Annotated in this window: 52 protein-coding genes; 32 read left to right on the top strand and 20 right to left on the bottom strand. The window is 58.6% G+C overall.

The window, feature by feature from the left end; translation table 11 throughout:
- Both ACMX25_RS35115 and fabV read right to left on the bottom strand, forming a co-directional pair.
- Window positions 1–601: DUF6444 domain-containing protein (locus ACMX25_RS35115; RefSeq protein WP_414950699.1), on the bottom strand; the 601-nt coding region annotated here is incomplete at its 3' end.
- A 329-nt stretch (window positions 602–930) separates the two neighbouring features.
- Window positions 931–2,127: an enoyl-ACP reductase FabV gene (gene fabV / locus ACMX25_RS35110; RefSeq protein ID WP_414954483.1), complete on the bottom strand. Its 1,197-nt coding sequence runs from the start codon at window positions 2,125–2,127 to the stop codon at window positions 931–933.
- Window positions 2,128–2,336: 209 nt separating this feature from the next.
- Between fabV and ACMX25_RS35105 the strand changes: the two genes are divergently transcribed.
- From ACMX25_RS35105 to ACMX25_RS35090, 4 genes are all read left to right on the top strand, one after another.
- Window positions 2,337–3,092 (top strand): AAA family ATPase, encoded by a 756-nt coding sequence (locus ACMX25_RS35105; RefSeq protein WP_414954482.1) that lies wholly within the window; start codon window positions 2,337–2,339, stop codon window positions 3,090–3,092.
- Between the two features lie 57 nt (window positions 3,093–3,149).
- Window positions 3,150–3,611: a GNAT family N-acetyltransferase gene (locus ACMX25_RS35100; RefSeq protein ID WP_414954485.1), complete on the top strand. Its 462-nt coding sequence runs from the start codon at window positions 3,150–3,152 to the stop codon at window positions 3,609–3,611.
- 225 nt (window positions 3,612–3,836) lie between these two features.
- Window positions 3,837–5,375 (top strand): MFS transporter, encoded by a 1,539-nt coding sequence (locus ACMX25_RS35095; RefSeq protein WP_414954481.1) that lies wholly within the window; start codon window positions 3,837–3,839, stop codon window positions 5,373–5,375.
- 52 nt (window positions 5,376–5,427) lie between these two features.
- The gene (locus ACMX25_RS35090; RefSeq protein ID WP_414954480.1) at window positions 5,428–5,898 is read left to right on the top strand and encodes a MarR family winged helix-turn-helix transcriptional regulator; all 471 of its coding nucleotides are present in this window, start codon (window positions 5,428–5,430) and stop codon (window positions 5,896–5,898) included.
- Window positions 5,899–5,990: 92 nt separating this feature from the next.
- On the opposite strand, the gene ACMX25_RS35085 is transcribed toward ACMX25_RS35090, so the two are convergent.
- Complete coding sequence (locus ACMX25_RS35085; RefSeq protein WP_414954479.1) at window positions 5,991–6,293, bottom strand: hypothetical protein; 303 nt, start codon at window positions 6,291–6,293, stop codon at window positions 5,991–5,993.
- A gap of 276 nt (window positions 6,294–6,569) precedes the next feature.
- Window positions 6,570–7,478 carry a LysR family transcriptional regulator gene (locus tag ACMX25_RS35080; RefSeq protein WP_414954478.1) on the bottom strand — a complete coding sequence of 303 codons (909 nt, stop codon included), beginning with the start codon at window positions 7,476–7,478 and terminating at the stop codon, window positions 6,570–6,572.
- A 370-nt stretch (window positions 7,479–7,848) separates the two neighbouring features.
- Between ACMX25_RS35080 and ACMX25_RS35075 the strand changes: the two genes are divergently transcribed.
- From ACMX25_RS35075 to ACMX25_RS35060, 4 genes are all read left to right on the top strand, one after another.
- A complete protein-coding gene (locus ACMX25_RS35075) occupies window positions 7,849–8,568 on the top strand; it encodes a hypothetical protein (RefSeq protein WP_414954477.1) in 720 nt (239 codons plus the stop codon).
- A 51-nt stretch (window positions 8,569–8,619) separates the two neighbouring features.
- On the top strand, window positions 8,620–9,723 hold the full coding sequence (locus tag ACMX25_RS35070) for an alkene reductase (RefSeq protein ID WP_414954476.1): 1,104 nt from the start codon (window positions 8,620–8,622) through the stop codon (window positions 9,721–9,723).
- A 72-nt stretch (window positions 9,724–9,795) separates the two neighbouring features.
- On the top strand, window positions 9,796–10,191 hold the full coding sequence (locus ACMX25_RS35065) for a nuclear transport factor 2 family protein (protein WP_414954475.1): 396 nt from the start codon (window positions 9,796–9,798) through the stop codon (window positions 10,189–10,191).
- A gap of 469 nt (window positions 10,192–10,660) precedes the next feature.
- Window positions 10,661–11,590, top strand: a complete 930-nt coding sequence (locus ACMX25_RS35060) for a glycosyl transferase family 90 (RefSeq protein WP_414954474.1) — start codon at window positions 10,661–10,663, stop codon at window positions 11,588–11,590.
- 63 nt (window positions 11,591–11,653) lie between these two features.
- On the opposite strand, the gene ACMX25_RS35055 is transcribed toward ACMX25_RS35060, so the two are convergent.
- Window positions 11,654–12,739 (bottom strand): GlxA family transcriptional regulator, encoded by a 1,086-nt coding sequence (locus tag ACMX25_RS35055; RefSeq protein WP_414954473.1) that lies wholly within the window; start codon window positions 12,737–12,739, stop codon window positions 11,654–11,656.
- A gap of 208 nt (window positions 12,740–12,947) precedes the next feature.
- Here ACMX25_RS35055 and ACMX25_RS35050 point away from each other — a divergent pair, with 208 nt between their 5' ends.
- Both ACMX25_RS35050 and ACMX25_RS35045 read left to right on the top strand, forming a co-directional pair.
- Window positions 12,948–14,093, top strand: coding sequence for a branched-chain amino acid ABC transporter substrate-binding protein (locus tag ACMX25_RS35050; protein WP_414954472.1), 1,146 nt, complete (start codon window positions 12,948–12,950; stop codon window positions 14,091–14,093).
- A gap of 5 nt (window positions 14,094–14,098) precedes the next feature.
- The gene (locus ACMX25_RS35045; RefSeq protein ID WP_414954471.1) at window positions 14,099–15,136 is read left to right on the top strand and encodes an asparaginase; all 1,038 of its coding nucleotides are present in this window, start codon (window positions 14,099–14,101) and stop codon (window positions 15,134–15,136) included.
- A 36-nt stretch (window positions 15,137–15,172) separates the two neighbouring features.
- On the opposite strand, the gene ACMX25_RS35040 is transcribed toward ACMX25_RS35045, so the two are convergent.
- Complete coding sequence (locus ACMX25_RS35040; protein ID WP_414954470.1) at window positions 15,173–15,625, bottom strand: MarR family winged helix-turn-helix transcriptional regulator; 453 nt, start codon at window positions 15,623–15,625, stop codon at window positions 15,173–15,175.
- A 107-nt stretch (window positions 15,626–15,732) separates the two neighbouring features.
- Between ACMX25_RS35040 and ACMX25_RS35035 the strand changes: the two genes are divergently transcribed.
- On the top strand, window positions 15,733–16,695 hold the full coding sequence (locus ACMX25_RS35035) for a quinone oxidoreductase family protein (protein ID WP_414954469.1): 963 nt from the start codon (window positions 15,733–15,735) through the stop codon (window positions 16,693–16,695).
- A 53-nt stretch (window positions 16,696–16,748) separates the two neighbouring features.
- Here the strand turns inward: ACMX25_RS35035 and ACMX25_RS35030 are convergent, their stop codons facing one another.
- Window positions 16,749–17,942: an MFS transporter gene (locus ACMX25_RS35030; RefSeq protein ID WP_414954468.1), complete on the bottom strand. Its 1,194-nt coding sequence runs from the start codon at window positions 17,940–17,942 to the stop codon at window positions 16,749–16,751.
- A gap of 64 nt (window positions 17,943–18,006) precedes the next feature.
- Complete coding sequence (locus ACMX25_RS35025; RefSeq protein ID WP_414954467.1) at window positions 18,007–18,474, bottom strand: zinc-binding dehydrogenase; 468 nt, start codon at window positions 18,472–18,474, stop codon at window positions 18,007–18,009.
- Window positions 18,475–18,499: 25 nt separating this feature from the next.
- On the opposite strand from ACMX25_RS35025, the gene ACMX25_RS35020 reads away from it, so the two are divergent.
- The 4 genes from ACMX25_RS35020 (at window position 18,500) to ACMX25_RS35005 (ending at window position 22,727) form a co-directional block, all read left to right on the top strand.
- Complete coding sequence (locus ACMX25_RS35020) at window positions 18,500–18,739, top strand: LysR substrate-binding domain-containing protein (protein ID WP_414954466.1); 240 nt, start codon at window positions 18,500–18,502, stop codon at window positions 18,737–18,739.
- Window positions 18,740–19,166: 427 nt separating this feature from the next.
- A complete protein-coding gene (locus tag ACMX25_RS35015; protein ID WP_414954465.1) occupies window positions 19,167–19,769 on the top strand; it encodes a hypothetical protein in 603 nt (200 codons plus the stop codon).
- Window positions 19,729–20,898 (top strand): diguanylate cyclase, encoded by a 1,170-nt coding sequence (locus tag ACMX25_RS35010; RefSeq protein WP_414954464.1) that lies wholly within the window; start codon window positions 19,729–19,731, stop codon window positions 20,896–20,898. Before ACMX25_RS35015 ends, ACMX25_RS35010 begins: the two co-directional genes overlap by 41 nt.
- A 284-nt stretch (window positions 20,899–21,182) precedes the next feature.
- Complete coding sequence (locus ACMX25_RS35005) at window positions 21,183–22,727, top strand: methyl-accepting chemotaxis protein (protein WP_414954484.1); 1,545 nt, start codon at window positions 21,183–21,185, stop codon at window positions 22,725–22,727.
- Here ACMX25_RS35005 and ACMX25_RS35000 read toward each other — a convergent pair.
- Genes ACMX25_RS35000 through ACMX25_RS34990 form a run of 3 tightly spaced genes read right to left on the bottom strand, consistent with a single transcriptional unit; the run spans window position 22,724 to window position 24,944 of the window.
- Complete coding sequence (locus tag ACMX25_RS35000) at window positions 22,724–23,266, bottom strand: hypothetical protein (protein ID WP_414954463.1); 543 nt, start codon at window positions 23,264–23,266, stop codon at window positions 22,724–22,726. The two genes, ACMX25_RS35005 and ACMX25_RS35000, sit on opposite strands and share 4 nt — an antisense overlap.
- Window positions 23,263–24,156 (bottom strand): SDR family oxidoreductase, encoded by an 894-nt coding sequence (locus tag ACMX25_RS34995; RefSeq protein WP_414954462.1) that lies wholly within the window; start codon window positions 24,154–24,156, stop codon window positions 23,263–23,265. Before ACMX25_RS34995 ends, ACMX25_RS35000 begins: the two co-directional genes overlap by 4 nt.
- A 44-nt stretch (window positions 24,157–24,200) precedes the next feature.
- A complete protein-coding gene (locus ACMX25_RS34990; protein WP_414954461.1) occupies window positions 24,201–24,944 on the bottom strand; it encodes an SDR family oxidoreductase in 744 nt (247 codons plus the stop codon).
- Between the two features lie 126 nt (window positions 24,945–25,070).
- Between ACMX25_RS34990 and ACMX25_RS34985 the strand changes: the two genes are divergently transcribed.
- Both ACMX25_RS34985 and ACMX25_RS34980 read left to right on the top strand, forming a co-directional pair.
- On the top strand, window positions 25,071–25,961 hold the full coding sequence (locus ACMX25_RS34985) for a LysR family transcriptional regulator (protein ID WP_414954460.1): 891 nt from the start codon (window positions 25,071–25,073) through the stop codon (window positions 25,959–25,961).
- Window positions 25,962–26,132: 171 nt separating this feature from the next.
- Window positions 26,133–26,462, top strand: coding sequence for a hypothetical protein (locus ACMX25_RS34980; RefSeq protein WP_414954459.1), 330 nt, complete (start codon window positions 26,133–26,135; stop codon window positions 26,460–26,462).
- Window positions 26,463–26,738: 276 nt separating this feature from the next.
- Here ACMX25_RS34980 and ACMX25_RS34975 read toward each other — a convergent pair whose 3' ends face one another.
- Both ACMX25_RS34975 and ACMX25_RS34970 read right to left on the bottom strand, forming a co-directional pair.
- A complete protein-coding gene (locus ACMX25_RS34975) occupies window positions 26,739–26,942 on the bottom strand; it encodes a Rossmann-fold NAD(P)-binding domain-containing protein (RefSeq protein WP_414954458.1) in 204 nt (67 codons plus the stop codon).
- Between the two features lie 135 nt (window positions 26,943–27,077).
- The gene (locus ACMX25_RS34970) at window positions 27,078–27,836 is read right to left on the bottom strand and encodes an SDR family NAD(P)-dependent oxidoreductase (protein ID WP_414954457.1); all 759 of its coding nucleotides are present in this window, start codon (window positions 27,834–27,836) and stop codon (window positions 27,078–27,080) included.
- 180 nt (window positions 27,837–28,016) lie between these two features.
- Between ACMX25_RS34970 and ACMX25_RS34965 the strand changes: the two genes are divergently transcribed.
- Window positions 28,017–28,949, top strand: coding sequence for an AraC family transcriptional regulator (locus ACMX25_RS34965; RefSeq protein ID WP_414954456.1), 933 nt, complete (start codon window positions 28,017–28,019; stop codon window positions 28,947–28,949).
- A gap of 587 nt (window positions 28,950–29,536) precedes the next feature.
- Window positions 29,537–30,619: an HAF repeat-containing protein gene (locus ACMX25_RS34960; protein ID WP_414954455.1), complete on the top strand. Its 1,083-nt coding sequence runs from the start codon at window positions 29,537–29,539 to the stop codon at window positions 30,617–30,619.
- 21 nt (window positions 30,620–30,640) lie between these two features.
- Here ACMX25_RS34960 and ACMX25_RS34955 read toward each other — a convergent pair whose 3' ends face one another.
- Window positions 30,641–30,910, bottom strand: a complete 270-nt coding sequence (locus ACMX25_RS34955; RefSeq protein WP_414954454.1) for a hypothetical protein — start codon at window positions 30,908–30,910, stop codon at window positions 30,641–30,643.
- Between ACMX25_RS34955 and ACMX25_RS34950 the strand changes: the two genes are divergently transcribed.
- The 4 genes from ACMX25_RS34950 to ACMX25_RS34935 all read left to right on the top strand — a co-directional run bounded on the left by ACMX25_RS34950 (window position 30,897) and on the right by ACMX25_RS34935 (window position 34,101).
- A complete protein-coding gene (locus ACMX25_RS34950; RefSeq protein WP_414954453.1) occupies window positions 30,897–31,583 on the top strand; it encodes an MmyB family transcriptional regulator in 687 nt (228 codons plus the stop codon). The two genes, ACMX25_RS34955 and ACMX25_RS34950, sit on opposite strands and share 14 nt — an antisense overlap.
- A gap of 328 nt (window positions 31,584–31,911) precedes the next feature.
- On the top strand, window positions 31,912–32,973 hold the full coding sequence (locus tag ACMX25_RS34945; RefSeq protein WP_414954452.1) for a catalase family peroxidase: 1,062 nt from the start codon (window positions 31,912–31,914) through the stop codon (window positions 32,971–32,973).
- A complete protein-coding gene (locus tag ACMX25_RS34940) occupies window positions 32,970–33,536 on the top strand; it encodes a cytochrome b (RefSeq protein WP_414954451.1) in 567 nt (188 codons plus the stop codon). Before ACMX25_RS34945 ends, ACMX25_RS34940 begins: the two co-directional genes overlap by 4 nt.
- An 82-nt stretch (window positions 33,537–33,618) precedes the next feature.
- The gene (locus ACMX25_RS34935; RefSeq protein WP_414954450.1) at window positions 33,619–34,101 is read left to right on the top strand and encodes an ASCH domain-containing protein; all 483 of its coding nucleotides are present in this window, start codon (window positions 33,619–33,621) and stop codon (window positions 34,099–34,101) included.
- Window positions 34,102–34,151: 50 nt separating this feature from the next.
- On the opposite strand, the gene ACMX25_RS34930 is transcribed toward ACMX25_RS34935, so the two are convergent.
- Window positions 34,152–36,353, bottom strand: a complete 2,202-nt coding sequence (locus tag ACMX25_RS34930; RefSeq protein ID WP_414954449.1) for a TonB-dependent receptor — start codon at window positions 36,351–36,353, stop codon at window positions 34,152–34,154.
- Window positions 36,354–36,926: 573 nt separating this feature from the next.
- On the opposite strand from ACMX25_RS34930, the gene ACMX25_RS34925 reads away from it, so the two are divergent.
- The 6 genes from ACMX25_RS34925 to ACMX25_RS34900 all read left to right on the top strand — a co-directional run bounded on the left by ACMX25_RS34925 (window position 36,927) and on the right by ACMX25_RS34900 (window position 45,196).
- Window positions 36,927–38,438 carry a sugar ABC transporter ATP-binding protein gene (locus ACMX25_RS34925; protein ID WP_414954448.1) on the top strand — a complete coding sequence of 504 codons (1,512 nt, stop codon included), beginning with the start codon at window positions 36,927–36,929 and terminating at the stop codon, window positions 38,436–38,438.
- 24 nt (window positions 38,439–38,462) lie between these two features.
- A complete protein-coding gene (locus ACMX25_RS34920; RefSeq protein WP_414954447.1) occupies window positions 38,463–39,488 on the top strand; it encodes an ABC transporter permease in 1,026 nt (341 codons plus the stop codon).
- Between the two features lie 96 nt (window positions 39,489–39,584).
- Window positions 39,585–40,526, top strand: a complete 942-nt coding sequence (locus tag ACMX25_RS34915) for an ABC transporter substrate-binding protein (RefSeq protein ID WP_414954446.1) — start codon at window positions 39,585–39,587, stop codon at window positions 40,524–40,526.
- 102 nt (window positions 40,527–40,628) lie between these two features.
- The gene (locus tag ACMX25_RS34910; RefSeq protein WP_414954445.1) at window positions 40,629–41,927 is read left to right on the top strand and encodes an L-fuconate dehydratase; all 1,299 of its coding nucleotides are present in this window, start codon (window positions 40,629–40,631) and stop codon (window positions 41,925–41,927) included.
- Window positions 41,928–42,140: 213 nt separating this feature from the next.
- Window positions 42,141–44,213, top strand: coding sequence for a putative bifunctional diguanylate cyclase/phosphodiesterase (locus tag ACMX25_RS34905; RefSeq protein WP_414954444.1), 2,073 nt, complete (start codon window positions 42,141–42,143; stop codon window positions 44,211–44,213).
- Window positions 44,214–44,509: 296 nt separating this feature from the next.
- Window positions 44,510–45,196 carry a hypothetical protein gene (locus ACMX25_RS34900; RefSeq protein ID WP_414954443.1) on the top strand — a complete coding sequence of 229 codons (687 nt, stop codon included), beginning with the start codon at window positions 44,510–44,512 and terminating at the stop codon, window positions 45,194–45,196.
- A 98-nt stretch (window positions 45,197–45,294) separates the two neighbouring features.
- Here the strand turns inward: ACMX25_RS34900 and ACMX25_RS34895 are convergent, their stop codons facing one another.
- The 3 genes from ACMX25_RS34895 to ACMX25_RS34885 are packed head-to-tail and all read right to left on the bottom strand — an operon-like array spanning window position 45,295 to window position 46,290.
- Entirely contained in the window at window positions 45,295–45,498 is a 204-nt protein-coding gene (locus ACMX25_RS34895; RefSeq protein ID WP_414954442.1) for a hypothetical protein, read from the bottom strand.
- Window positions 45,499–45,528: 30 nt separating this feature from the next.
- Window positions 45,529–45,840: a hypothetical protein gene (locus tag ACMX25_RS34890; RefSeq protein WP_414954441.1), complete on the bottom strand. Its 312-nt coding sequence runs from the start codon at window positions 45,838–45,840 to the stop codon at window positions 45,529–45,531.
- Between the two features lie 45 nt (window positions 45,841–45,885).
- Complete coding sequence (locus tag ACMX25_RS34885) at window positions 45,886–46,290, bottom strand: rhomboid family intramembrane serine protease (protein WP_414954440.1); 405 nt, start codon at window positions 46,288–46,290, stop codon at window positions 45,886–45,888.
- Between the two features lie 149 nt (window positions 46,291–46,439).
- Between ACMX25_RS34885 and ACMX25_RS34880 the strand changes: the two genes are divergently transcribed.
- On the top strand, window positions 46,440–46,913 hold the full coding sequence (locus ACMX25_RS34880) for a hypothetical protein (RefSeq protein ID WP_414954439.1): 474 nt from the start codon (window positions 46,440–46,442) through the stop codon (window positions 46,911–46,913).
- Window positions 46,914–46,973: 60 nt separating this feature from the next.
- Here ACMX25_RS34880 and ACMX25_RS34875 read toward each other — a convergent pair whose 3' ends face one another.
- Window positions 46,974–47,999, bottom strand: a complete 1,026-nt coding sequence (locus ACMX25_RS34875) for a phosphotransferase enzyme family protein (protein ID WP_414954438.1) — start codon at window positions 47,997–47,999, stop codon at window positions 46,974–46,976.
- Between the two features lie 308 nt (window positions 48,000–48,307).
- Between ACMX25_RS34875 and ACMX25_RS34870 the strand changes: the two genes are divergently transcribed.
- A complete protein-coding gene (locus ACMX25_RS34870; protein ID WP_414954437.1) occupies window positions 48,308–48,877 on the top strand; it encodes a GNAT family N-acetyltransferase in 570 nt (189 codons plus the stop codon).
- 37 nt (window positions 48,878–48,914) lie between these two features.
- Here the strand turns inward: ACMX25_RS34870 and ACMX25_RS34865 are convergent, their stop codons facing one another.
- Window positions 48,915–49,496, bottom strand: a complete 582-nt coding sequence (locus tag ACMX25_RS34865; protein ID WP_414954436.1) for a type 1 periplasmic-binding domain-containing protein — start codon at window positions 49,494–49,496, stop codon at window positions 48,915–48,917.
- Window positions 49,497–49,686: 190 nt separating this feature from the next.
- On the opposite strand from ACMX25_RS34865, the gene ACMX25_RS34860 reads away from it, so the two are divergent.
- Window positions 49,687–50,313, top strand: coding sequence for a tyrosine-type recombinase/integrase (locus tag ACMX25_RS34860; RefSeq protein WP_414954435.1), 627 nt, complete (start codon window positions 49,687–49,689; stop codon window positions 50,311–50,313).
- Window positions 50,314–50,825: the final 512 nt, after the last annotated feature.

Raw genomic sequence — 50,825 nt, 5'->3', positions numbered from 1 at the left:
GTGCAGCTTGCGTGATGCAGTTTTGCACTGTGCCTGCACTCAGGCTCAGGCCAAACAGGTCGCGCAACGCCTGCGAGGTACGCTCCAGAGGCAACTGCTGATATTGCGTCAGATAGACCGCTGCGGCCTGGATCTGGTTGCCGTACTGCACCGCCTGGCTAAGACCTTGGGGAAACTCGGCGCAATGCACTTTGCCGCAGCCGCATTGCGCCTGCTCCACGCGATGGGCTGTCACTTCAAACCGGATCACCGGCAAGTCAATCACCTGCCGCTCTTCGGCCAGTACCGAAACGCGATCGGCCGTGATTTCTTGACCACAGTTATCACATACCCGACTCACTCGATGAATCTCAACCCGATCCGGGTGCGCCACGCGTTTAAGCGTCTTGCCCTCATGGCCTGGCTGAGCGCCTGGCATGGCTGCGCTCACCGTGCGCTGCGATTTGGGCTTGGGTTTGCGCTTCAGGCCATCCGAGGACGGCGGCTTGCTCGAGTTGTGGCTGTCCTTGCCGAGCTTCGCTTCAATCTCGTTCAGACGCCTCACCAAATCAATGATGAGCGCGTCTTTCTGCTCGTCCGTTAGATTTTTAAGGTTGGGCACAAATGTCATCTCCGAATCATGCCGAGCTTCGCAGCAGTTTACAAGTGCTGACTAGTTACCTTTGGACAAAGAAATGACGTGCCGCCACGCACAGTGGCTAATAGTGATAAAGAAAACAGCTAACGTAAAACCCGCGAAGACCTAAAGAGCAGCAACCCGGCATAGACTCAGACCGCTAACGCAGAACCCGTGCAACCCGGCAATGAATCCGACCGCTAACGCCGGAACCCGTGCAACCCGGCATCAACCCCGCCCCCTTCCGCCCAACCCCAAATGCGAACGAAAACCAACTTCGCATCGACCTCAAAGCGGCTTCGGCGGATGAGAAGCTAACCCTGCTCGATGCCAGAAATGTCGACCTTAAGATCAACATCAGCATCATAATCAACGCCATCAATCCCGAACCCGAACAACCTCAGAAATTCACTCTTATAACCGGCGAAATCGGTGAGTTCATAGAGGTTGTCGCTAGTCACCTGATCCCACAGTTGCTGCACGCGACCCTGCACCGCCGGACTAAGTTCTTTAGCGTCCGCACGCAACCGGCCCTCCTGATCCATCTCCGGCGATCCGCCATACAAACTGTCTTTGTAGAGACCATAAACCTGTTCGATACAACCCTCGTGCGTACCCTCTTCTTTCATGACCTTGAAGAGCAAGGACAAGTACAACGGCATCATGGGAATCGCTGAGCTAGCCTGCGTAACAACCGCTTTCAATACCGATACGCGCGCGTCACCCCCATGCCCGGACAGGCTGTCGCGAATCGCAAGGACCTTCTGATCCAGGTCTTTCTTGGCCGCGCCGATCGAACCATTCCAATAGATGTCGTGCGTTATCTTCTCGCCGAGATACGTGAACGCAGTAGTCTTCGCGCCCTCCGCCAGAACACCCGCGGCAAGCAAGGCATCAATCCACATCTGCCAGTCCTCACCGCCCATCACGGCAACGGTGTTGTCGATCTCGCTTTGCGTCGCCGGTTCCAGACTGCTTTCCTTGACCACTTCCTTGTCGGTATCGAGGCCGCGTAGCGTAATGGACTTGCCGACCGGTTTCAGTGTCGAAGTAAAAACCTCGCCCGTCTTCGGATGTGTCCGTCGCGGTGACGCGAGGCTATACACGACCAGATCGATCTGCCCAAGATCCCGCTTGATGACATCGATTGTCTTCTGCTTGATCTCATCGGAAAAAGCATCACCGTTGATGCTCTTTGCGTAAAGTCCTTTCGCGGCCGAGAATTTGGTGAATGCCGCACTGTTGTACCAGCCGGGCGAGCCGGGTTTGTTTTCTTCGCCCGCGCGTTCGAAGAAAACACCGAGGGTATCGGCGCCGCAACCAAATGCCGCCGTGATCCGGGCAGCAAGCCCATAGCCGGTCGACGCGCCAATCACCAGGACTTTTTTGGGTCCCTCAGCAATAGGACCTTGCGCCGTCACGTAGCCGATCTGTTGCTCGACGTTAGCTTCGCAGCCAACCGGATGAGTAGTCACGCAAATGAAGCCGCGCACGCGTGGTTTGACGATCATGAAGACCTCGATTGGGAACGCCTGAATTGCATTCAGGCAGCGCGAAAAATTTCGAGCATTGTAAATGACAGGCGTCTTGCCGGTCTCCGCTCGCTTCGTTTTCACGGTGACCCGCCGGGGTAAGATACCGCTTTCGTCAACGCAGCGTCAGTTCAGAGGTGCGGCCTCCCATAGTATCCATGCGTCCGTGAAAGCGTGATGCTTACCTCATGATCTCTACCCAGTACATCAGCCGGATCAGCTTGCAGCGCGACAAGGTCGAGTTATTCGATCGCTATCCGTTTTCGCTGCCGGCAGTCCGGTCGCTGGACACGCTTGAACTGCATCCCAAGATTACTTTCTTCGTCGGCGAAAACGGCTCCGGGAAGTCGACGCTCCTCGAAGCCATCGCCGTATCGATGGGATTCAATCCCGAAGGCGGCACGAAGAACTTCAACTTCGGCACCCGCGCATCGCACTCGGTGCTCGATGAATATCTGCGTATTGCCAAAGGCGTGAAACGGCCGAGAGATGGCTTCTTTCTGCGCGCAGAAAGCTTCTTTAACGTGGCCACCGAAATCGAAAATCTCGATTCTGAACCTTCCTTTGGCCCTCCCGTCATTAACTCCTACGGCGGCAGTTCCCTGCACGAGCGTTCACATGGCGAGTCCTTTTTGGCGCTGCTGATGAACCGCTTCGGCGGCAAGGGCCTTTACCTCCTCGACGAACCGGAAGCCGCGTTGTCGCCACAACGGCAACTCACCGCACTGGCGAGACTTCATGACCTGGTCCGCGATGAATCCCAGTTCATCATCGCCACTCACTCGCCCATTCTGATGGCGTATCCGGACGCGTGGATCTATGAGTTCACGACGGAAGGGGTAACGCGCGTCACTTACGAAGAGACCGAACACTTCCAGGTCATGCGAGCATTCCTGGCCAACCCCGAACGCATGCTGCGCACGCTTCTGAGTGACGATGAATAGCGTCGCCCGGGGTCCGGCCGATTTCGCATCCAACAACCACCGACCCTCTGAGGTTCCATCATGGAACACATTGTTTTCCGGTCTGCTCTCTTAGCCGATGTCCCCGCGATCGTCGCATTGCTAGCCGATGACGAACTCGGGAGCAAGAGAGAAATCACCGGCACGCCGATTGACCAAAGATACGTCGATGCATTCCGGGCAATAGAAGCCGATGCGAACCAGCGATTAGTGGTAGTTGCCGACGGCGGCGAGATAATCGGCACGCTTCAACTTTCGTTTATCCCTGGCATTGCGCGCATGGGATCGTGGAGAGGCCAAATCGAAGCGGTGCGAATCGCCACGCATCGCCGCGATTCCGGGCTGGGGCAGAAGATGTTCGAATGGGCGATCTCCGAATGCAAGTCGAGGGGGTGCAGTCTGGTCCAACTCACGACCGACAAGAGCCGTACCGACGCTCACCGGTTCTACGAAAAGCTCGGCTTCAAGGCCAGCCACGAAGGTTATAAGCTCGCCTTGTAGAACCCCTCGCCCCCCTCCGCACTCATCCGGAACACACACGCACGGGCATCCGTGCGTCTTCATTTCCACCAAGCCAAGTCTTATCGCGCATGGGGACGCAACAGAATCTGCTTGCCTAAATCGCTGCACCGGATAATATATTGGCATATGCAACTACTTTAAATGGTCTTGCAACGGGTCGATGCGCCCCAGCCGGGCCGCCCGTCATCCCATCAAGGCAAAGGTATGCAGAAAAGATTTCTGTTGTTGTTATGCGTATCCGTACCGTCGTTCATGATCAACCTCGACGCCAATATTGTGGCGGTGTCGCTCTCGTCGATTGCGCGATCGCTGCATGCGGATTTCGTCGCCATTGAATGGGTGATCTCGGCTTACACGCTGGCATTTGCAACGTTGGTGATGCCTGCCGGCGCACTCGCCGACCGCTTCGGCAGAAAGCGCTTGTTGATCATTGGCTTGCTTGTCTTCACTACCGCGTCCTTCTTCTGCGGCGCCGCTACATCAACGGTTGTGTTGAACGCCGCACGCGCGCTGCAAGGCGTGGGTGCCGCGTTGCAGCTTAGCGCGGCACTCGCAGTTCTCGCGCATGGATTCCAAGGGAAGGAGCGCGCCAAGGCGTTCGCGTTCTGGGGTTCGGTGATCGGCGTGGCCATCATGCTTGGGCCTGTGGCAGGCGGATTGATCACCCAGTCGCTAGGCTGGCAATGGGCTTTCTACGTGAACCTGCCCGTCGGCGCAATCATGATTGCCATGACGTATTTCGTAGTCGATGAATCCAAAGATCCGCACGCAATCGCCATCGATATTTGGGGCGTTCTGACGTTCAGCGCGTTCCTCGGACTGCTGACCTGGGCGCTGATTTCAGGCAATCGCGAAGGCTGGCTCAGCACGTCCGTCAGAGCGCGGTTAGCGGGCTCAATCATTTTCCTTATTGCGTTCGTGATCGTCGAGCTCAAGCAGGCACGACCCATGGTCGAGCTAGGCTATTTCATCAAGCGAACCTATTTGGGCGCGAGTCTCGCCGGCGTGTCGTATGCGGTTGCGTTCCTGACCATGCTGACCTATCTGCCCTTCTTCTTCCAAAGCGCGCTCGGCTATTCTCCGCTCAATGCGGGCCTGCTGATGCTGCCGCTTGCCGTGCCTTTGTTCGGCGTACCGCGCATTGTGTCCGTGTACCTCGATCATCGGATGTCAGGACGCATGCTGCTCGTTTGCGGCCTGTTGCTGGTCGCGGTTGGCTTGTTCGGAACCGCGATGGAAATCCAGTCGCTCACCTATAGCGCGATCTTTCTCCCCATGCTCGTTGCCTCCACCGGGGCGGGAATTCTCAACGGTCAGATCGCCAAGGTCAGCATGACTGTGATTCCCGTGGAACGGGCAGGCATGGCGTCAGGGGTATCGGGGACCATGCGGTTCAGCGGCATCGTGGTGGGGTTCGCGGCACTGGGCGCGTTGTTGTTTTATCGAATCCAGGCGAGCATTGAAAGAGAATTGCCTTTAATCGGCGCCCACGACAAGCTCGAGATCACGCGCTCTATCGCGAATGGGAACATCGCTTCCGCGGCCTCGCTTATTTCATCGCATCAAGGGCTTGGATCGATTGCGCGAGCGAGCCTTGGTTACGGATACGAAGGTGTGCTGCTCGCGGCTTCTGTTGTTGCATTCGCGGCGAGTGCGGTGTGCTGGCTGTTGATAAGCGCCGAGGAAACGGCGCCTCATCAGGATCGGCAGTCCGCCATGCGCCTGGATGTGTCAATAGACTAAGATTGCCGGACGAACTTCCGAACCGTTACTTTCACCGTAGTTATGCAGAGCCATGAACACTTCGAATAAGAAGCACTCGTCCGCCGCAGTCTCTCTATGCAATGGGGCCGCATTGCGCAAAGCCACACGCAGGCTTTCACAGCTTTATGACACCGTGCTCGCGCCGTGCGGCCTCAAGCTGTCGCAACATTCAACGCTTGCGCATATCGATCGGGCAGGCACGCCGAACATGAGCGATCTGGCTAGAGACATGGTGCTTGACCGCTCCGCACTTTCGCACAATCTCAAGCCGCTAGAACGCGATGGGTTTATCGAATTGCTTCCCGATGAAACCGATAAACGCGGGCGCCTCGTTGCCTTGACGCCGGCTGGAAGAGACAAACTGGCCGAGTCCAAAGTTCTTTGGAATGAAGCGCAAAGACGCTTCGAAAATGCCTATGGCACTGCCAAGGCAATGAAGCTGCGTGCGCTGCTGGCAGACGTTTATTCCGACGAAATGGAGCAATTGTTCCTGGACGAATGATTGCAACGAGCCAATTCCGGCGACGCGCAATCGGCCGCCCTCAAGCGCGTCCCTTCGCCGCAAAACCGTATGAAACCGACTAGGCGAATCGATTAAACGCTTGGCAGATCTTCGAGCGTTTTTTCAATCCGACCCTCTTCAAACGAGGTTTCAATGCCAATGTGCCCATTAGCGTAAGGGATCGAACTAACCTGGGGACCGAGATAGCTTCGCCCGCCGAGCTTGAACACCGTGCGCACCATCTCCCCTTTTTCGAGGATCTTCACGACGTGATCCACATCGACGACTTTGGGTGCCGACGTCCAGTTGGCCGTCAATTCGTCGATGTTTCCCCAACGCACATGAGTGACACGATCATTGGTCCAACGCACACCATCAATGGCAACAATAGACATGGCTGACTCCGTCTATTAATGAAGCAGCTTAGTGGAACAGCAACCTCGTCCTAAGTGCCCTTTTTAATTCTTGTATTGATCTTGGGAACGAACGTTTCGCGTGGCGCGGCTCGCCGGATTGCAGGCTTCTGCGGGATCGCTGGGAATCGATTTTTTAATGCGGGCAATGCACGGCGAACGGGAAATAGATTGACATGGTTCTGGCGAATGCACAAGCGAGCGCCGGGCCTCGCATGCAGTCGCAATCTTGTGTGCAAGTCCTGTCCTTTTTGCGCGTCAGGAAATTGAGCGCAAGGGGTCATTTGTCATCCGAAGGTCTGCAATCAGGTGCTCGATCACCGCGCGACCGGCCGCACGTGTAGCGCGGCCTAGCGGGAAATAGGCGTGCACGGGAACATCAACAGTTTTCCAGTCCGTGAGCAGCGCGACGAGCGACCCGTCTTCGAGTTCACGGCGGCATGCCCATCCAGTCGTCGACGTAATGCCAAAACCCGCCACCGCGGCAGCAACAGTGCCCTCGTTCTCGTTAGTCGTGAAATGCGACGAGACTTCCGCCTCCACCGTCTCCCCATCACGCTCGAACTTCCATGCCCACGGAACCGACGTGGCAGGTCCTGCCACTATCCGGTGCGAAACGAGATCAGCAGGCTTCATTGGGGTACCCGCGCGCTCAAGATAGCTCGGTGCCGCGAGGATCATGCGAGGGATCGTTGCGATAAGTTTCGCCGTCGCACCCGAATCCGCCAGCGGGCCGAGGCGAATCGCGACATCGACGGCGTCGCGAACCAGATCCTGCCTTCGATCCTCCAGGAGAAGCTGGATTTGCAGATTGGGATGCCTGACAGTAAACGTCGTAAGGCGCGGGATGACTTCTCGAATTGCCACGCTGGTCGGCATGCTCATACGCAGCGACCCGCGCAACTCGCTGCCTTCGCGCACGCTATGTTCCGCTTCGTCGAGAGCCATAAGGATCGGCTCCATCCGGGCGAGGAATTCGGAACCCGCATCCGTTGGCACGACGGCGCGTGTGGTGCGTGAGAGCAATCGGGCGCCGAGACCCGCTTCCAGCTCGGCAATGATGCGTGAGGCCTGTGACTGCGAAAGTCCGCATTCGCGCGCCGCGGCTGAGAAGCTGCCTAGCCGGGCGACGCGGGTATAGAGCTTGAGCGCGAATATGTCTTTCATCAAGGTTCCCGGGAAGCGAGATAGTTGCGCCAGCGCCAGCCTTTCAGCTAAGGCAATTAATGCGCGCAAGACATAAAAGATAACCGATATTAGTAGACGTCTGGCTCTTCTTGCTTGCGGACCCAACAAAACTACCGGGCGCAATGCATATAAAACTTCAAACTCAAGCGCGAGCGCCGCTGGTGCCAATCATAGCGTTGACTGAACAATCCTTAGACGTTCTTGCATTAAACCCATGTGTAATCCACATAAGTCATAGCTGAAATGACCGACTACCGGCTAGAGGGCGGTCGCTTTAACCTGTGTTCATCGACAACGCGAGTTCACCCCGTCTTACGCGTCGTTTCTTTTCACCACCGGAGATTTGACCATGAATGACCTGCTCGCTTTTGCCGTTGACGCCCACGGCGGCCTGGACCGTTGGAATACGTTCAGCCGACTCAAGGCCGAGCTATCGATTGACGGCGCGATCTGGCACCTGAAGCAGCAACCCGGTCTGCTCAATAACAAGATCTTCGAACTCGACACGCATAAGCAGCGCCTGACAATCACCCCCTTCCTCGCCGACGGTCAGCGCAGCGTGTTTGTTCCGGGTCGTGTATCGATCGAAACGCTGGACGGCGCGGTGCTAGAAAGTCGTGACGACCCCGAGGCCGCTTACGCAGGTCATGCGCAGGAAACACCGTGGGACAAATTCCATGTCACCTACTTCGCAAGCGAAGCGTTGTGGACCTACCTCACTTCGCCCTTCCTCTACACGTATCCCGGGTTTGAGAGCGAAGAGATCGAACCGTGGTACGAAAACGGCGAAAAATGGCGCCGGCTGAAAGTGACGTTTCCTGCGGATATCCACAGTCACACGCGGACGCAGATTACTCATTTCGGCCCGGACGGATTGATGCGGCGCCACGACTACACCGTCGACATCCTGGGCGGCGCAAGCGGCGCCAACTATGTCAGCGACTATGCCGAATTCCAGGGTATCAAGATGCCGACCAAGCGGCGCATCTACGCTTATGACGAACACATGCAGAAGGTGCCTGAGCCGCTGCTCGTTTCCCTCGACTTCGGTCAGTTGAGCTTTAGTTAAGCTGCCACTAAATCTTCGGCTCCATACCGCATTCGATTGGGAAATCTCACCATGTCTACCGCCCCGCTTTTCGTGCCGCTGCAATTGGGCGCGCTGTCGTTGCCGAATCGTATTGTGATGCCGGCTCTTACCCGCATGCGCGCCGGCCCTGGCGGAGTGCCCTTGCCCATAAGTGCCGAGTACTATGCACAGCGAGCCACGGCGGGTTTGATCATTAGCGAAGCGACGGCAATCAGCGTCAACGGTCACGGTTATCCGCAGATGCCCGGCATTTATTCGCCGGAGCAGGTTGCCGGTTGGCGCGCGGTCACGGACGCTGTTCATGCAAGGGGCGGCCGGATGATGCTCCAGATCGTGCACCACGGGCGCTGGTCACATTCGAGCTACAACCCCGACGGCAGCTTGCCCGTTGCGCCGTCACCTATAGCACCGCCGGGCCTCGCGTACACGCCGGCGTTTCAGCAGGTGCCCTACGAGACACCGCGCGCGCTGGACACGCTTGAAATATCGGAGATAGTGGTGGCGTTCTGGAGCGCAGCGAGGAATGCGCTCGATGCCGGTTTCGATGGCGTCGAGATCCACGGAGCGAATGGTTTCCTGCTAGACCAGTTCCTGCAAGATGGCAGCAATCTTCGCACCGACGAGTACGGTGGATCGATCGAGAACAGGACGCGGCTATTGCTTGAAGTGGTCGACGCAATCACCGATGTTATTGGCTCCGATCGCACCGCTGTGCGCCTGTCGCCGCACGGCAACCTGGGCGGTCTACATGACAGCAACACCGTGCCTCATTTCACCCACGTGATTCGCGAACTCGGCCAACGCAAACTTGCTTATCTCCACTTGATTGAGCCGCGCGCATCGTCGGCGGGTTTAGGCGATAACGCGAGTGTGGACAGCGCGAACAACGCAGCACTGTTCCGTCCAATATTCGATGGACCGTTGATTACCGCCGGCGGCTACAACCCCGGGACCGCCGCCCATATGATCGAGTCCGGGCTCGCCGACGCCGTTGCGTTCGGACGGATGTTCATTGCCAACCCGGACTTGCCTGAGCGCATTCGAGCAAGCGCGGCGCTGAACCAGTTCGATCGGGCGACCGCCTACGCCGGCGACGCGCATGGTTTCACGGATTATCCGGCGCTAACGGTGTAGTTCAAAAATGCGCTCGCGCCGACGAATACTCGCTCAGTGAAGCTTAACCAAACGTAACCCAAAGGAAACGCCATGAGCACTCAAGAGAAGAACAAGCGCATCGTGCTGGAAGCATTCGACACGCTCTTTAACCGGCGCGACTATGCGGTCGCCGAGAACTTCTGGTCTCCTCAGTACATTCAACATAGCGCGCACATTGCTCCAGGCCGCGAAGGTCTTTTCGAACTCACCCGGAATCTGCCTGACACGCTGGTCTATGAGCACGGCGTCATCATGGCCGAAGGTGACTTCGTCATGGTGCATGGACGCTTCTCGGGCAACGGCGGCCCGGCGGCGCTCATTGCGGTCGATATTGTGCGGCTAGAGAACGGGATACTCGTCGAGCACTGGGACGTACTGCAGGATGAAGCGACCGCCGAAACTTCCGCCAGCGGCCGGCCGATGTTCGGCGAGCGATTCCCGGGTTGAGTCGTTCGACCGTAGTTCGTCAACCCCACTGAAAATTTCCCGGGCGTCCTCAGCCTCCGTTCATCGAAGCGCACGATGGACGGCTCGTGGCGTTACCATCAACTGGTATCGATGATCGGAGTTCCATTGAGGCAAATAGTTAGTATCGCTGAGCATTTATCGTGGTTCGCAACGTTAACCTTTATGCACCACGGCCTGTGCAGCAAGGGCTCGAACTCCACCTTCAGATGCTCAAAACGCGTTGACTACATTGTCGAAAAAACGATAACGGGTACACTAGCGCAGCCCGTGTGTTCCGTTCCATGCAACAGCCGTTCCGCCCGTTCAATTTAGTACTGTCTGGCAATCCGCTTTTGTACGTGATCGACGCATGCCACTGCTGCAATCCAATCACTGCGATGCACGTGCTGCAGCGCATATCGGCGTAGCCCGAAGGCGATAAGTTTCTATTAAAGATTGAGTCAGATTTATGCATGCCAGAAAACTTAAGTTTTACGCAAAAAATGTCATCGCCAATCTTTTTCCATCGCTGATTTTCGAAAAAAGATATGACCGCATGTTCAGGAATCTGGACGAACATCAGTGGTCTTATATTCGTTCCCGCGCCAATTATTACAACAAGCTTGAACAGCAATTTGTGCTGAACGAAACGGCGAGTCGCAGCAGCGCGTTGCCTTTGCGCGGCAACCCTAGCGCCTACTACTATGATTTCAAAGAGATATCCCGATACTTCGCGCGCTCCTTAAAATTCAATTATGTTTTCAAGGACATCCGGGAAGCGGTAAATGAGCCAACGCTTCTTAAGACCAGGCCGCTCACCGAATCGAATGAAAATTCAGTCATATTGAAGCTGGACAAGATGAGGCACTTCAACTTCATTGAAGATACGCGCTCATTTGAAAGCAAAATCAACATGGCCGTCTTTCGAGGTGCGTGCTACCAGCAGCATCGAAAAGCATTTGTCGCCAGATATTACAGTTCGGCAATGGCCGATATTGGTGACACTGATGACGCGCAAAAAGGTCGCCACGGTCATCGGCCGTTCATGAGCATTGCAGACCAGCTGAAGTTCAAGTTCGTAATCAGTCTGGAAGGTAACGACGTTGCGACCAACCTGAAATGGATCATGCTTTCGAATTCCGTTTGCTTCATGCGCAAACCGAGGGTGGAAAGCTGGTTCATGGAAGGCTCGTTGATTCCCAACCACCACTACGTTCTTCTGGACGATGATTTTTCCGATCTCGAAGACAAGATAAATTATTACACCAAGCATACAGAGAAGGCGATGGCGATCATCAAGAACGCCAATCAGTACGCCATGCAGTTCCTCGATACGCGCCGGGAAAAACTTATTTCGCTGCTGGTCCTGAGGAAGTATTTCGATCTTTCCGGTCAGTGAAGGCCGATCATCCCGAGACATTTTCTCGTTGCAAGTCCATTGCGCAACAACGCGCTCCACGCATCAAGACAGACGTTCCTCCAGTGAGATCCTCAGCCTGCCGGGCGTCACGCCGTAGACTTCCTTGAAGCCGCGGATGAAATGCGCGGAGTCAGCAAAGCCGCATTCGTAGGCGATTACCGTGATGCGCTTTTCCGTGTTGAGCAGCAGCCAGCGCGCGTATCGAAGCCGCATGGTCCGGTAAAACTCTTTGGGCGACACCCCCATTTCAGTCAGGAAGTTACGTTCGAGTTGCCTCACGCTCGTACCGGTCATCTTCGCGATCACCGTGATGTTGAGTGGCGCCTCCAGGTTTTCTTCCATCAACACAATAGCGTGCCGTACCAGCAAATCACCGACTGCCAGATAGCCGAGCGCCTTGCGGCGCTCCACGAACGACGCATTGCCGTGTCGGCTGACTGTCATTTGATGAATCACCTTGGACGCCCTGTCCGAGCCGCAATGCAGGCTGATCAAACGCGTCGCCAACTCGAGAACGGACACGCCGCCCGCGCACGTGATGCGGTTGCCATCGATCAAATAATCTGAATTGGCGATGACCCGCAAGTCCGGGAACATCGACTTGTAGTCCTCCAGATGAAATGCGTGAACGCAAGCAACACGGTCTCGCATCAAGCCCGCTTTTGCCAATACGAAACTGCCGGTGCACATGCCGATCAGCGGTACGCCTTCGGCTTCGGCCTCGCGCAGGTAGTCCCAGTAGCGACGGTCGACTTGTTCAAGTTTAGGCAGCAGGCCACCAATCACGACGAGATAATCGAATTGCCGCGGCGATCCCTGTATTGCATGCACCGGCACGGCCACGCCGCAGCTCGCTTCCACGGTTTCATCGGCCATCCCAAGCAGCATCCACGCGCAACGCAGCGGACGGCTCTGGTCGCCGAGATCGGCTGCATGGCGCAACGCATCGCAGAAACCCGCTAGCGAAAGCAGAGGAAAACTCGGCCAAAGAAGAAAGCCAATGTTGAGCTCGGCGCCCGAGCGTGACGCATTGCACTCGCGCTTGACGCTGGCGCGATCGAGGCGATCCACCAGATCGCGGCCAAGAGCCGGCTCCCGAACATCGGGTAGTGCTTTTTCGCGTGCCATGACGTTCCCACTAGACCTTGGTTAGTCCAAGTATATAAGCCCAAAAAATGCGCTTGCACGACATGTCGCGTTTCTTCTATTTTTTTACGAGTCGGTGCAATGCCGGGCATTTTGTCGTCCCTAAAGTCACTTCTGTCACCCGCCTCTATCGATCACCGGCAAGCGTCAGTCCGCCATCGTCCAGCAAGCTGCATAACAGGAGAGTCTCATGTCGGCTACATTTCACGGCGCGCTATGCGCCAATATCGGAGTAAGCCTGATCGTGCTCGGCTCGACCGGCGCGTTCGCGGACGAAGTTGTCAAAATTGGACATGCCGCGCCGTTGACGGGCGCGAATGCCGAGTGGGGAAAGGACACCGAAAATGGCGCGCGCCTGGCGGTAGAGGAAATCAATGCGAAGGGTCTCGTGATCGGCGGCAAGAAGGTAACGCTGGAACTTGACGCACAAGACGACGCATCGGACCCGCGTCAAGGCACGCAGGTGGCACAGAAGCTGGTCGACGACAAAGTTGTAGCCGTGGTCGGCCACATGAATTCGGGGACCACGATTCCTGCATCGAAGATCTATAGCGATGCCGGTGTTGTCGAGGTTTCTCCTTCAGCGACTAATCCGGTTTATACGCAGCAAGGTTTCAAGACCGCTTACCGGGTTGTCGCCACCGACGCGCAGCAGGGTCCCGCGCTGGCCGACTATGCGAAGAAAACGCTCGGTGCAAAGTCGGTGGCAATCGTGGACGACGCAACAGCATACGGCCAAGGGCTCGCGAATGAGTTCGAGAAGCAGGCGAAGGCGGACGGGTTGGCCGTGCTCTCACACGATGCAACCAACGACAAGGCAGTCGACTTCCGTTCAATTCTCACGAAGATCAAGGGTGAGCATCCGGACATCATCATGTACGGGGGAATGGACGCCACAGGCGGTCCGTTCGCCAAGCAAGCGCAACAACTCGCCATTGCCGCGCGTGTGTTGGGAGGCGACGGCCTGTGCGCCGATTCGCTCGCCAAACTGGCCGGCGAGGCAGCGGATAACGTGGTGTGTTCGATCGCCGGCATGCCACTGCAAGAAATGCCGAACGGCCCCGCTTTCGAACAACGCTACGAAGCGCGTTTTCATCAGCATGTGCAGCTCAATGCTCCGTTCGCTTATGACGCGGTGTACATCATCGTGGACGCTATGAAGCGGGCCAACTCGACGAAGCCCGAGAACATCCTTGCCGCGATGCCGAGCGCAAATTTCGTCGGTGTGCTGGGCCGCACGCAATTCGACGCACACGGCGATCTGAAGCAAGGTGCAATCTCGCTGTATGACTACAAACGCGGTAAGCAGACGCTGCTCACCGTCGTGAAGATGTAGAGCACATGAACGTCCTTGTTCCTGGCGCGGGCGTAATCGGCGTGGACTCCCCGCCGAAAGCGCGGATTGTACTGATCGGCACAGGCGGCACGATTGCAGGCCGCGGTGCGTCGCCGGTCAACACGTCGGCATATGATTGCTCGGTATTGTCCGTCGACCAGATTCTTGCTGATCTGCCCGCCGCGGCAGCGGTTGCCGACATCAGCGCCGAGCAGTTGTTTCAGTGCGGTTCCGAGAATTTCGGCAGCGAACAACTGCTGCAGTTGGGCAAGCGTATTTCGCTACTGCTGAAACGCGACGACGTGGACGGCGTTGTTGTTACGCACGGCACCGATACCATCGATGAAACCGCGTACTTCCTGCATCTGACGCTCAAAAGCACTAAGCCGGTAGTCGTCGTGGGCGCAATGCGTCCACCTTCCGCGCTGAGTTCGGATGGACCGCTTAACCTCTACAACGCGATCGTCGTGGCGGCAAGTCAGGCGGCCCACGGCAAAGGCACGCTAGTCGTCGCAAACGAAGAGATTCATACCGCGCGTGATGTTGTGAAGACCAATACGTTCAAGCAAGAAGCGTTCAGTTCTCCGTATGGTCCCTTGGGATATATCGTCGAAGGCAAGCCGGCTTTTTATCGACTGCCTGCGCGTGCACATACAGTACAAAGCGAATGGTCGATTGACGAGATCGACGAGTTGCCCGCAGTCGGCATTCTCTACGCGCACGGCGGCATGAACGACGCGATGGTCCACGCCATGCTCAACTCAAGTGTGAAGGCGATCATCTATGCTGCGACTGGCAACGGCAATGTGGCGGCATCGGTGGTGGCCTCGCTGGTTCAGACAAGGGAGCGTGGCATTCATGTCGTCCGAGGTTCGCGCACGGGAAGCGGCGTGGTCATCCGTAATGCCGCGCAGCCCGATGACCGCTACGACTGGCTGGTAACGGACGATCAGGTTCCGCACAAGGCGCGCGTCCTGATGATGCTGGCGCTCACCGGAGAGCAGCGCACGCGTGAACTTCAAAACGTCTTTTGGACGTATTGACCTGATCTCACCACTGAACCGCAGCCTGAATATGACTCACAGGGTCTTGACCCAGCCAAGCGCACCATCCGCAAACTTTCGAAGCAATCGCGCAAGCTCACTCACCTCTTTTGCTTCCCATCCGGCAAGCAATTCTTCGATGATTTTCTGACGTGCCGCGTCCAGCGCGTCCGTCATGACCTGCCCCTGATCCGTAATCACAGCCGCGCGAACCCGGCCATCGGTTGGGCTTGGACATCGTGCGACCAGACCCAGGCTTTCCAGCTTGGCGATCTGCCTGCTGACCGTCGTGTAATCGCGCCCCGCCAGTTCAGCAAGTTCGACAATACCAAGCGGCCCCATCCGTTCTACTCTTGCGAGAAGCGGGAAAAGCGCACGATCCAGGTCGACGCCTGCCGCTTCAATAAGGGCGGCGTCCGGTTGCGGGCGGTTGAGCACACCCGTCAGGTCCAGGAGTGCTTCCCGCAACTCGCGTATTTCGTTGCCCATCGCCATTCGATCCTTGTCAATGTCCGATATATGTGTATAGTACACATATATTCGATAATCCGATCCGAGATAAAGCGTACGCTCGGATCCTTAGAGGGAGAGCATCCATGAAAGCAGCACTCGTTCAGCAAGCCGGCGCGACGCCGGTTTATGCCGACTTCACCGAGCCGGCGGTCACCGAAGGCGTAGTCCGCGTTGCGGTTGTAGCCTCTGCGCTGAGTCACGTCACCAAGAGCCGGGCATCGGGCAAACACTATAGCGCTTCGGCGAAGCTCCCTTTCGTGCCTGGGATCGACGGCACCGGTGTCCTTGACGATGGCACGCGTGTCTATTTCGTGCTGCCTGAAGCGCCCTTCGGTGGGATGGCGGAGTACTCCATCGTCAAGAAGGCGCGTTGCATTCCTTTGCCTGCGGGGCTGGATGAAGTGACCGCGGCGGCCATCGCCATTCCGGGCATGTCGTCGTGGGCGGCGTTGACCGAACGTGCGAAGCTGGTGAAAGGCGAGACCGTATTGATCAATGGTGCAACCGGCGTATCGGGTCGTCTCGCCGTGCAGATTGCCAAGTATTTGGGCGCCGGCAAGGTCATTGCGACGGGGCGGAATGCGGAAACGCTGAAGTCCCTGCAAGCGCTCGGCGCCGACGAGACCATTATTCTCACGCAGGATAACGATGCACTCGAAAGCGCGTTTCAGCAGCAGTTTGAGCAGGGTGTTGGCGTCGTGCTCGACTATCTCTGGGGGCAAAGCGCAGAGTTGCTGCTGGCGGCCGGCGCTAAAGCTTCGCCGGACGGCGTGGCGCTCCGGTTTGTGCAGATTGGCGCCATGAGCGCAGCGAACATCACGCTTCCAAGTGCAGCGCTTCGGTCGTCGGCAATCGAACTCATGGGCAGTGGTATTGGCAGTATTCCCATGCCGCGTCTCCTCGGTGCAATCGAACACTTGTTGAATGCGACAGTCCCCGGCGGCTTCGAGATCGCGACGAACGCGGTGCCCTTGTCTCAAGTCGAGGATCACTGGACCAATGAGAACCAGGCACGCACGGTGTTTACTACAGGGTTGCAGCCGTGACGCATGGTGAGCCGGCGTGGAGTGCCGAGCGGCGACGGCCACGCCCGGCCTGCTCAATGCGCCGCGCTAATCCTCTCGACGCGCCCCGCTTGCCCACGATAGATCAATGCCTTCGCACCAATAGCAAGCACCGACAGCCCGGCGAATATAAGCCCGCAAAGAATTACGCCGGGCATCCCAAGGCTGTTGATAAAAAGACCACCGACCGCCGAGCCCAGAACCACGCCGGCGTTCCCGGCGGACACGAAAAGGCTGGTCGCGAATTCGGGTGCTTCCGATGCTACCGAGGTCAGCCACACCTGCGTAATGACCATGCCGCTGGTGTGCGTGGCTCCCCATAGCAAGGTGATGATTGCCATACTTGCAATGTTGGCACTACCAAGTACATAGAGCACGAGGTAGGCCCCCGCAAGCGCGACGGGATGCAGGAGTGTCGTCTTGAACAGGTGCTTCCCCAACAGCCGACCCGCCAGCAAATTACCCGACACCCCGCCTACTCCGAATATCACCAGCATCATGCTGATCGTGCTGCCATCCATGCCCGTCTGGCTCTTAAGGTACTCGGCGGCGTAGCTGTACACCGAGAACATGGCGGTAAAGACGAGCACAGTCGCCACGATGTTCAACCAAAGCGCAGGCTTGCGCAGCACGCCAAGCTGATGCGCAAAACTCATCGCCACCGGGCGGCCCTGCGCCGGCAACATCAGGAGCAAACCGATTCCGGCGATCGCCGTCACAGCGGAGCAGAAGAGGAAAGACGCCTCGTAGGAAAAGTGTGCGGCGAACCAGGTTGTTGCGGGAACGCCGAGCACGAGTCCGAGCGTTGTTCCAACGAACGCCTGCGCCATGGCGTGTGCCGCGCGTTCCTTCGGATGCAGCGAAGCTACCGCTGTGAATGCCGCTGAGAAGAAGATCGGATGCAACAGTGCTGGAACGATGCGCAACGCCATCAAGCTCGAGAAATTCGGCGCGAAGGCCGACAGCGCGCTGCACACCGAAAATCCCGCCAGTGCAAAAACCAGGACCTTTTTGCGGTTGTGGCGTGAAGAAACCAGCACGAGGAACGGACCGAAGATCGCAACGATCAACGCGAACAAACCCATCAACAAACCGGCTTGGGATACCGTGACGCCAAAGCGTTCCACGATCACCGGGAGAATGCCCACTACGCCGAATTCAAGCGTGTACAAACCAAACAGACCCAGCATGATCGCGGGCATCGCCGCAGCGGACTTGAGTGGGCTCATCGACGTCGTCCTTCCGGCGAGTGGAGTGGACGCCGCATGGTCTTAGCCTTGTTTATGGAGGCTTTCATGCTTCGCTCACCTGGACGACCACTTTGCCAAACGCGCCGCGTTGCAAATGGGCGAACGCTTGCGGCACCTGTGAGAACGGATACGTGGCGTCAATCACCGGCTTGATGCAGAGCAGGTCGATCGTGCGCACCAGATCCTCGAGCGCGCGGCGCGGTCCGACAGCGATACCGACAATCGATGCACGGCTGCCAAGCAGCGGAAGAATAGGCAAGCTGAGCATGTCTGAATCCAGCAGGCCGATGACCGAGATGCGTCCTCCTTGCACCACAGCCTGCAAGGAGCGTTCGACGTTTTTGCCGCCTGTCATTTCCAGGATGTGCTCGGCGCCGCGGCCATCGGTCAACGCCAGCACCTCGTGCTGCCACTCGGGCGTCCTGTTTCGATTGATCCCGTGACGGGCACCGAGTGCAAGCGCGCGGGCAATCTTGTCATCGCTGCTGCCGACATCGATTGTCTGCAACAACCTTGAAACGCGGATTTTTTTCGCGTTGTCCGGACTAGGGATCGCCTATTTGCCGGACTTTGCAATCGCACAACATCTAAACGACGGCAGGTTGATCCATGTGCTGACCTCGTGCTCGGAAGCCGGCTCCGCGTTTCGCATCATGTGGCCTTCAGGCAAACATTTCACGGCGAAGATGCGCGCGTTTATCGACTTCCTTGGAGAGCAATTGTTTCCTGCGCGTGGTGGTGGTGCAGGGATCTCGCATGATCGGATCGAACGATAAGCGCACGGGGTCCGAACGATTCAACGCCGCATCGAACAACCCCAAGGGCTATTACGAGCCCAACGCAGCCGGGCAATAGATTGGGAAAAGAATGGAATTATTAATCAGTATTCCTACTATCTCGCCCTTAACTTAGTCCGCCGTTTCCCGACGTCGACCAGACATATTCGAACTTCGACCTTCAGATCGATACCAGCGCGCACCGCTCCGCTTGTCGCATGCATGAAATCTCGCGCTGATTCAAAATTGGGGACTTGAGTGCTTAGCGCCTTTTCGCACAACGCAGGCACGTTAACTGCTGCTTGATCACGTTACCTCCGCTGTTTGCGGGGTACATTCTTTTTGCAGTTCCCCACTTCCAAATTTCGCTCAACCGTATGAACCAATTTCGTCGAAATATCAGACGAAATGATCGGAGAATGTTGTCATGTCCAATCGTAACCAGTTGCCATCGGAGACCGACGGAACCGATACAGATCCTGACGCCGACCCTTCCTTTCCGCCAACGCCCGTCAGATTCGGACGGCTTGCGCTTTGGATTGCCTCGGCGAGTGCACTGACTATTGGCGTCATGGGAACGGTCGCGTATGGCGTCTGGTTCAATCAGGACCAGCATGCTTACGCCGAAGCCATGGAGCACGCACGGCAGACGCTCTGGCTTGCGGCGCCGGCGCCGGCGGCCGCAGAACCAGTTACAGCGCCGGCCGTGCAACAAACGGCCTCGTCCGATAACATCGCGGCGCCCGTGGCTCCGGCTCGTCCTGTCGCCCTCGCCAGCGCCGATCTGAACGACCCCGTGTCTTCCGCTCAACTGGATTCTCGCGCAGCGCCACCCAATTCGGCCGCGCCCAAACTCGTCGTCATTCGTCCTGTTCGAGCAAGTTGTTCCACGAGCGTTGAACGCCGCCGCCCGGCGCCGCGCGTCAAGACGAGCGGCAACTTGTTCACCCGCATGGGTTCATTTTTTCATCGCGTAAGCTACCGGCAGCATGGAACTGAAAGCCAGCGAGATATCTACGCCCATCCGTGAGCGGCCGCGCGCCCTCAAACCTGTCCGTCCGATGCGTTACAGGCCAGGTCCGGCTACGATCGCCTGCATTTCTTTCCTCTGCCTGCTAATAGGCCTGCTGTCGCTCGCATTCGAAATCCGGACAATTTTTTCCGACCAGTTGAAGCAGGAATACAGCGGACTCGTTCTCGAAGGAATCGAACGGGCGGAGAGCGCTCGCAACCTGGTCCGCGTATGGCAGCCGCAGGCCGATAACAGCGTCGCGAGATCGGGGCAATCAGGACAAGCGGGACGATCGCCACCATCCGGCGACTATCGGCAAGCACGAATCGACCTCGCCGACCGCCTCGCGTCGCTCGCGGCGCTGGTGAACGCAAGCCCGTCGGCCGCGCCGCGTATCCCTCAATCCGCTCTGTCGCCCAACACCAGTCTCGACGATACCGACGCGCTGCTCGCCGTCGAATCCGTGTACTGGCGTGCGCAGCGCAGCCATGACGGCGCCGACGCACGCACCCGCATAACGCGCGTGGCGAGCACGTTGATCGTGCTGTCGGCATGTGTATTCGGTGCGCTGATAACCGCCCTCGGCATGTATGCAAAGCGCACGCGCCAACTGGCGGGCGAGTCGCACAAGTTCGAGCATGCCGCGCTTCACGACGCCATGACGGGCCTGCCCAACCGACGCAAATTGTTCGCTACGCTGGCGGAAACGGCCGCGAGTTCATCGGACGGTGCAAGGCCGCATAAAATCGCCGTGATTTACGTTGACCTGGACGGCTTCAAACAAGTCAACGATTCACTCGGCCATCGAGTGGGCGATGAATTCCTGATTGCGGTTTCAAAGCGATTTCGCAAGACCGTGCGTCTGGCCGATGTGGTCGCCCGCTTCGGCGGCGACGAGTTTGTCGTACTCATCCGAGAATTTTCGACGAGAGCTGAATTAGAGGCGATTGCGCAGCGCCTGATCGACTGCGTGGTCGAGACAGGCGAGCAGATGGGCGTTGGTTTCGTGCACGCCAGCATCGGCATAGCGAGCTTTCCACATCCTGTCAGCGACTACCATCAGCTCGTCGCCGCCGCCGACGAATCCATGTACCAGGTGAAGCGCAACGGCAAGAACGGTTACGCATTCACGACACGGGTCAGCTGAGCAGACATCACACAAGCGCTATTGCGCTTTGCCCGCAGCATCCCCGCTTATCGGCACGAACACGCAGAATCTGAAGGCGCACATTTCCCGATGTCGCTATTGCGTCACGTGCTTGAGAATCGCGTAACGAGCCCTGTCGACTAGCCTGCCATTCTGGCGGTCAGCCTGGCTCGCCTGAGCCGCGACCGGCATCGTTCGCTGTTTATTCAAGAAAACTAAACGATACCGGCCAGAGACCCAACCGAGGAAACCCCACGCGTGCCGTGTTTGCCGCGATCCAGACCATGCTCAAGAACTTTACTATTCGTCGCGGACTCACGATTACCATCGCCGGTTACACGCTCGCGCTCGTCGCGGTTCTGCTTGCAGCCGCTTTGTGCCTGCGCCAGAGCAACCAGGCGCTCGAACAGATGGTCGCCACCGATACCGTCGCCATCACGCATCTCAAGACCAGTTCGCAGCGGCTGTTGCAAGTGCGCCTTGCGCTCGGCAGCTTCGAGACATTGTTCATGCTCGGCAAGGCGGGCGATGACTTGCTGCCCAACGCGCGCAAGACGCTGAAAGCAAGCGGTAGCGAGTTCGATGCGTACCTTGCCAAACCGCGCGATCCGCAAGAAGAGCCGCTTGTGCAAGCCGCCAAATCGGCGCGCGACGCGTTGATTGCGAAGGCGCTCAACCTTGAATTCGATGCCCTCGCGCAGAACGACTTCACGACTTTCCGCACGCTCCAGGTTCAGACGGCGGACGGTTTATACGCGACCTACGATCACGCGATGTCCGCGCTGGAAGCATTCCAGATCGCGCATCAGCAAGACCGTTATGCGCAGGCACAGACTCAGTTCCACACGATGGCGACGGCCGCCGTGATTGTCGCGGCGTTGGCGCTGGTGCTCGGGTTCATCGCACGGGCGGCGCTGAGCGCTGCCGTGATGAAGCCGATCGAGTCGGCGATTCACCACTTCGAACAGATTGCCGCGGGCGACCTGACGGCGAGTATCGACGCCTCGCGGGACAACGAAATGGGCCGCTTGTTTGCAGCGCTCGGCAAGATGCAGCAGGGGCTGGTGGGAACGGTCCAGCAAGTGCGCGGCGGCACGGGTGCGATCTCTCATGGTGCGCGGGAGATTGCGGCGGGCAACATCGATTTGTCGCAACGCACGGAAGAACAGGCGGCTTCGTTGCAGCAGACAGCGTCGAGCATGGAGCAGTTGACGGCGACCGTCCGCCAGAACGCCGACAACGCGCGGCAAGCGAGCGAACTGGCTATCGATGCATCGGCAACGGCCGTACGTGGTGGCACCGTGGTGGGCAAGGTCGTTCATACGATGGACGATATCGCGACGAGTTCGACGCGGATCGCGGACATCATTGGCGTAATCGAAGGGATCGCATTCCAGACGAATATTCTTGCGCTGAACGCAGCGGTGGAAGCCGCGCGGGCGGGCGAACAAGGACGTGGTTTTGCAGTAGTCGCGGGCGAAGTGCGCAACCTCGCGCAACGCAGCGCCGGGGCCGCGAAAGAGATCAAGGAGTTGATCAATGCATCGGCGGGCAAGGTGCAAGCCGGCAACGTGCTGGCGGGGCAAGCGGGCCAGACGATGAGCGAAGTGGTCGCGGCGGTGAAGCGCGTGTCGGACATCATTGGCGAGATCAGCGCGGCATCGAACGAGCAGACCGGTGGTATCGAACAGATCAATCGCGCGGTCGCGCAGATGGATGAGGTAACGCAGCAGAACGCAGCGCTGGTGGAAGAAGCAGCTGCGGCTGCGGCGTCGCTTGAGCAGCAAGCGGAGAAGCTGGACGTCGCGGTGGCGGTGTTTCGGGTTTAGGGGATTACGGTGGTTTTCTCCGGCACCGCCGCAAACATCGTCCGATAATAAGCCCGCCCTTCGCGCATGTGCGATTCAAAACCGAATCCACCACTGAGCATGTCGTTCATATCGGCGCGCGTGATTTTCATCACGTAGCTATGCTCGGTCGTGACCAGCCGGCAGTCCCCTGAAACCTCCGATGCGCTGAACCACTTGCCCGCATCGGCATGACCGGCCGGGTACGCGTGGCCATCATGTTCCACTTGCCAGCGGCCATCGAGCAGGATCCAGAAGTCATCGCTCTTATCCGTCGCCGAACAATTCGTGACCACCGTGCCCGCCTGCGCTTCCCACTCGCGCGAGTGACCTATGGTCCAGCGCAACTGCCCGGTATCGAGTGCGGTAAAAAACGGCGTCTTCCTGAGCAGATATAAATACGTCGTCGATGCTTTCATGGTCTTGCCCTCCTGCTGCGCGTAGCCCTGCTGACCGCATGCGGCGGTCAACATAAGAAGGCCAAGCCAGGCGCCGCGAACGATACGCCTGGCGGCTTTCATCGTGACACCTTCGCTTCAAGCAAGTCGCCCATGCCGATGCGTTTCGCAAAATCAATCCGCACCCGCTCCGATACCTGCAGCACCTGCGCCGCGCCATCGCCGACGAAATCAATCACCGAGCGCATCGGCCGCGTGCCCTTCTCCATCCCGACGATGCGCACCACCTCATCGGCGACCGCCTTCGGATCGGCGTCAGGCGGCGTCAGTGCGCTCAGGCGCTCGCCGATCTTGTCCATCACGCCGTCGTATCGGGCATAGGCTGCAGCGCGCGCCGAGTCGGCTGGTTTGCCCGCGCTCGGGAAGTGGTCGGTGCCGCTGGTGAATGCGCCCGGGACCACAATGGATGTCTCCACGCCAAAGCGCGCCAGCTCATACGCCAATGTGACGGCAAGCGAATCCATCGCGGCCTTGGCTGCGCCGTAAGGTCCCATGAACGGCGGGAAACCACCCTTGGTCGTCGTGCTGCTGATCCACAGGACAAGCCCGGATTCCTGCTTGCGCATATAAGGCAGCACCGCGCGGTTGACGCGCTGCGCGCCGAACAGATTGGTGTCGAATACCTTCATCATTTCTTCCGGCGTGAACGCTTCCGACGGACCAACCACCAGATGCCCCGCGTTCTGCATCACTACGTCAATCCTGCCCTGCTCACGGACGATGGTTGCGGCAGCGGCATCGGCGGAATCCTGCGAGAGGACGTCGAGTTCCAGCGGCATCAACGCAATGCCCTTCTGTGCCGATATAGCCCGCAATTCCTCGGCCCGTGCGCAATTGCGGCCTTCCACATCGCGCATGCTCGCGTACACAATGTGCCCCGCTTCGGCCAGCGCCAATGCGCTCAACTTGCCAATGCCGGTTCCTGCGCCCGTTATCAAAATGACTGACTTCATGATGCTTCTCCGAAATGTTCAGTTAAACTAAGGTCTATGCTTTATCAGGCGACGCCGCCATTCGCGCGCAGGATCTGGCCGTTGACCCAGGCCGCATCCGGACCGGCGAGGAACGATACGACCGATGCAATATCTTCAGGCTGGCCGAGGCGTTGCAGCGGCGGCATTTTCGCGAAGGCCTGGATCTGTTCTTCGGTCTTGCCATCGAGGAATAGCGAGGTGGCGACCGGACCAGGAGCGACCGCGTTCACCGTGATATTGCGGCCGCGCAATTCCTTCGCGAACACATGCGTGAACGCTTCGACAGCTGCTTTCGTCGCGTTGTAAATGGCATAGCCGGGCATGTTCAGGGCGAGCGTCGTGCTCGAGAAATTGACGATGCGGCCACCGTCGTTCATCCGCGCCGCCGCTTCGCGCAGCGTGTTGAAGGTGCCGCGAACGTTGATACCGAAGGTCTGGTCGTAGAGCGCGTCGGAGGTCTCCGCCAGCGGCAACGTCTTCAGCACGCCGGCGTTATTCACCAGCACGTCGACCTTGCCGAGTTGCTGCTCGGTCGCGTCGAACAAGGCGCGGACATCGTCGGGGTTTGCCACATCGGCTTTGATCGCGACGGCTTTCGCGCCCTGCGCGGCGAGCTCCTCGACGAGCGCGTCGGCTTCTTTCGAGCTCGATGCGTAGTTGATGGCTACCGCGAAACCATCGTTGGCGAGACGACGCGCCACTGCCGCGCCAATACCGCGCGATGCGCCCGTGACAATCGCTACCTGGCTGTTCTTGACCGTGTTCATGATTCGCTCCTTTTGAGGTGGTGAAGTGCGTGAATGAAGTATCGATCATTCACATCGAAGGATAATTGGTGGAAATTTAGTAATATAATTCCATTTACTTTAACAATCCAGACCCGCGAGTCGCCCATGGACCGGTTTCAAGAAATGCAGGTTTTTATCCGTATCGCCGAGCGCAGCAGCTTTACGCAAGCCGCCGACGACTTGCAGATACCGCGCGCCACGGTCACGAACCTGCTGAAGCGCATGGAGGAGCGGCTCGGGACTCGGCTGCTTGAGCGCACTACGCGCACGGTGCGGCTGACGCACGACGGCGAGGCGTTCTATCGCCGCTGCGTGAGGCTGGTCGCGGACATGGAGGAAGCGGAGGGGTCGTTCCGCAATGTCGCGCCGAAGGGCTTGCTACGCGTGAATTTGCAAGGGACGCTCGCCCGGCATTTCGTCGTGCCGGCACTGCCTGAGTTCGTCGCGCAGTATCCGGACATCGAATTGCAGATTGGCGAAGACGACCGCTTGGTGGATCTGGTGCGCGAGGGTATCGACTGCGTGCTGCGGGCGGGGACGCTGCAGGATTCATCGATGGTCGGTCGCCGCGTCGCGTTAATGGAGCAGGTGACGGTGGCGAGCCCCGCTTATATCGAGCAGTTTGGGGAGCCGGAGACGCTCGAAGCGCTGGGTACGCATCGGGCGGTGAATTACCTGTCGAGCGGATCGGGGCGGGTCTTGCCGATGGAATTTACCGTCGATGGCCACGTGATCGAGATTCAACTCGCCGCGGTGGTTTCCGTCACAGGCGCGGATTTATATACGGGATCCGCGGTGGCGGGATTGGGGCTGGTGCAGGTGCCGCGGTATCGGGTGATGGGGGAATTATCGGCGGGGAAACTGAAGGTCGTGCTCGGTGCGTTTCCGCCGCCGCCCATGCCGGTTTCAGTTTTGTATCCGCAGAACCGGCAGTTATCGGCGAGAGTCCGGGTATTTGCGCAGTGGGTTCGAGGGATTTTTGAAGCGGTTGCGTAAGCGATTTACACCATCCGGACTGAGAAGATTGACCAGGCTCACATCGTCCTGCGACATACCCAGTTTTTATGACGAATAGGACCGACGCGGCACGGTAACTGCTTTATTCGTAGGCGAGCAGGCGGCGACCGTCTGCGTCTTTATCTCATTCCAACCAAGGAGGCACGCATCATGATTAAGGTAACCAGCACAGTAATCGCGGCCGTCGCCGCCCTCGCACTGTCGGGTGGCGCTTATGCACAATCGGCTGGAGGCGCAGGTGGAGGCTCAGCCGGCGGTAGTTCGTCGGGCAGCACGGCCAGCCCCGCAAACCAGGTGAATCCGGGGAACCAGATGAATGGCACAACGGGCGGCTACGGCACGCCGGGTACCCCCGGTTCGGACAGCGGCATGGGCAAGCCGAACTCCGGCCTGCCGAGCAGCACGAATAGCACCACCGCTGCTCCGCCGAGCAACAATACACTGGCAACCCCGAGCGTAAAGTCACCGGCCGGTCAATAACGCTTGTAAAGATGACAACCAGCCGCGAATAAGTGCAAGGATTGACCAGCACCTCGATGGAGATGGGGCGCAAGAGTCACTCCGACCGCACCCTGTTTTTGCGGCTGGGAAGCGTTAGTTAGACCGACCTCTATGGCCTATGCCATCGTGCGTCATGAGTAGCGCCCAGTTCATCACGAAACATTTTTATGGTCGCGCCTCGTGGTCGAAGCTTCGGCTATGTCACGCGGCAATTAATTCGCTTCGGCTATGTCACGCGGCAATTAATTCGCATTCCTACGTTTCCGTTGGAAAATCGATTGAAAATGCGAGCGCTTCCAGCGCAGCGAGACGCTCGCTTAATTGCTCGCACATGACGCCGTAAGCATCGCTACCCAAGGCTATTCGCTTAGGAACAGGGTTGTGGTCGGCGCTTGCAATAATAATCGCCGCCACCTTCGCCGGGTCTCCAACGAGCATGTTTGTCCCTTCCTCGATCATCCGATGCGCCATGCGCGCCGGCGACACATCGTAGGCATCGAGCTTTGGCGATGGCTGCGCGCTTTGATATCGAAAGTTCGTTCGCGCCCCGCCTGGTTCGACCAGCGTGCAACCTCTCTCTCGATATCTCACCCCCTAGATATGCATGCCACCGGCGACTTCGATCCGCTGCGCGTTCACCCAGCCGAAATCATCGGAGAGCAGTGCAGCGATGACCGGTCCAACATCCTCCGGGACACCGACCCGGCCTAGCGCCGTATGATCTGCGACCATCTTGTTGACCTGCGGATTGTCGCGCACGATACCGCCGCTGAAGTCCGTGGCAATGGCCCCTGGTGCAACGACATTGGCGGTGATCCGGCGCGGCGCCAACTCTACGGCCAGGTAGCGCGTCAACGCTTCCACAGCCGCCTTGATTGGCCCGTAGCCGATTCGATTTGGCATCGCAAACCGAGCAAGTCCCGACGATATATTGACGATACGGCCGCCGTCCTTCATGAGCGGAAGCAGCTTCTGCGTCAGGAACAACACGCCCTTGAAGTGGACGTCATAGAGTGCGTCCATCTCCGCTTCGGTGATCGTTTCGAGGCTCGCGCTGGACGACGTGCCCGCATTGTTCACGAGGAAATCGAAACGCTTGACACCCAGCTCGGCAAGCGCTTTGCGGACCTCTCCGGCGAAGCCGTCGAACGTGCGCGAATCGCCTGTATCGAGCGGTAGCGCGATGGCCTGTGCGCCTGACTCGGCGGTAAGCGCGACAACATTATCGGCTTCCGTCCGATTGGACCTGTAGGTAAAGATGGCATGCACGCCTTGCTTGGCGAGGCGCAATACAGCGTTGCGGCCGATCCCGCGGCTACCGCCGGTAACGATCGCTACTTTGCTGGCTGACATAGGTTAATTTCCTTTTAGACTCCGTCATTTGCTGCCGACGTATGGGCTTATTATGTCGACGGCATACTGGCGCGAGAATGCCGAAACCATTCGATTTCCTGCCTATTCCTGGCTGTGCGCGGCTATGAATGCCCGGCCTGCCAGCGCGGGGTGCAGAATCAGCGTGAAAGGAGTCCCGTGATGCCGGATGAATTAGCTGAAGCGCTTCTGCGCTATACGAATCGCCAGCCCGGAGAAAGCCCCTTTATGACGGCGATCGACGGCTTGGCCATTCTTCGATCAAACCACCCCAAGCAACCCACGCACATGATCTCCAGGCCGGCTCTGTGCGTTGTGGCGCAGGGTGCGAAGTGGGCGACGTTCGGCGGCAGCCGGCTCGTCTACCGTGCTGGGCAGGCGCTGCTGATCGGTGTCGAGGCGCCGTCAATAGGCCGTGTCGTGGAGGCAAGTCCCGGCGAGCCTTGTCTCGTTCTTGCGTTCGAGCTGGATCTTGCAATCATGCGAAGCGTCGCGGACGAACTGGATGCACCGCCCATCGCGAGCGAGGAACCAAGCCGCGGCATCTTCGTCACCGACTTCCAGGGTCCGCTGGCGGATTGCGCGCTACGTCTGGTGCGCCTGCTTGATACGCCCAAGGCAATTCCCATGCTTCACCCGCTGATCCTGCGCGAGATTTGCTATTGGCTTCTCACCGGTCCACATGGCGATGATGTCGCCAGACTGGCACTGGCGAACGGACCCTCGCAACGTGTAATCAGCGCCATGCACAGCTTGCGCAGCCGCTTCAGGGAAACGGTCCGTATAGAGGACCTGGCCGATGTTGCGCAGATGAGCACTTCGGCTTTTCATCGTCAGTTCAAGGCGCTGACTTCGTTGACGCCGTTGCAGTATCAGAAGCAACTGCGCTTGCTCGAAGCACGGCGGCTGATGATTTCCTGCGCCGCCAATGTTGAGACGGCGTCTTTTGAAGTCGGCTATGAGAGCCCCTCGCAATTCAGCCGTGAGTACGCTCGCATGTTCGGCACGTCTCCGAAACGCGATGCGACGGCACTGCAGACTGCGCTTAGGGAAGGTCATGCTGCAGCGAACGCGTTGGCGACCGCAAGTCAGTGAGCGCGACAGACCTCTATAGACCTTGGGAAAATCGATATTGGACAAAAGCAGGTAATCGCGATTTGCATTGTCATTAATCTGCCTCACCAGTTAACAGGTTGAAAAAACTATTCCTTAGACTAGACTGATCCATAGCCTCTGTCTGCGTACATTTTCAAATGAGATCATCTCCTCTTTCGGTGCAGGACACCGGAACTTGACCAATGCAATACGGACACATTGGAAGACAAAAATAATGGATTCCCTTAAGTTATAAAACAACGCTAAGTCCAGTCGCCCTCCCACCAACGTAGAGACTCAAGTCCTAACGCTTTGCGCTGCGAATGAATAGAAGTCGTGCCTCAGTCGATGACCGGGAATGGTGCATATCTGCTTGGCGGTCATGAAGTGAGTTGTCAAAAATTCAGCGAATTTTGAAAAGGCATTTAGCGCCCGCCTGTCCCTGATGGGACCGTTAGCATGGCGTCCTATTTATCGGTTGCGTCCTTGTCGATTTACATGTCAAAGCTCATGTGGCACGCCTGCGGCCCGATCGGCGATGGCGATTCAGGTCATGTTTCAGTAGCGGGATCATAAAGGGGATCACTATGGAATTTGCCTGCAAGAGAATTCGCCACCCGTACTCTGTTCACCACGTATTGATTGCTGTCGCCCTGCTCTCGGCGGCTGCACTCCAGCCTGCCGCAGCCCAAAGCGCACGCCATCATCCCGAGGCGCCAATTTATGTCATCAAGGATCTCGGTACACTCCCAGGCAACACCAGCCAGGCTAGCGCGATCAACGAGCGCGGCCGAGCGGTCGGTTTCTCGAACGTCGCGAACGGGGATCAGCACGCTACCCTGTATGAAGACGGGAGGGTGATCGATCTCGGCACGCTGCCGGGTGGCACCCATGCCACCGCTAACGGCATCAACGAGCGCGGCCAGATTGTCGGCTGGTCGGCAATCGGCGGCAATGAGCAGGCCTCTCTGAACGAGCAAGCGTTTCTGTTTGAACACGGCGAAATGACCGACCTGGGTACACTTCCCAATGGCAATATCAGTGTCGCTAACGCAATCAACGAGCGCGGTCAGGTGGTCGGCTGGGCGGTCAACGCACTCACGGCGACCCACGCCGTTCTGTTTGAAAAGGGCAAGGTGATCGACCTGGGCACGTTATCCGGCGGCTACTTCAGCGCCGCTTACGGGATCAACGAACGCGGCGACGTGGTCGGCTCGTCCACCAGTGCAACCTCGGGCGCCGACCAGGCCTTTCTATACGAGCACGGCGAGATGACCAACCTCGGCTGGCTCCCCGGCGGCAACAGCAGCACCGCTTTCGCGCTTAACAATCGCGGCCAGGTGGTCGGCCAGGCGGCCATCGCAAACGGCTACGAGCACGCCTTCCTGTATGAACACGGCGTGATGACCGACCTGGGCACCCTCCCGGGCGGCACCATCAGTGTTGCTCTCGGGATCAACGATCGCGGTCAGGTAGTCGGCGAGTCGACCGATGCAAGCGGGAATTTTCGCGCCTTTCTGTACGAGCTTGGCGTGATGACCGACTTGGGCATGCTCCCCGGTGGCAACAGCAGCGTGGCGACCTCGATCAACAATCGAGGCGAGATCGCGGGCTACTCCGGCACAGCTTTTTCGCCTTGGCACGCCGCCCTCTGGACGCGGGAGAGATGACAGTCATCGCGCGTGATCGCCCTAGCCAACGATGAACTGATAGTCGATGAGAATACGATGATTCACATCGACTATAAAGATGTCGCGGCCAGCGGCGACAATGGCGTCCCCCGTGCGCGGGACCATGCTCCAGTCCACCATGACTGCGTCCTGCAAGGCGTGCACGGCGCTCACCTTGAAACGATAACCGCCATCGCGAACGTTCTTCTCATGCGAGCCGGTGACGCGCTGCTCCAGCGCATCGTAGCCCCGGACTTCCCGGGCTCCCACGTAATGCATGCCGATGGTCATCCGTCTTGCCGAACACCTCGATGTGCCGCTTCGCGAGCGCAACCTCCTGCTCCTGTCGGCCGGTTTCGCGCCGGCCTATCAGGAGCGGTCGTTCGAGGAACTCGCCGCCGCGCGGCAAGCGATCGAGCAAGTCATACAGGCGCACAAACCTTATCCAGCCTTCGCGGTCGACAGTCATTGGAACATCGTGTTGTCGAACGCTGTGCTGCCACAGTTGTACGTCGATGTTGCAGAGGAGTTTCTTCGGCCGCCGGTCAACGCAGTGCGTCTCATGTTGCATTCGCGGGCGATGGCCCCGCGGATCGTCAATCTTTCCGAGTGGCGCGCGCATGTGATCACCGTGCTGCGTCAACAGATCGAAGCCAGGGCGGATCCCGGCGTCCAGGCGCTGCTCGCGGAGATCCTCGCTTATCCGCAGGTGGAAGCGGAAGCGGAAGCGGTTGCGGATGCCGGCGAAGGCTCGCGGCGTTTTGCGACGCCGCTCAGGATCGCGACGGATCAGGGTGTTCTGTCGTTCCTCAATACCACCACGGTCTTTGGTACGCCTACCGACGTCACGCTTTCCGAGCTGGCGCTTGAAATGCTGTTCCCCGCCGATGCCGAGACCATTGCGATCGTGCGCAAACTCACCGCGGATGAACGCGCGCCGAGGTCATCCAACACTGACCGGTGATTTAACAGGCGCGGCTTTTCGATCCTTGAAGTCCCCGCGAGGTGCTCCAATTTATTTATTCGCCATGCTAAGCGATGGATAAAACGCGCTGTCGCTAGCCACTTCCCCATGCCTCTTCACGGGCTCCCTGCCTTAGAGACAATATTCCGATACCATCGCCGCGACGATTGGCATCGCGACCTGGTATTCCACTGTGGAATATAAGAAGAACGATTTTTGATTGTCTGAAGACCCGCTTTTTACGTAGACTGCATGAGCGTCAGGTGATGTCCCTTTTTCTCACTTGTGCCGGGCACACGTACCCGGCATTCCCCACCGGGAGAAATCGATGGTCGACAGACCGACTTCCAACACATCCACAGTGCGTTCGCTGTTGCTGATTGCTGTCGTCGTGCTCGTGCTGGTCGCCGCATTCGCTTTTACAGCCGGCTGGCTTTCGCCGGCGCGCCTGACGCCCACGAAGATCGTCAACGCTCTGGCGCCGCCGGGCGGCCCGGCACTAGGCTTTCGGCGCAATCACGCCAAGGGCGTCTGCTTTACCGGCAACTTTGAATCGAATGGCGCGGCCGTGGCCCTGTCCAAGGCGCCGGTGTTCGCGCCTGGCTCGTATCCAGTCACGGGACGTTTCAACCTGGCTACGGCGGACCCCAAGGCGCCCGACGCCACCGTTCGCGTCCGTGGCCTGAGTCTGCGCATCGTCGCCGCTGATGGCAGCGAATGGCGCACGGCGATGATCAACGCGCCATTCTTCGCCGTCGCCACGCCGCAGGCCTTCTACGGACTGCTTCAGGCATCGGCCAACACGAGTGATCCGGACGCGATGAAGAATTTTGCCGCCGCACACCCGGAACTCGGTCATTTTGCGGCCTGGGCCGGCAGCGCGCCGTGGACAGCCTCCTACGCGCAGGAGCAATACAACGGCCTCAACAGCTTCATCTTCACCAATGCTGCAGGACAGGACGAGGCCGTGCGCTGGTCCTTCGTGCCGGCCGCGAAGCCGGAGGCCGTCCCCGCTGATCAGCTGAAGGCGCGCGCCGCCGACTTCCTCGCCGCCGACATCACGCAGCGGGTGCAAGCCGCACCGCAACGATGGACGCTGGTTCTCACGGTCGCCAATCCCGGCGACCCGACCGCCGACCCAACCAAAGCGTGGCCCGATGACCGACGCAAGGTGGAGGCGGGAACGTTGGTGGTCAGCGCCATCGAACCCGAGGATGACGGGCCGTGCCGGGACATCAACTTCGATCCTACTGTCCTGCCGCCCGGCATGCACGTCTCCGACGATCCGTTTCCCGCCGCGCGCTCGGCCGCGTATGCCGTCTCATTCGATCGGCGGACCGCTGAGGATAAGGACTATCCGCGCCATCCGGCGGGAGGAGCCACGCAATGACCCCGATCCACAATCGCTTTACACCGCTGCAGCGCGCGCTTCACTGGCTCATGGCGATTTGCATTCTGGCGATGCTGTTCATTGGCGTGGGAATGGTGTCCACCGTTCGCCCGGATTACCTGACGCTCGTGTCCATCCACAAGCCGCTGGGTGTGATTATTCTTGTGCTCGCGCTGATTCGTCTGGTGGTAAGGTTGACGCGCGGCGCGCCGCCGCTGCCGGCGTCAATGCCGGAACCGATGAAACTCGCCGCCCGCTTATCGCATCTTGCGTTTTACTTATTGATGATCGGGCTTCCGCTAATCGGATGGGGCATGCTCTCGGCCGCGGACTATCCTGTCGTGGTGTTGGGCATCCATTTGCCTGCCATCCTGCCGCATAGCAACGCGCTACACACGCTGCTCTGGAATGCACACAGGGTGCTCGCGCTGTGCTTCTTTGCACTAATCCTGCTTCATCTGGCGGCCGCGTTATTGCACGCGCTGGTGCGACGTGACGGTGTTTTTGAAGCGATGGCGCCGTGGCGGTCAAGCGTCAAGACGGATGCTTCTGGCGATCGATGACCTTCGTTCTCGTCCCTCTTCAGGCTCGAATGATTCGCTGCCAAGTCGCAGTTCCGGCACCGCGACCTGAAATTGTGAAGGCATGAACCCGATCGTCGAACGGCACGTGGATGCATTGCACGAACAGGGTATCCGCCTGCCGGATGGCGACGTTCGGATTGGCAGTTTTGGCGATTCCGAGGCGCTTTCTAAGGCGCTCATTTTGCTTATCGCGGGAGGCATCAAGCGAGCGACGTGTAGTTTGCTGTGGTCGTGGGAATTCGAGGGCGACGCTTTACCGAAGGCTGGAGATATCGAAATTGTTCTTGATTGGCATGGTCAGCCAGCGCTAGTTCTGCAGACAGCGACGGTAGAGATCACCCCCTTTGCGCGCGTATCCGCCGAGTTTGCGGCAAGTGAAGGTGAAGGGGATCTGTCCTTATCGTATTGGCAGAAGGAGCACTGGCGTTTCTTCTCTAGTGAGTGTCTTCGGATCGGCCGTGTCGTGGATGAATCGATGCCTCTCGTGTGCGAGACGTTCGACGTACTTCATGCAATGAGCCAGCTCAAGAGGCCGTTCGCCTGAGCAAAGCAAACGGCCATTCGCGTGTGTTGCGAATTAAAGGTCCCGTCAGACTAAAAATCCGAATGAACAGTGACAAAAGCGCTTAGCGGTTGACCCACATACGCACCCGCGGCGTTGGCGGCAATGAAATATCGACGGTCAGTGATGTTGTGCACGTTAAGGTCTACACCCCAATGACGCGCCTCGAAGCCGAACGCGGCATTGGCGATCACGTAGGAAGGGATCGAGTTAACGTTGGTGATATCGCTATAACTCTTGCCCAGATAGTTCAAGCCCGCACCCACGTGGAACCCTGAAATTCCGGCGATTGCAAAATCATACGTAGTCCACAGGTTTGCCATATACGCCGGCGCACCTTGCGGATGATTTCCCACCGACGTGATGCCCTGAGGATTGTCGGTAATAACCGCGTGCTGAGCCGTCACGTTCGCCGACACATGCCAGCGGTCCGTGATGGCGGCATCCAGAGACACTTCGCCGCCTTTCGTCTTCTGGCTGTCGAACACGACGGATTCCGCGCCGTTAAGGGTGACAAGCGAGGCGACGTTGTCTCGCGAAACATCGAAGAGCGCCGTGTTGAGGATCAGGCGATCGTCGAGGAACGCGAACTTGATGCCCGCCTCATATTGCAGCGCGGACTCGGGTGCACCAATGCCGTTCTGAGTATTTTCGGAATTGAAGTTGGCGAGATGGCTCTTCGATACGCCAACATACGGAGACATCCACGGCAGCAGTTTATACAGCGCCCCAATATTCCAGCTCACCGGGGCATCGTCGCGGCTGTCCGTGACGCCGGCGAGAAGCGGCTGGCCGCCGGTCCCGAAGCGCCCGGGCACGGAGATCAGCGGCGTCAGCGACGTGTCCCACCAGTCCTTGCGCACCCCTGCACGCACCTTGAACTTGTCCGTTACATCGATCTGATCGGTCGCGTAGATGCTGTAATAGTTCGCGGTGAGATGATCGTCGTCGCAGGAATGCTTCGCGTCGCAGAGGAATGTCAGGTTGCCGACGGCGGTTTCCGGCGGAACCGGCGCGAAGGCATCGGCAATGTTGGGAAGGTCAGCGGTTGAGCGCTTCGTGTCGATTGTCTGGTGCTGGTATTCGAAGCCCGTCAGCAACGTGTGAGCGACGCTGCCAGTTCCAAAGCGCCAGACTGGCTCGAGTTGGTAGTCGAAGGTATTGTCCGAATCATCCTGCTGGCGCAATTGACGCCCTACCACCTCGCCATTGCTCACTTTCGTGCTCGTACTGTCGCCATTTCCCAGCACGTCGAGCGAGCGATGCAGGTACGAGAACCGGTTGTTGATAGTAAGGAAATCATTGATCCGCCACTTATCTGAAAGCGTCGGACGGACGTAGTTTCCGTGAGCGAAGGCAAAGGGCGTGGAGTATTTCGAATCGATCGACACGTTGTTAATCGGCGTGCCGTTCAGATAGATCAGTCCATAGGAGTCGGGCGTTTCATGGATCTCGCGCAGGTCCAGTGCGAAATCGATCGTGTGATTATCCAGTTCCCACTGCAGCGCGGGTCTCACCTCATAGTCGTGACTGCTCAGGTCGCGAAACCCGTCCGAATGCGAGAAGGTGGCATCGACCCGATAATTAAGACCCGCAATGCCCGTCGGGCCCGTGATGTAGTCATTGTTCGAGACAGTGCCGAACGACCCGGCTTGCACGCTTGCGCCATAGTGCAGCTCCGGCGAAGGCGTGTAATGCACGATGTTGATCGTGCCTCCAGGCGGCCCGCTGCCGAAGAGTGCCGACCCAGGCCCTTCCAGGACTTCGACGCGCTGGACGCCATTGAGCGAGTGCGAGATACCGCCGAGAAGGTCGCCATCGGAGTAGCCATCGCTGTAGATCTGGGCGTTCAGGCCGCGGATCAGGAAGTGATCGTAATAGCCCTTCGTGTCCTGACCGCCTACGTTGACCCCGCTCGCGTTATTCAAACCTTCGCGCAACATGGTCGCGCCCTGCTGGGAGAGCACCGCGCGCGGGATGACCTGCGCGTTGGACGGCAGGTCCTCCAGTTTTGTGCCGGTCTTGCTGGCCGCGCTGACCTGCTTCGGGTCATTGATGGTGTCGTCGCCATTGAAAGGACTGTAGCTCGACAGCGCAGCGCCATGAACCTGAATGGGCGGCAAGGTTGCCGGTTGAGACGCGTCTTGAACCTGCTGCGCGATAGCGCGATCTATTTGCGCCGCACCAGCCAGAAGGAGCAATCCCGTTCTCAAGTATTTCTGATTCACTTTCATGATGTTTACATATCCCCTATTTTTTAATTACGATCGCCGCTCGTTTACGCACATGACAATGCCAATCATTCGCATTAGCATTCCGGGATGCAGTGCTAAACGGATTTCGATTCGTATTTATTCCGGGGGCTGGTAGGGAAAGAGGAAAGAAATATCGGAGGAGATGCGTGCAAACGAAAGAGCGGGGTCACCGCGATGGATCAGGATTCTTCGATCGCATCGGTCGGCTTACCCACGTTCAACGATGTCGCCATCTTCGCGAATTCAATGCTTAGGACTGCCTTGATCCGGCGTTCGGCGAACAGTCAGGGCAAAAGTGAAAGCGCGACGTTAGAGCCGTCTACGTCAGACACTAGGGAATGCCTACCGTTGAGCCGCTGCCGTCTGGCATCGTAGAATCGGGGCACATCGGTTTGGGGGCTTAGCAATGCGTCTGGCTTCTCGTTGCGATTTCACAAGCAGTTTTCACTGCAATACCTCGCTACGGCCGGGGTATCAACGCCTGGCGCTTTTCCGCCCCGCTTCTCGCGATCAGGCCCGCGGCCTTCGCGAAATTGTCATCAAATCCGCTCCATGACCCCGCTCATTTCCGTCAAGAGGCTCAACAAGAGCTTTCCCGGCGTGCGGGCGCTTCACGAAATCCAGTTCGAACTCATGGCGGGTGAAGTCCACACGGTCATGGGCGAAAACGGTGCCGGCAAGTCGACGCTGATGAAAATCCTGGCCGGCGTCTACACCCGGGATTCCGGCGAAATGCTCTATGACGGCCAGCCCGTCGACTTCACAAGCCCGGGCGAGGCGCAGGCCATGGGTGTCTGCATCATTCATCAGGAACTCCAGCTGATGAATCATCTGACCGTCGCCCAGAACATGTTCATCGGCCGGGAGCCGCGCGGACGCCTCGGCCTGTTCCTCGACGAAGACAAACTTAACGCACAAGCGCGCGACATCATCGCCCGCATGCACGTGAATCTCGACCCGCGTGCCCTTGTTGGCACTCTCACCGTCGCCAGCCAGCAGATGGTCGAGATCGCCAAGGCCCTGTCCTTCGATTCACGTGTCCTGATCATGGACGAACCTACCTCGGCGCTCAACGACACCGAGATTGCCGAGCTGTTTCGCATCATCCGGGAGCTCAAGAGCCGGGGCGTGGGCATCATCTATATCTCGCACAAGATGGACGAGCTGAAGCAGATTTCCGACCGCGTCACCGTGTTGCGCGATGGCGAATACGTGGCCACGGTCAACGCTCGCGACACCAGCGTCGAATCGATTATCGGCATGATGGTCGGGCGAGCGCTGACCGACGCCGCGCCTTCTCAAAGCATCGCAGGCGCAGGCGAGGTCGCCCTCGAAGTCAAGAACCTGAACGCCGGCCCGCTGGTCAGGGACGTAAGCTTCGTGCTGCGCAAAGGCGAGATATTGGGCTTTGCGGGACTGATGGGCGCCGGTCGAACCGAGGTCGCCCGCGCGGTGTTCGGCGCCGATCCGATCGAGTCCGGCGAAATTGTCGTGAAAGGCGCGAAGGCGACGATCAGGACGCCGGCCGACGCGGTGGCGCGCGGCATTGGCTATCTTTCGGAAGACCGCAAGCGCTTCGGCCTTGCAACGGGAATGGACGTCGAATCGAATATTGTCATGTCCAATCTCGGCAAGTTCCTGTCGCTCAACGTTTTCTTGCGCCGCAACCAGATACGCCGGACAGCCGCCCACTTCATCAATCTGCTCGCCATTCGGACGCCCTCCGCAACCCAGGAAGTGCGGCTGCTGTCGGGCGGCAATCAGCAGAAAATTGTCATCGCCAAATGGCTTGAGCGCGACTGCGATGTGCTCTTCTTCGATGAACCGACGCGCGGCATCGACGTCGGCGCCAAGAGCGAAATCTACAAGCTGCTGCGCTCGCTCGCGGACCAGGGCAAGGCGATCGTCATGATTTCATCGGAACTGCCGGAAGTCCTGCGCATGAGCGACCGTATTGTCGTGATGTGCGAGGGCCGCATTACCGGCGAACTCTCAGCCACGGAGGCGACGCAGGAGCGCATCATGCAATTGGCGACGCAGCGTGAAACCTTGAAAGCGGCATAAGTCTTTAGAGGAGCGGTCCGTTTTATGACACTGCCATCGGATACTTCGGCGCTGGGTAATCAAGGACGGGCGTCCGCGCTGAGAGCCCGCCTCTTCTCGCCGACCGCCCTGCAAAAGCTGCTCGCCTTCGGGAGCCTCGTGTTGCTGTTGGCGTTTTTCAGCTTCGCCTCGCCCGCGTTCATGCAGATGGACAACATGCTCGGGATTCTGCAGGCGACGGCGGTCAACGGCGTTCTGGCGATCGCTTGCACGTTTGTCATTATCACGGGCGGCATCGACTTGTCCGTCGGCACGTTGATGACTTTTACGGCCGTTATTTGCGGCGTATTCCTGACCTATTGGCACTTGCCGATGTCGATCGGAGTGATCGCTGCCATTGTCACCGGCGCGCTGTGCGGGACCCTCTCCGGCACGCTCACGGCGAAAATGAAGATCCCGCCATTCATTGCCACCCTGGGCATGATGTTGCTGCTGAAGGGACTCTCGCTCGTCGTCTCGGCCGACAAACCCATCTATTTCACCGACACCGAAAACTTCTACAGGATCTCCCAGGATTCGTTGATCGGCTATGTATTCCCGAGCCTGCCCGTTCCAAATGCGGTCCTGATCCTGTTCTTCCTGGCGGTCGTGAGTTCCATCACGCTTAACCGTACTGCGCTTGGCCGATATACCTTTGCGCTCGGCAGCAACGAGGAAGCCGTGCGCCTTTCCGGGGTGAATGTCGACAGGTGGAAGATTGCTATCTACGGCCTGAGCGGGGCCATTTGCGGCATCGCCGGATTGCTTATCGCGTCGCGCCTGAATTCTGCGCAGCCGGCGCTCGGCCAAGGTTACGAACTTGAAGCAATAGCCGCCGTGGTGATCGGCGGAACATCGCTCAGCGGCGGGTCGGGAACGATCCTGGGCACGATCATCGGCGCGTTCATCATGAGCGTGCTGACCAACGGCTTGCGCATCATGTCGGTCGCTCAGGAATGGCAGATCGTGGTCACCGGCCTCATCATCATTCTCGCGGTCTATGCCGACATTTTGCGGCGCAAGAAAGGCTGACGCCGCGCGGGACAGAACCCAAAAATCAAGAAAAGGGAGCGCCAAGGCTCCCCCAACGGCTGAAGGTTAATAGCCAACCTTAGGAGGAGAACCACCATGTTGAAAAGAAGACTGATCGGTGTCGTAGTCGGCGTGGGTGCGCTCATTGGCGCGACCAGTGTGGTGCGCGCGGACGAACCTTATATTCCGCTTATTTCGAAAGGCTTCCAGCACCAGTTCTGGCAGGCCGTCAAAGCCGGCGCGGAACAGTCGGCGAAGGCGCAGAACGTCCGGATCTCCTTCGAGGGTCCGGAGACCGAGGCCATGGTCGACAAGCAGATCGACATGCTCTCGGCCGCGCTCGCGAAGAAGCCCCAAGCCCTCGGCATTGCCGCGCTCGATAGCAAAGCGGCCATTCCGCTTCTCAAGCGCGCACAGTCCAACAAGATACCGGTCATCGCCTTCGACTCCGGCGTCGACAGCGACATTCCGCTGACCACGTGCGCAACGGACAACGTTGCCGCGGCCGCACTCGCCGCCGACAAGATGGCGGAAGCGGTCGGCAATTCCGGCGAAGTCGGTTTGATCGTGCACGACCAGACCAGCCGCACCGGCGTTGATCGACGCGATGGTTTCCTCAACGAGATGAAATCGAAGCATCCGAACATCAAAATCGTCTCGGTCCAGTATGGCGGCGGCGATCATTTGAAATCGGCTGAAATCGCCAAGACGATGATCCAGGCCAATCCGAACCTCAAGGGTATTTTTGGCTCGAATGAAGGCTCGGCGGAAGGTGCTGCTATCGGCGTGAAGGAGTCGGGCAAGAAGCTCATCCTGATCGGTTACGACTCCGGCAAGGAGCAAAAGGACGACATCAATTCTGGCCTGATGTACGGCGCCATTACGCAGAACCCGATCGGCATCGGCAAATGCGTGGTCGACTCCGCAGTGAAGGCGTTGAAGGGCGAGACGCTGCCCAAGAAGGTCGACACGGGCTTCTACTGGTACGACAAGAGCAACATCAACGATCCGAAGATCTCAGCCGTTCTCTACGATTAACCGTCGCTTTCAAAGCGCGACGAGAGAGGAAGAAGGGTCGCGGCGCTTGGCCGGCGCCGCGACCCTCGTTGCTCCTTCTTGTTTACTGAGGAGAAAAGTCAATTGACCACGATTACCAAGCTGTCCGTCCGGGACATCCGGTTTCCGACCTCGCGTTCACTCGACGGCTCCGACGCGATGAATGCCGCGCCGGATTACTCGGCCACCTATGTAACGCTCGAAACCGATTCACCGCAGGGACTCACAGGTCATGGCCTCACGTTCACCATCGGGCGCGGCAACGAGATTTGCGTGACTGCGGTAAAGGCGCTTAGTCCCCTTGTTGTCGGCAAGACGCTTGAGGATATTGCCGCGAACATGGGTGAGTTCTGGCGCGCCATCACCTCCGATAGCCAACTGCGCTGGATCGGCCCGGATAAGGGAGCGATCCATCTGGCGACGGCCGCCGTGGTTAACGCGGCTTGGGACTTGTGGGCCAAATCGGAAGGCAAGCCGGTGTGGAAACTGCTCGTCGACATGAGCCCTGAAGCGCTCGTGCGTTGCCTCGATTTCCGCTATGTCACCGATGCAATCACACCGAACGAAGCTATCGCCATCCTGCACCGCCATGCGAAGACCCGCGGCGAACGCGAGAAGGAGATGCTGGCGCGGGGCTATCCGGCCTACACCACTTCGGCCGGCTGGCTCGGTTACGACGACGACAAGATCCGCCGGTTAGCGCGTGAAGGCGTGGCGCAAGGCTGGACGCATTTCAAGCAGAAGGTGGGCGGCAATATCGAAGAAGATATGCGCCGGGCTCGCATCCTGCGCGAAGAGATTGGTGATGACCGCAAGCTGATGATGGATGCAAACCAGGTGTGGGAAGTCGATGAAGCCGTCTCGAACATGCGGCGTCTTGCGGAATTTGATCCGTGGTGGATCGAGGAACCCACGAGCCCCGACGACGTTCTCGGCCATGCGACCATCCGCGAACGGATTCGTCCGATCGGCGTCGCGACGGGCGAGCATTGCCAGAACCGGGTGATGTTCAAGCAGTTGCTGCAGGCGCAGGCAATCGATTTTTGTCAGATCGACAGCTGCCGCCTGGGCGGGCTGAATGAAGTGATTATCGTGTTGCTGATGGCGGCCAAATTTGGCGTGCCCGTGTGCCCGCACGCGGGCGGCGTTGGTTTATGCGAGTACGTCCAGCATATTTCGCTGTTCGACTATATCTGCGTGTCGGGGTCGCTGGAAAACCGGGTGCTCGAATACGTCGATCATCTGCACGAGCATTTCGTCGATCCGGTCGTGATTCAAAACGGCCGATACATGCCGCCGCAGCGGCCGGGATATAGCATCGAAATGCACGCGGCCTCGCTCGATCAATATGACTTTCCTGACGGTCCGGGCTGGCGGACCTGAGTTGTCAGCTCACGTCTCATCAAAGTGAGCTCCATCACTGATCGACAACCCGCCCACCGGCGCGATTCCATCCGCTCCCTGTCCAACAGAAACTAAACAAACGGTGAACATAGCCTGAACAGAGCGAAAAATTCCACTTTCCCTATGTGTTTGCTTAAGTTTTATTGACGCATGCCGCTAAGAGAAGGACACAAGACTCTTACGGAATTGAGCATGCAAAGCGCTTATGATCCATGGCTGGTCGTACTGTCGCTGATCGTCGCGGCACTTGCGTCTTACACCGTCCTCGACATATCAGCGCGTATTTCCCTGCTCGAAACGAAACGGCAGCGCCGTGCATGGATCGCGGGCGGCGCAGGGGCCATGGGGCTCGGCATCTGGTCGATGCACTTCGTCGGCATGATCGCGTTTTCGCTGCCTATCCTGCTCGGCTATGACTTGAAGATCACCGGGGCGTCGCTGCTGATCGCTATCGTCGTCTCCTATTTCGCGCTCAACATCATCGTCGGCAGGAGCATGTCGACGCGCCGCCTCGTGGTGGGCGGCATCCTGATGGGGCTTGGCATCGCGGGCATGCACTACGCCGGCATGGCCGCGATGCGCATGGAGCCCGGCATCATTTACGATCCGGTCTTGTTCGCTGCGTCGATCGGCATTGCGATCGTCGCCTCAATCGCCGCGCTCTGGATTGCACGCAATCTCTCGGACAGCTCGCAGCGCTACGTTATCGGGAAGCGCGTCGGCGCGGCTCTAGTGATGGGCATCGCGATCACAGGCATGCATTACACCGGCATGGCCGCTGCCGCATTTCCGCTCGGCGCGATCTGCGCGGCGGCCAACGGCGTGAACGCCCAGTGGCTCGCAACCACCGTGACGATCTTTACCTTCGCCATCCTGATCGTGACGCTCGTGCTGTCACGCCTGGACACCCGGGCGATGCTTCTCGCCGGATCCGTCTCGGCGCTGAACGGCCAGGTCCTGCGCATGGCCACCTTCGATACGCTGACTGACCTGCCAAACCGGCGCACGCTGACCGAGCGCATGGAAGTCGCCGTCGCTACCGCGAGCCGCAACCAGACCCTGTTCGCCGTCCTGTTCCTCGATCTCGACGGCTTCAAGATGATCAACGACTCACTCGGCCATTCGGTAGGCGACGAGGTGCTCAAGGCGTTCTCGCAGCGGCTGCTGCGCTGCGTGCGTGGCGGCGACACGGTCGCGAGGCTCGGCGGTGACGAATTCGTGGTGATGCTGACGGACATCCAGTCGGCCAAGGATGCCGAGACCATGGCCTCGAGCATGCTGGAGCGCATGCGCCACGGCGTGTGGTCCGACGGCCAGCCGCTGCAGGTCGTGCCGAGCGTCGGCATTTCGCTCTATCCGCAGGACGGCACGACGGTCGAGACGCTGCTCATGAACGCCGATGCCGCGATGTACGAGGCCAAGCGTGGCGGCCGCGGCAGTTATCGTTTCTTCGAGGCGAGCATGAACGAGGCCGCTACGCGCACGCTGCAGATCCAGCAGGCACTGCACGACGCGCTGGAACTCGGCTATTTCTCGCTCAATTTCCAGCCTAAATTCAACGGCAAGAGCGGCGGTCTCGTCGGCGCCGAGGCCCTGATCCGGCTCAACCATCCGCAGATTGGTTCGTTGCCGCCGATGGAGTTCATCCCCATCTCCGAGCGATCCGGGCAGATTGTCGCGATCGGCGCCTGGGTGCTGCGAGAAGCATGCAGGCAGATCCGGCGCTGGGCGCTCGAGGGCCGGCCGCCGGTCAAGGTGGCGATCAATTTGTCGCCGCGGCAATTGACGCAACCGGATCTGGTCGAGCGGCTGACGGCGATCGTGCTGGAAGAACAAGTGTCGTGCGAGCAGATCATGTTCGAGATCACTGAAACCGTCGCGATGCAGGACGCGCCGCGCACGATCGAGATGATTCGCCAATTCCAGAAAAACGGTTTCGATATCGCCATCGACGATTTCGGCACCGGCTATTCCAGCCTCGCTTACCTCCAGCGGTTCCGGGTCAAGCAACTGAAGATCGACCGCTTCTTCACCAACGGGCTGGACGAACCGGGCAACGAGGGTAGCGCGATCGTATCGGCGATCATTGCGCTCGCTCATTCCCTCGAGATGGATGTGGTGGCCGAGGGAGTGGAGACCGCGACGCAACTGGGCAAGCTGCAAAGCATGATGTGCGACGAGATCCAGGGATTTCTCGTCGGCAGGCCCTTGAGCGCCGATGCCTTCGGCTTGCTGATGACCGGCGAGCAGGCCATGAGCGTGTGAAGATGTTCCGAGGAGAGCGTGCGTCTTCGGCTCGCTACGGATCTCCTTCACCATAACAATCGCGAAAATGGTTGCGCTAAGCTCCAGCGTGCGCGTCGGGACCCCTGCGACGTGAAAGGTCACCACGCGAATCGCTTGGGACTACTTCAATCCATAACTGGTCCGGATTGAAATGCTCTGGATACCGCCCGCCCCTTCCTGCTTGGCAGGTCCCGTGTCACTGGATTGGTCTGACGAAATCCGCGATTACTCGTTTACCATAGCTAGTCCATATCGTTGCAGGACCATCGGTGAGCATGATGAACAACCGAAAGATTTTGATGATTATTGGCGCGCTCCTGATCGGTGCAGCAGGGGCCACTTACCTGGTGTTCCTTCAGGCTGACCGCCGTGCAATGGCAGAAGTTTCGGCCGCCATGGATCAATCCGCACGCCCTCCCGTCGCCGATCCGGTCGCGGGCGACCACGTGACGGAAGGCAGCATCGGCCAAACACAGCCGTCTGGCGCAATCACGCAAAGTACAGGCATCGTGCAGCCGCCGGCGCCTTCTGGTCCGGCAGTAGCACCTGTGCCCAAGACGGCCGCACTCGCGTCCAGTCCTGCGACCGCGCAAGTCACCGGGCAACCGAAACCGGAAGCACAAGCAAAGAAAGCGCCGTCGACGGCAGTCGCGTCGGTGAATGTGCAGGACTCGGGTGCGCCGAAGGTCGTCTCAGCGCAGCGCGGCCAGCGAGGACGAGACGGTCTCGATCGTCGTGCTACCGCCGCTCAAGGCGCGACACCGGAAACGGATGAACTGGTCAGGGAATCGGCGAAGCTCGATCCATCGTTACCTCCGCCGAATATGTCCGCCGCTCGCGCCGCCACGGACCAACGTAGCTCGAAGCCAGGCTCGGGCGCAAACCCGGTCGCGGCCGCGATGACGGATCAGTTCGTCAGGAATTCGGCCAGGATCGATCCTTCGCCGGCAGCGCCCAAGTAGCTGGCTTTTCCGCTGCGAGTGCGGCGGCGCAAACGCTCTAGCCGAAAGTCACGACACTCGCTGCGTCTTCGCGTCTGTTTGATTGCAAAGCCGCCGTGCTAGGAAGTCACGCCGCGCTTCAGCATCTCCGCCCGTTCGTGATCCACTTTCTGCACGAGCAACTGGACGAGCGTTGTCGACACCTTGTCGTCGAGCTGCTTCGCCTCGATCATGTTCGCCATGAGTTCAAGCTGCTTCAGCGTATCGCCGTAATAGGTCAGCAGACTCTTGCGTGTTCTCCATTCGGCGGAATCCGGTGGCACCTGCGCGGCTTCCGTCGAGTCGTAGAGCCGTTACCATTCCGGCACGAGTTTGCCGCGAATCCGGCCGGCCACAGCCCTCCCGCCGTCGGTTGTCGTCGGATAACGCTTTAGCGTATTCACATCTGCGATTGCGCGCTTTTCCAGATCGCTCGACTGCACGATGACTTTAGAGAACTGCATTATTTCTTGACGATATGGGCGCGTCGCCAGATCACCGAGTGACCACATCATGCCGCCGATAAGACCACACGCGAGCACTGCGGAAATGCCAAGCGCCATTGTGCGCTGGTCGCGCGTTTCGGTCGATTCATCGGGCGGCGGTGCAAGCAGCAGCCCGAGCATCAAGCCACCGAACAGGCCGCCAAGATGCGTCCCGTTGTCGATGCCTTAATGCCTGAAGCCGCTTAGCAATGTATAGACAATGAAGGCCAGCGCGAGACGCAGGTGCCGCAGATAAAGCGCGCGCGGCACAACGCTGCCGTGGCGCAGGAGATACGCGACGATGGCGCCAAGCACACCGAAGATCGCGCCCGATGCACCCACGCTGTTGACGCCTGGACGCCACAGAAGACTGGCGAGACTGCCCGTCAGACCAGCGAACACGTAGAGCACGGTGAAGCGCGCCGTACCGAACAACCTCTCGGCGACGCGTCCGCTTTGCACGAGCACAAGCATATTGAAAAACAGGTGAAAAAACCCCGCGTGGATGAACACGGACGTCAACAGACGCCACCACTGCCCTGCCTGCGTGTAAGGCCCGAAGTTGCTGCCCGCAGCGACTATCGCGCTCAACGAGATGCGCCGTCATAAACCATATATTGGTCGGCATGAAGCCTTCCAGACGCAGCAACGCTGCCTCTCGCTCCAACTAACCGTGGAGCGCCTGACTGCGGCGCTGTGACATCGATTCGAAAGCGTTTTTTTGCGTGGCGGTGGCGTCAATGGCGACGAGAGCACAGCCGTCACCGAAGTGCCTGGAGGAACTCTCGCTGTGCTTGCGGCCTCCACAGAGCGAAAGAAATGCGTGGGAACAGAGTGACGATCTGAGCACTTACACGGATGGCAAGCGGGTGGTCTGGACGAACGGCAGTCAGTTCATGACGAAGCTCGATCACGACACGTTCGACATCATTTCTACCCTCCGCTTGCCAGGGAATGATCATGCCGACACGCTCACGCGCGAACAATTTATAAAAGCATTCGACTCGAAGTCGAACTTCGATCAGAAGCGGGCAACCGTGAAGAAATCGGGATATCCGCCGATCTCCGCCGCCGAAATAGGCCCGTCGCAGAGGTTCGCGGCCTGCACGGGATGCCTGGTCAGGCGTCGTTGCAGGCTCCAAATGAGCCGGTTCAGTATCGGACCATGTGCGGCTAGCACCGGCCACAAAGCGACGGTCGAGGGCTACATCTAAATTGCTGACAGTCAGGTTGTAGGGCGTCTGCCCCGCAGCGGCGGGGCCAACGGTAGCTCGTCAGGCGCGTAAATCCAGCTCTTTCCATGCCTCGAACATCTCGACCTGTTTTCGCAGCCAATCCGCAGACACAGAACTCGTCCCCCAGTGATGTAACCGCCCGGCTGCCTCGCCAAGGTTCCATAGATGCCGAAGCTGAATGAATAGCGGCAACGCGGCTAGGTCATGTTCGCTCACCCCGCCTCGACCGGCGCGGTAGCCACTCAAGTAGTGCGTCCAACGCTCGCGGAGCGCGTCGTCGGGTTCCTTGAGACTTTTACGAAACAAGTACGACCACGGCAGCACGCTCAAGTCGTATGCGAGGAAGCCCGGGCCTGCATCGTCGAAGTCGAAGAACACTGTTTTCTTAGTGTCGCCCCGGCTCATGGCCACATGATTGTTGAAGCCGTGCGTGTCGCCGTGGCAGATGACCCGCGTTAGGCCGCCCTCGACCACGGCTAATTCTTCAAGCAGGCGATATACCAACCGGTGGTACGTTTCAAACAGCTCTGCATCTAGTTCCGGGTGCCCCTTCAAATAGACCAAGCTCCTGCCAGCAAGGTGATGACCGTCAATTGTGTAACGACTTGGCGGCCCAGCATAGTCGCGCGCCGCATTGTGTATGTAGGCCAACGCTTTGCCGGTCAACTCGAATTCGTCCAGCGTGTCGGGCGTCGTGCCGTTTGCATGGCGGAACAAAGCCAGTGCGCGCGGACCTTCGGGGAATTGCAGTTGGATGTGCGTCCGCCCGTCTGCGGCCGATACTGGCGTCGCCACCCCTGCTCCTTTGGTCGCCAGGTGCGCCAGTAGTGCGGCTTCGAAATCGATGTTGAAGCCACCGCGCGGGCGGATCGAATATAGGCGTGCCACGTACCGAGTTCCGTCGACTGCACGCAGTGCATAATTATCGTTCAGACCACGGCGAATCAGATGGCACTCCTGCACTGGAAAGCCATGTTGCAGCGCTACCCAGCGGGCGACAGACGCGGTGGCAGCGGTTGTATGAGCGGAGACGAGGTCGGGATCGTATTTTGGGGTGTCGATCATGGCGAATTGCCCATCAAGCCGTGTAAAAAAACTCGGGTGGGACTGGTCCGAATCGGCACGTCACAGAAGGCAGAGTTCTACCATGTTTTTAGAGTCCGCATAATCGCTCATTCCTTAAGCACGACAACAGCAGCTTACTAATCATTTACAATTTCTGGGAGTAGTTTGCTTATTTGCTCACCCCGCTGGCCACTTGTCGGTCAGCTGCTGATGCTCGCCGTCAGGCGGGAAACGGCCATTTTGAGACATTCGATGGCACCGCTTAAACTGTTGACAATCATTGCTCCCTGACATGCACCGAACAAAAAATGCGCGCAATTGAACTGTTGAGACCTACGACTGCATTGCTGCCGAGCTACATTTCTGCACTTGAGGCGGGTTGGTCACCTGACAACGTTCGTAAAGAGGTCGCTGCACGCGAACAATTGCACGCTATCGAAGTGAACGCGGAGGCGTTTGTCGACGGCCTGGATGACCCGACCGCATCGGGCGGCCCGATTCCTTTGCCCGATGGCTCGACTGTCGCCCGCCTGCCGAGCGTTGTCCGATGGATTTGGGACGGCGACGTTTGCGGCGCAATCGGATTTCGTTGGCAGGCCGGAACTGCCGAACTGCCGCCGTATGTACTCGGACATATCGGTTTCTCAGTCGTGCCGTGGAAGAGAGGCCACGGCTACGCACGGCAGGCGCTCAATTTGATGCTGGGCGAAGCGAGGCGACAAGGTTTGCCCTACGTAGAGTTAACGGTTGATCCCGAAAATATAGCCTCGCAGAGGGTTATCGCAGCCTGCAATGGTGTCTTGATCGAGCGCTTCAGAAAGACGGCGGCCTATGGACTCGCTGAGTCTCTTCGCTACCGCATTGAGCTAGACGACTGAGGAACCTGTCGGACCCGGTTCGGCCACGAAGAGACGCTCAAGGCGGTCGTTCAATTTTCTGAGCCAACCGAAACGGATCGACGGCCCACATTTCGCCGGAGCGGAGGTGCGGCTGTGAAAGGTCGAGCCACTCTCCGAGCGGCGTGAGACTTATTCCCGGTGAAACCGAACCGCTGAACGACTCGGAGACAAACGGCGCGTCATCTTCCGAGCGACGAACAACCTGAACAATGTGAGTTATACCGCGTGGACGGGGATGGTTACCCGCCCAGTTGGGTTCTCCCATTTTCAGCCCGATGGTGGCGCAACGCGGAACACTGAAGGCCGTGATCTCTCGCCCCTCAAGAACAAACCCTGTCCGCGACTCAATTTCCTGAATGATCCGATCCGACCACACTTGCAGGGCATCCACATCGTCAGCAGCAAATATAGCGCGGTCAGCAGCTTCGTTTTCTGCTCGCATCGCTTTCGTGAGAAGCAGTCTGGTCCACCCAGAGCAGTCAATGACTGGAGGGTCGGCAAATAGTCCTTCTGACTTCACGCCACGCCGGTATCCGACTCGACCCGTGTAAAGCTGCACCAACTGCCACATCGTCGTCTCGCCGGCGTTTAAAGTCATTGCGCAAACCTTCGTGCTGTTGGCTATAGGCGGCTATTCATGAATAGAGCCGAGATCGAGTTGGTAGTATCCCATGGGGACGGCAGCCTGAATGACCGCTTAGTGGTTTGTTCAAGGTCTCTTGTGGGTCGAACAGCGACCGCTCGGCCGAGCGCAAGATTGATCTCCCTTCATCAAAGAGGAGGTTGCGATGGAAGCGCTTAATTGTTTGCCCGCTCGTCCGGTACCGTGGAATAAGGGGAGGCTGACCGGACAGAAGCCTCCGTTGAAGCTTCGTGAGATCTGGGCAATTCGAACAAGACTTCAGATGTCATCCAACGCTCGCGAGTCGGCACTGTTTAACTTGGCAATCGACAGTAAGCTCCGGGCATGCGATCTGACGCGACTGCAGGTCCAGGATATCTGCATGGGAAGCCATGTGGTGGCTCGCGCGACTTTCACGCAGCAGAAAACGCATCGACCGGTGCAGTTTGAAATAACGGAGCAGAGTCGTCAAAGTGTTTCGGCTTGGATTTCTGCCCGAGGTTTGAAGCCTGCCGACTATTTGTTTCCAAGCCGGCTGCATGCTTCAGCGCATGTGTCGACGCGTCAGTATGCGCGCATCGTTCATCGTTGGATCGCGTCGATCGGACTTGACGACAGCGCATACGGTACGCACACAATGCGACGAACGAAAGCATCATTGATCTATCGCCGGACCAAGAACCTGCGCGCGGTCCAACTGCTGTTGGGCCATACAAAGATCGAGAGCACGGTGCGATACCTTGGGATCGAAGTTGACGACGCACTCGAGATGGCTGAGCAAACGGAAGTCTAGCTTCCGTGGCCGGCGAGCGTTCGCTTGTCGGCCAGAACCGGTGACTCGACACGATCATCCAGATCGTCGACACCCATTAGCGGACCAAGTGTCAAGTGAACAAACAACACCCTCGGCTGCCTAAGCGGCCGATATCGATTCCACTGACCGAATGCAGTAGCCGATCGCACCCGTTTCTTCAATTCATGGCTGCGACGGATCGCGCCAGACACCCATCAGGCTCAAGCGATCGGCGTACATCAATTGCCTCTCGCCCTGGTGGCTTCGCCACCCCAGAAGAACATTGGTGCCGCAACGCGTCCATCAGGTTTGCACAATACTTGTGGTTGCCAAACCTCCGGCACCAATCCAGAACTGGCTCGCGTTGCGGGCGATCCGCTTTGCTGCGCTTCGGGGGACGGCGGCACGGCATCCCATTCAATTGGGTGGCTTCTAGCCAGTCGACGATTAGGGCTTGCCGGTCGCCGTCGTAACTCTTATGCGAAGCAGCGGGTCACATCAAATGGCTTTCG

Source organism: Caballeronia eucalypticola (assembly GCF_047608185.1).
Classification (GTDB): Bacteria; Pseudomonadota; Gammaproteobacteria; order Burkholderiales; family Burkholderiaceae; genus Caballeronia.
This window is presented reverse-complemented; position numbering and strand designations above follow the sequence as displayed.

What these genes read in the sequence shown, in the direction of transcription:
- fabV (WP_414954483.1), bottom strand. Translation starts at nt 2,127, where the DNA reads ATGATCGTCAAACCACGCGTGCGCGGCTTCATTTGCGTGACTACTCAT.
- ACMX25_RS35105 (WP_414954482.1), top strand. Translation starts at nt 2,337, where the DNA reads ATGATCTCTACCCAGTACATCAGCCGGATCAGCTTGCAGCGCGACAAG.
- ACMX25_RS35095 (WP_414954481.1), top strand. Translation starts at nt 3,837, where the DNA reads ATGCAGAAAAGATTTCTGTTGTTGTTATGCGTATCCGTACCGTCGTTC.
- ACMX25_RS35090 (WP_414954480.1), top strand. Translation starts at nt 5,428, where the DNA reads ATGAACACTTCGAATAAGAAGCACTCGTCCGCCGCAGTCTCTCTATGC.
- ACMX25_RS35085 (WP_414954479.1), bottom strand. Translation starts at nt 6,293, where the DNA reads ATGTCTATTGTTGCCATTGATGGTGTGCGTTGGACCAATGATCGTGTC.
- ACMX25_RS35080 (WP_414954478.1), bottom strand. Translation starts at nt 7,478, where the DNA reads ATGAAAGACATATTCGCGCTCAAGCTCTATACCCGCGTCGCCCGGCTA.
- ACMX25_RS35075 (WP_414954477.1), top strand. Translation starts at nt 7,849, where the DNA reads ATGAATGACCTGCTCGCTTTTGCCGTTGACGCCCACGGCGGCCTGGAC.
- ACMX25_RS35070 (WP_414954476.1), top strand. Translation starts at nt 8,620, where the DNA reads ATGTCTACCGCCCCGCTTTTCGTGCCGCTGCAATTGGGCGCGCTGTCG.
- ACMX25_RS35065 (WP_414954475.1), top strand. Translation starts at nt 9,796, where the DNA reads ATGAGCACTCAAGAGAAGAACAAGCGCATCGTGCTGGAAGCATTCGAC.
- ACMX25_RS35060 (WP_414954474.1), top strand. Translation starts at nt 10,661, where the DNA reads ATGCATGCCAGAAAACTTAAGTTTTACGCAAAAAATGTCATCGCCAAT.
- ACMX25_RS35055 (WP_414954473.1), bottom strand. Translation starts at nt 12,739, where the DNA reads ATGGCACGCGAAAAAGCACTACCCGATGTTCGGGAGCCGGCTCTTGGC.
- ACMX25_RS35050 (WP_414954472.1), top strand. Translation starts at nt 12,948, where the DNA reads ATGTCGGCTACATTTCACGGCGCGCTATGCGCCAATATCGGAGTAAGC.
- ACMX25_RS35045 (WP_414954471.1), top strand. Translation starts at nt 14,099, where the DNA reads ATGAACGTCCTTGTTCCTGGCGCGGGCGTAATCGGCGTGGACTCCCCG.
- ACMX25_RS35040 (WP_414954470.1), bottom strand. Translation starts at nt 15,625, where the DNA reads ATGGGCAACGAAATACGCGAGTTGCGGGAAGCACTCCTGGACCTGACG.
- ACMX25_RS35035 (WP_414954469.1), top strand. Translation starts at nt 15,733, where the DNA reads ATGAAAGCAGCACTCGTTCAGCAAGCCGGCGCGACGCCGGTTTATGCC.
- ACMX25_RS35030 (WP_414954468.1), bottom strand. Translation starts at nt 17,942, where the DNA reads ATGAGCCCACTCAAGTCCGCTGCGGCGATGCCCGCGATCATGCTGGGT.
- ACMX25_RS35015 (WP_414954465.1), top strand. Translation starts at nt 19,167, where the DNA reads ATGTCCAATCGTAACCAGTTGCCATCGGAGACCGACGGAACCGATACA.
- ACMX25_RS35010 (WP_414954464.1), top strand. Translation starts at nt 19,729, where the DNA reads ATGGAACTGAAAGCCAGCGAGATATCTACGCCCATCCGTGAGCGGCCG.
- ACMX25_RS35005 (WP_414954484.1), top strand. Translation starts at nt 21,183, where the DNA reads ATGCTCAAGAACTTTACTATTCGTCGCGGACTCACGATTACCATCGCC.
- ACMX25_RS35000 (WP_414954463.1), bottom strand. Translation starts at nt 23,266, where the DNA reads ATGAAAGCCGCCAGGCGTATCGTTCGCGGCGCCTGGCTTGGCCTTCTT.
- ACMX25_RS34995 (WP_414954462.1), bottom strand. Translation starts at nt 24,156, where the DNA reads ATGAAGTCAGTCATTTTGATAACGGGCGCAGGAACCGGCATTGGCAAG.
- ACMX25_RS34990 (WP_414954461.1), bottom strand. Translation starts at nt 24,944, where the DNA reads ATGAACACGGTCAAGAACAGCCAGGTAGCGATTGTCACGGGCGCATCG.
- ACMX25_RS34985 (WP_414954460.1), top strand. Translation starts at nt 25,071, where the DNA reads ATGGACCGGTTTCAAGAAATGCAGGTTTTTATCCGTATCGCCGAGCGC.
- ACMX25_RS34980 (WP_414954459.1), top strand. Translation starts at nt 26,133, where the DNA reads ATGATTAAGGTAACCAGCACAGTAATCGCGGCCGTCGCCGCCCTCGCA.
- ACMX25_RS34975 (WP_414954458.1), bottom strand. Translation starts at nt 26,942, where the DNA reads ATGATCGAGGAAGGGACAAACATGCTCGTTGGAGACCCGGCGAAGGTG.
- ACMX25_RS34970 (WP_414954457.1), bottom strand. Translation starts at nt 27,836, where the DNA reads ATGTCAGCCAGCAAAGTAGCGATCGTTACCGGCGGTAGCCGCGGGATC.
- ACMX25_RS34965 (WP_414954456.1), top strand. Translation starts at nt 28,017, where the DNA reads ATGCCGGATGAATTAGCTGAAGCGCTTCTGCGCTATACGAATCGCCAG.
- ACMX25_RS34960 (WP_414954455.1), top strand. Translation starts at nt 29,537, where the DNA reads ATGGAATTTGCCTGCAAGAGAATTCGCCACCCGTACTCTGTTCACCAC.
- ACMX25_RS34950 (WP_414954453.1), top strand. Translation starts at nt 30,897, where the DNA reads ATGCCGATGGTCATCCGTCTTGCCGAACACCTCGATGTGCCGCTTCGC.
- ACMX25_RS34955 (WP_414954454.1), bottom strand. Translation starts at nt 30,910, where the DNA reads ATGACCATCGGCATGCATTACGTGGGAGCCCGGGAAGTCCGGGGCTAC.
- ACMX25_RS34945 (WP_414954452.1), top strand. Translation starts at nt 31,912, where the DNA reads ATGGTCGACAGACCGACTTCCAACACATCCACAGTGCGTTCGCTGTTG.
- ACMX25_RS34940 (WP_414954451.1), top strand. Translation starts at nt 32,970, where the DNA reads ATGACCCCGATCCACAATCGCTTTACACCGCTGCAGCGCGCGCTTCAC.
- ACMX25_RS34935 (WP_414954450.1), top strand. Translation starts at nt 33,619, where the DNA reads ATGAACCCGATCGTCGAACGGCACGTGGATGCATTGCACGAACAGGGT.
- ACMX25_RS34930 (WP_414954449.1), bottom strand. Translation starts at nt 36,353, where the DNA reads ATGAAAGTGAATCAGAAATACTTGAGAACGGGATTGCTCCTTCTGGCT.
- ACMX25_RS34925 (WP_414954448.1), top strand. Translation starts at nt 36,927, where the DNA reads ATGACCCCGCTCATTTCCGTCAAGAGGCTCAACAAGAGCTTTCCCGGC.
- ACMX25_RS34920 (WP_414954447.1), top strand. Translation starts at nt 38,463, where the DNA reads ATGACACTGCCATCGGATACTTCGGCGCTGGGTAATCAAGGACGGGCG.
- ACMX25_RS34915 (WP_414954446.1), top strand. Translation starts at nt 39,585, where the DNA reads ATGTTGAAAAGAAGACTGATCGGTGTCGTAGTCGGCGTGGGTGCGCTC.
- ACMX25_RS34905 (WP_414954444.1), top strand. Translation starts at nt 42,141, where the DNA reads ATGCAAAGCGCTTATGATCCATGGCTGGTCGTACTGTCGCTGATCGTC.
- ACMX25_RS34900 (WP_414954443.1), top strand. Translation starts at nt 44,510, where the DNA reads ATGATGAACAACCGAAAGATTTTGATGATTATTGGCGCGCTCCTGATC.
- ACMX25_RS34890 (WP_414954441.1), bottom strand. Translation starts at nt 45,840, where the DNA reads ATGCTCGGGCTGCTGCTTGCACCGCCGCCCGATGAATCGACCGAAACG.
- ACMX25_RS34880 (WP_414954439.1), top strand. Translation starts at nt 46,440, where the DNA reads ATGGCGACGAGAGCACAGCCGTCACCGAAGTGCCTGGAGGAACTCTCG.
- ACMX25_RS34875 (WP_414954438.1), bottom strand. Translation starts at nt 47,999, where the DNA reads ATGATCGACACCCCAAAATACGATCCCGACCTCGTCTCCGCTCATACA.
- ACMX25_RS34870 (WP_414954437.1), top strand. Translation starts at nt 48,308, where the DNA reads ATGCGCGCAATTGAACTGTTGAGACCTACGACTGCATTGCTGCCGAGC.
- ACMX25_RS34865 (WP_414954436.1), bottom strand. Translation starts at nt 49,496, where the DNA reads ATGACTTTAAACGCCGGCGAGACGACGATGTGGCAGTTGGTGCAGCTT.
- ACMX25_RS34860 (WP_414954435.1), top strand. Translation starts at nt 49,687, where the DNA reads ATGGAAGCGCTTAATTGTTTGCCCGCTCGTCCGGTACCGTGGAATAAG.